Here is a 56790-nt window from a genome sequence, read left to right as displayed (position 1 = left end):
CGGCGTTGCGAATCAGTGTGGAAACGTCGGTGCCGTCCTGGGGATAAAGGCTGATGCCGATGCTGGCGCTGGTGAAGAACTCGTGCTCGCCGGCCTGGAACGGTGCGTTGAAGCAGGCCAGCAGCTTGTTGGCGATGGCGCTGGCGTCACTGGGTTTGTGCAAGCCGGGCAGCAGGATGATGAACTCGTCGCCGCCCAGGCGGGCCACGGTGTCGACATCACGCACCTGCTCCTTCAGGCGTTGGGCGATGCCCTTGAGCAGCAGGTCACCGACCGGGTGGCCGAGGCTGTCGTTGATGTGCTTGAAACGGTCGAGGTCAAGGAACAGCACCGCGCCCTTGCGGTTGGACACTTGCGAGCAGGTGAGTGCGGCCTGCAGGCGGTTCTCGAACAGGGCACGATTGGGCAGGCCGGTCAGCGGGTCGTGGTGGGCCTGGTAGTCGAGCTTGGCCTGGGCGTGCTTGAGGCTGGAGATGTCGGCAAACACGGCGACGAAGTGGGTGATCTCGCGTTCTCTGTTGCGCACGGCGCTGATGGTCAGCCAGCCGGGGTACAGCTCGCCGTTCTTGCGCTTGTTGTAGATCTCGCCTTGCCAGTGGCCTTCGTCGGTCAGCTGGTGCCACATGGCGACATAGAACGCGCTGTCGTGCTGGCCGGAGGCAAGCAGGCGCGGGGTCTGGCCGAGGGCTTCGATCTCGCTGTAGCCGGTGATTTCGCTGAAGGCGCGGTTGACGGCACTGATGCGCTGGTCGATGTCGGTGATCAGCACGCCTTCGGCGGTGTTCTCGAACACGGTGGCGGCCAGCTGCAGTTTTTCCTGCATCAGGTGGCGCTCGGTGATGTCGCGGGCGATGGTCAGCATGCAGTCGTCGCCAGCAATCGGCAGCGGCCGTGCAGAGAGCTCGCAGAGGCGAATCTGCCCATCACTGCGGCGCAGGTGGCATGTGAAGTCGCGTACGAAGCCGTCGCGGTTGAGCTGTTCGACCAGGCGCTTGCGTTCGTTGAGGTCGACCCAGATGCCCAGGTCCAGCGAGGTCTGGTCGAGGGTCGGGCTGAGATCGTAGCCGGTCAGGCGGCAGAAGCCCTCGTTCACTTCAAGCAGCAAGCCGTCGCTCTGGCGCGACAGCAGCAGGCCATCGGGCGAGGCATGGAAGGCCTTGGCGAATTTCTCTTCCGAGATTTGCAGCTGCTCCTGGGTTTCCTTGAGCTGGCTGATATCGCGTACCGCTACCACCAGCGCGAGGTTGCCGTCGAGCTCGAAGGTTTCGGCCGAGGTCAGGCCGGTGAACAGTTGGCCGTTGCTACGGCGGAAGCTCATTTCCAGGTTGCGGATACCGCCCCGGTGCAGGCGTTCGAGCAATCGCGGGCCGGTGCCTTCGACGCCCCACAGGTTGAGCTCGGTGGCGGTGCGGCCGATTACCTGGCCCGGGGTGAGGCCGATCTGCTCTTCGAAGGCTTCGTTCACCTCCAGCAGGCAGCCGTCGCTGTGGCGGGCGATCAGCAGGATGTCGGGGCACTGCTGGAACACCGAGGCGAACTTCTGCTCGGACAGGCGCAGGGCGTCCTCGGTGCGCTTGGTCTCGCTGATGTCGATCATCAGGCCACGCATCACCGGCTGATGGCCATGCTCGATCATGCTGACGATGTTGCGTACCCACAATGGCTGGCCATCGGCCCGGATTACCCGGTAGTCGAGGCTGTGGTCGCGCCCGGCGGCGGTTTCGCTGTCGCAGTAGGCCTGGGCCCAGAGGGCATCCTCCGGGTGCAGGATGCTGCGCCAGAAGCCGGGCTTGAGCCAGTCGGCCAATGGGTAGCCGAGCAGGTCTTCGGCGTGGGGTGAGACGTAGCTGTAGGTGAAGTCGTTGGCGTCGGCCTCCCAGGCGATGGCGGACAGGCTCTCTACCAGGCTGCGATAGTGGTACTCGCTGCTGCGCAGTTCCTGTTCCAGGGCGATGCGCCGGGAAATTTCCGAACTGAGCCGGCGGTTGATGCGAATGACCACTGCCAGCACGGCCATCAATACCAGCACCGCGGGCAGGCCGTATACCAGCAGGTCCGACCAGAACATCCGTTGGTCGACCACATTGCCCACCCAGCGTTGCTGGATCTGGCTGACTTCGCCGCTGCTCATGTCGGCCATCACTTTGTCGAGAATGCCGACCAGCACCTTCTTGTCGCGTGGGGCGGCCATGGCCAGCTGGTAGCGGTAGGGCGTTTCACCGCTGACGTAGAGGCCGTCGAGCTTGAGCTGGCGCAGGCTCCAGATGCTTGAAGCGAGGTCGCCGACCACCGCGTCCACTTCGTCGGTTGCCAGGGCCTGCAGGGTGGAACTGACGTTGGGCAGGGCCACCAGGTTGAGGTCCGGGTGGTGGGTGCGCAGCAGTTCGTGCGGGGCGTAGTTTTCGACCACGGCAATCTTCAGGCCGTACAGGTCGTCCAGGTTGCGCGGCTGTGCGCCGCCTTTGTGGGCGAGGATGACGATGGGGAAGTCGAGGTACGGCCGGGTGAAGGCCAGGTAGCCTTGGCGTTCGGGGGTGGACATGATGCCGGGCAGCAGGTCGATGCGGCTTTCGCGTGCTTGCGCCAGTACCTCGGTCCAGCTGCTGGGTTCGACCGGTTTGAGCGTCACACCCAGGCGTTGCTGGATCGTGGCGATGTAATCGGCGGCCAATCCCTGGTATCGGCCCTCCTGGTCGCGAAACTCGAACGGTGGCCAAGAGGCGTCTACACCCAGGCTCAGCTGCGGGTGGGCAGCCAACCAGGCTTTCTCCTCGTCTGTCAGGGTCAGGGCGCCGGCCGCTGTGTTCCAAAAAATCAGGAGCAGCAACAGGATGGCCGGCATCAGCGGCATAGCGGCCTCACATTCAAGTGGTATGAAGTCGAGTGTAGACGGGCATTGCTGCAGGTGTGCGGTGGAAGGGCGGGCTTTGTGTTCTGGCTGTCGGAAGGGGGAGGTAACGAGGAAATGGGGCTGCTGCGCAGCCCATCGCCGGCAAGCCGGCTCCCACAGGGATCGCGCAAGGCTGAAAGGTGGCGCAGTACCTGTGGGAGCCGGCTTGCCGGCGATGAGGCCAGAACAGGCAGTGGAAGGGCCGGAAAAGAAAAACCCCGGCCTGGGCCGGGGTTTTGTCATCACTCGTCGAGGAAGGAGCGCAGATGCTCGCTGCGAGTCGGGTGGCGCAGTTTGCGCAACGCCTTCGCTTCGATCTGACGGATCCGCTCGCGGGTCACGTCGAACTGCTTGCCCACCTCTTCGAGGGTGTGGTCGGTGTTCATGTCGATACCGAAACGCATGCGCAGCACCTTGGCTTCGCGTGCGGTCAGGCCCGAGAGCACGTCACGGGTGGCTTCCTTGAGGCTTTCGACCGTGGCCACGTCGATCGGGGACTGCATGGTCGAGTCCTCGATGAAGTCGCCCAGGTGCGAATCTTCGTCGTCACCGATCGGGGTTTCCATGGAGATCGGCTCTTTGGCGATCTTCAGTACCTTGCGGATCTTGTCCTCAGGCATTTCCATGCGCTCGCCCAGCTCTTCCGGGGTCGGTTCGCGACCCATTTCCTGCAGCATCTGGCGGGAAATACGGTTGAGCTTGTTGATCGTCTCGATCATGTGCACCGGAATACGGATGGTGCGCGCCTGGTCGGCGATCGAACGGGTGATCGCCTGGCGGATCCACCAGGTGGCGTAGGTCGAGAACTTGTAGCCGCGACGGTATTCGAACTTGTCCACCGCTTTCATCAAGCCGATGTTGCCTTCCTGGATCAGGTCGAGGAACTGCAGGCCACGGTTGGTGTACTTCTTGGCGATGGAGATCACCAGACGCAGGTTCGCCTCGACCATTTCTTTCTTGGCGCGGCGGGCCTTGGCTTCACCGATCGACATGCGACGGTTGATTTCCTTGATCTCGGCAACGGTCAGGCCGGTTTCGGTCTCAAGGTCGATCAGCTTCTGCTGGCAAGCGACGATGGCGGCGTCCTTTTCACCTAGGGCGGCAGCCCACTTGGTGTTGCGCTTGGCCAGGTCGCCGCTCCAGGTCTGGTCGGTTTCGTTGCTCGGGAACATGCGCAGGAAGTCGGCACGCGGCATGCGGGCGTCACGCACGCACAGCTGCATGATGGCGCGTTCCTGCTGGCGCAGGCGGTTCAGGGCGTCACGAACACGCTCTACCAGTACCTCGAACTGCTTCGGTACCAGCTTGATCGGCATGAACAGGTCGGCCAGGGCCTGCAGGGCGTCGATGCTTTCCTTGTGGGCGCGACCGTTCTTCTTCAGGACCTTGTTGGTGGCCTGAAGCTGGTCGTTGACCGCACCGAAACGCTGGCGAGCGACTTCCGGGTCCGGGCCGCTCTCGGCCTCTTCCTCGTCGTCACCGCTTTCGGATTCTTCCTCGTCGTCGTCGGACTCTTCCTTCGCGGCGGCGGCCTTGGTGCCAGGGATCGGCACTTCTTCGGTCGGCGCGGCGATATTGTCATCAGGGTCGATGTAACCGCTGAGAACGTCGGACAGACGGCCACCTTCGGTGGTGACACGGTCATATTCGCCGAGAATGTAGTCGACAGTGCCCGGGAAGTGAGCGATGGCGCCCATGACTTCACGGATGCCTTCCTCGATACGCTTGGCGATTTCGATCTCGCCTTCGCGGGTCAGCAGCTCGACGGTACCCATTTCGCGCATGTACATGCGCACCGGGTCGGTCGTGCGGCCGATATCGGTTTCAACTGCCGCCAACGCAGCAGCGGCTTCTTCGGCCGCGGCTTCGTCGGTGTCGGCTTCCGCCAACAGAAGGGCATCCGCATCCGGAGCACTCTCGAATACGTTGATCCCCATGTCGTTGATCATGCGGATGATGTCTTCCACCTGTTCCGGATCTGAAATATCCTCAGGCAGGTGGTCGTTGACCTCCGCGTAAGTCAGGTAGCCCTGCTCACGACCGCGGGTGATCAACTCTTTGATACGAGACTGCTGTTGCGCTTTTCCGGACATAACACCCTATCCACTGAAGGTCTTGGCGGGCAAAAAACAAGCCGAGGATTATACCCGAGCATGGGCCTCACGCGCCAGATGAGGTCGGCGTTTGTGCGGGAACATTCCGGCTCAGCAGGGCGAGGAGCTGGGTTTTTTCCTCGCTGGTCAATTCGCTTTGACGTGATTTCCTGAGCAGTTGTTCCAGGCTGCGCTCGCGTTGGCGGGCGGACAAGCTAGTTATAGTGTCGAAAAACTGTTGTTCAAGGTTGTCGGCCACGATCAGCCATTCCTTTTCCGCCAGGGCCCGTAGCAGGCGCCCCTGCTCGGTGCCGTGCCAACGTGCGATCAACTGCATTGAGCTTAGCCCAGGATTTTTCTGCGCGGCTTCGATCAGTGCCACCAGAAGCTGGCTGTACAGGTGTTCTTCGTCGGCGAAGTGGCTGGCATCCTCCACCTTGCCGGCCAGCAGCGGGTGGTGCAGCAGGGTGCGCAGGGCGGCCAGGGTGGGCGGCTCGACCGGGGCCGGTACGCGTGGTGGCGCTTCGTCACGTTGCTGCCATGGCTTGCCACCCTTGCGGTTCTTGTCCCAGGGTTTGTCGCTCCACTGCTTCTTGCCAGCGCCCTTGTTCGGCTTCCACTCCTGTTCCTGATGAACGGGGGCGAAGTCGTGCTGCGGCATGTCGCCGTAGTCGGCGGTGTAGCTGGCCATGGCGTCGTAGTCGTAGCCAGGGTCGTAGTCCGGCACGCTGCTGGCGGCCGGGGCGTGTTGCGCCAGTTGCTCGACCTGCTGCGGGTCGAGGCCGGTGATTTCCTTCAGGCGGTTGCGCATCAGCTGGCGCAGGTTGGCGCCGGGGATCTTTTCGATCAGCGGTGCGGCCAGGGTCGCCATATGCGCCTTGCCTTCCAGCGAGCGCGGGTCGGCTTCGACGCCTAGTTGCTCGAAGAAGTAATCGGCCAGCGGTTGGGCGTGCTGGTTGATGCGGGCCATGAAGGCATCGGTACCTTCGGCGCGCACCAGGCTGTCCGGGTCTTCGCCTTCGGGCAGGAACAGGAAGCGCGCGCGGCGGCCGTCCTGCAGGTTCGACAGGGTCGACTCCAGGGCGCGCCAGGCGGCCTTGCGCCCGGCCTGGTCACCGTCGAAACAGAACAGCACGCTGGGTACCACGCGGAACAGGCGCTTGAGGTGCTCTTCGCTGGTGGCGGTGCCGAGGGTGGCCACGGCGTTGCGCAGGCCCTGCTGGGCCAGGGCAATCACGTCCATGTAGCCCTCGACAACGATGATTTCGTCGAGGTTGCGGTTGTGCTTGCGTGCCTCGTACAGGCCGTAGAGTTCCTGGCCCTTGTGGAACACCGGGGTTTCCGGGGAGTTCAGGTACTTGGGTTTGTCGTCGCCGAGCACCCGGCCACCGAAGGCGATGATGCGTCCGCGGCTGTCGCGGATCGGGAACATCACCCGGTCGCGGAAGCGGTCGTAGCGCTTGCCGCTTTCGGCGTTCTCGATCAGCAGGCCGGCATCGATCATCACCTTCTGCTGCAGAGTGTCGGCACCCAGGTGCTTGAGCAGGTTGTCCCAGCCTGGCGGGGCGAAGCCCAGGCCGAAGTCGCGGGCGATTTCCCCGGACAGGCCACGGCCCTTGAGGTAATCCACCGCCGCCTTGCGGGTCGGGTGGCTGCGCAGGGCCTGGCGGTAGAACTCGGAGGCGGCGTCCAGCAGCGGATACAGCGGCGAATCGGTTGGCTGGCGCGGCTTGTGGTCGCGGCGGCCTTGCTCGCGGGGCACTTCCATGCCGGCGGCGCGGGCCAGCTCCTCGACGGCCTGGGGGAAGTCCAGGTTGTCGTGGTCCATGACGAAGCCCAGGGCGTTGCCGCCGGCACCGCAGCCGAAGCAGTAGTAGAACTGCTTGTCGGGGCTGACCGTGAAGGAAGGGGTCTTTTCCTTGTGGAACGGGCAGCAGGCGGAGTAGTTCTTGCCGGTTTTTTTCAGCTGGACGCGCGAACTCACCACGTCGACGATGTCGAGGCGGTTGATAAGGTCGTCGATGAAACTCTGGGGAATCAGCCCGGCCATGGCAGTCTCGTCATCTGGCAGCTGGCAAGTCTAATCGCTCACGCGCCGAATGGGGCGAGTGCCGCTTGGGAAAGTGCGAGGGAATGTGTGCTCGTCGCCGGCCCCTGAGGGCCCGTCAGTCGGACGTGCACGTCTGGTCATACAACAAGGAGGACCAGCTCTGACGTTTCAGGCAGGTTGCCCATGTGCAGTTCGCATGAAGCTTGTGCAGGGCCTTGAGCTAGCTGCTCAAGTTTGAAGCGACCACTGCCATCGCCCGGCGGTTAGCCGGGCAGGGCAGAAGCTTTGCGTAGAACGTCTGTATTAGTACAGACGAACGGCGCGGCGCTGTTCGCGCTGAACTTTCTTGGCGTGACGCTTAACAGCAGCAGCTGCTTTGCGCTTACGCTCGGCGGTCGGCTTCTCGTAAAACTCGCGGCTACGAACTTCAGCCAGTACACCGGCTTTTTCGCAGGAGCGCTTGAAACGACGCAGAGCTACGTCGAAGGGTTCGTTCTCTTTAACTTTGACGGCTGGCATCCAGGGCTACCTTAATTCATTACCGGGGTAGACGTGCTCCTGGCAAAACAAAGGTGTGCTGGAGAACGTCGGTTTTCAAGGGTTGCGGATGTTAACCCTTAGCAAGCCGGAATGCAAAGCCTCTGATCGAAAACCGCTGGTCGGCATCCGACACGGGGACTATCATGCGCGGCTTCGAATTCAGCCCCCACAAGGGACGAACCCATGCTAGTACTGGGATTGGAAACATCCTGCGACGAAACTGGCGTCGCATTATACGACAGCGAACGCGGTTTGTTGGCCGACGCGCTGTTCAGCCAGATCGACCTGCACCGCGTGTTCGGCGGTGTGGTGCCAGAGCTTGCCTCGCGTGACCACGTCAAGCGCATGCTGCCACTCATCCGCCAGGTGCTGGATGAGGCCGGCTGCGTCGCCACCGAGATCGACGCCATCGCCTACACCGCGGGCCCTGGCCTGGTCGGTGCCCTGCTGGTGGGGGCCTCCTGCGCCCAGGCGCTGGCCTTTGCCTGGGACATCCCGGCGATTGGCGTACACCACATGGAAGGCCACCTGCTGGCACCCATGCTGGAAGAAAACCCGCCGGAGTTTCCGTTCGTCGCTTTGTTGGTTTCCGGTGGCCACACGCAGTTGGTGCGGGTCGATGGCATCGGCCAGTACGAGCTGCTGGGCGAGAGCCTGGATGACGCCGCTGGCGAAGCGTTCGACAAGACCGCCAAGCTGATCGGCCTGAACTACCCCGGTGGCCCGGAAATCGCTCGCCTGGCCGAGCGCGGCGTGCCTGGCCGCTTCGTGTTCCCGCGGCCGATGACCGACCGCCCGGGCCTGGAGTTCAGCTTCAGCGGCCTGAAAACCTTTGCCCTGAACACCTGGCAGCAGTGCCGCGATGCCGGCGACGACAGTGAGCAAACCCGTTGCGACCTGTCCCTGGCATTCCAGCAGGCGGTGGTGGAGACTTTGACCATCAAGTGCAAGCGGGCGTTGAAGCAGACTGGCCTCAAGCGTCTGGTCATTGCTGGTGGCGTCAGCGCCAACAAGGCCTTGCGTGCGTCCCTCGAGGACATGCTCGGCAGCATCAAGGGCAACGTGTACTACGCGCGCCCGCAGTTCTGTACCGACAACGGCGCGATGATCGCCTATGCCGGCTGTCAGCGGTTGTTGGCAGGGCAAAAGCAGGACCTGGCAATCAGCGTGCAGGCACGCTGGCCGATGGAGCAGTTGCCGCCGGTTTAAGCGTTAGAAGTGCCGTTCGCGGCCTGCGAACAGGTCGCGCAGGTTGCTGCGGTGGCGCCATACGATCATCGCTGTCAGCACGGTGATCGGCAGCAGGGCCTCTGGCTCGCGCCAGGCCAGCAATGGCAAGGTCAGCGGTGTGGCTATCAGCGCCGCCAGCGAGCTGGTGCGAGTGAGGTAGAAGGTCAGCAACCAGGCACCGATGGCCAGCAGCGCGGCCGGGAAGTACAGGGCCATGAGCATGCCGGCGGCGGTTGCCACGCCCTTGCCGCCCTGGAAGCGGAAGTACAGCGGGAACAGGTGGCCCAGCACTGCGCACACGCCAACCCAGGCCTGCGCGTGCAGGTCCAGCCCGGCACCGCGGGCGAGCAATACCGGCAACAGGCCCTTGCACAGGTCGCCAAGCAGGGTCAGGATCGCCAGTTTGCGGCCTGCCAGGCGTAGCATGTTGGTGGCGCCGGCATTGCCTGAACCGCTGGAACGCGGGTCCGGGCTGCCCGTAAGGCGGCTGAGGACGATGGCGAAGGACAGCGAGCCGAGCAGGTAGGCGAGCAACGCCAGTAACCAAAACATGCTAACTATTCCGGGCGAGGACGCCCTGATTCTAACGGCGCCAGTCGCCCTTGTCGTGCTGTGGAGAGAAGTGCTTGGACAGAGTGTTCATCGAAGGCCTGGAAGTCGATACCGTCATCGGTGCCTATGACTGGGAGCGGGATATTCGCCAGTGCTTGCGCCTGGACCTGAGCTTTGCCTGGGACAACCGCCCGGCTGCGGCCGGTGACGACCTGAACCTGGCGCTGGACTATGCCAGTGTGTCGGCGCGCATCCAGGCGTTTGCCGAACAGGCCCGTTTCGAGTTGGTGGAAACCTTCGCCGAGCGCCTGGTGGCGACGTTGATGGAAGAGTTCCATATCCCGTGGGTGCGGTTGAAACTGACCAAGCCGGGTGCGGTGCCGGCGGCCCGTGGTGGTGTTGGCGTGGAGATCGAGCGCGGATGTCTCTGAGCACGGTTTACCTGGGCCTTGGCAGCAACATCGACCGCGAGGCGCACTTGTGCGCCGGGCTCGATGCGTTGGCGGGCATCCTGACCGACATGCGCTGTTCGCCGGCGTTCGAAAGCCAGGCAGTGGGGATCAAGAGCGGGCCGTTCATAAACTTCGTGGTGACCGGGCAGACTGCGTTGCCGTTGATCGAACTGGACCGCCGGTTGAAGTTCATCGAGGCCGACAATGGCCGCTATGCGCCGGACCGCAAGGGCCTGCCGCTGGATATCGACGTGCTGATGTATGACGGCCTGCACGGCACGTTCGACGGGCTGGTATTGCCTCGGGCCGAGATCCTGAAGAACGCCTTTGTGTTGTGGCCGCTGTCGCTGCTGGCGCCGGAGCTGGTGCATCCGGGGGTAGGCAAGACAATGGCGCAGTTGTGGCAGGAGGCGCGGATTGATCAGGTGTTGGCCCCGGTTGCCTTTGAGTGGCGTGGGTTGCAATTGACTCCCGCGTAAGCCTGTACCGGCCCTTTCGCGGCTAAAGCCGCTCCCACAGGGATCGCGCAACACTTGGCATCATGTGATCGCCGTGGGGGCGGGCGAGCCTTAATGCCGGTCAGTCAAGAAAATTGGGGCCGCTTTGCGGCCCTTCGCGGGCTTGCCCGCTCCCACAGGTTAGGTGCAAGGCTCAGAAAATGCGCGGTTCCTGTGGGAGCGGGCGAGCCCGCGAAAGGGCCGGTATGTTCAACCGAGCTTGTAAGCCTCGAGCGCTTTCAGCCGCTCACCTTTGAGCGCTTCACCCAAGGCCTGGCCAGTCAGCCCTGCCTGCACCAACTGTTTCACATCCACCGCCCGCGTCGCCGCCGCTGCTCCTCGCAGGTAGTCTGCCTGTGGATAACCCGCTTTGCCCTCGCCCAGCGCTGTCATCTCGCAAGCGATCAGGAAGTCTTCGAACCGCTGTGGCCGCCGGTACACATCGAACTTCTGCAACAGCTCCAGCAGTGCCGTGGCAGACAGCTCCTGCGCCTGGTTGCCCAGCTTCAGGCACTCACCCGTCAGCAGCGCCAGCTCCTGACACTCCCGCGGCGCCTTCAGGCGCTGGTTGATGGCTTTGATCGCGGCCGGTGTCAGCGACTGCAGCAGGCAGGCCCAGCGTACATGCAGGGGCTGTTCGTGCATCGCCGCCTGTTCCAGCGCCGCCAGGGCCTGGGGGGCGTCACCAAGCTCTGGCAGCAGCTCCTGCAGGGCCCCACAAGCATGCAGCACCTGGAAGAACACCTGCGGCTGTGCCTCCATCAGCGCCCGCTCGATTTCCTTCCAACTGCGCTCGGCGGTCAGCGCCTGCAGTTCGCCCGAGGCGCTGATCTGGCGCATCAGCTCAAGCGTCTCATCGGCAACCCGAAAACCCAGCGGCGCATAACGAGCAGCAAAGCGCGCAACACGCAGCACGCGCAATGGATCTTCGGCGAATGCCGGAGAAACATGACGTAAAAGGCGCTGATCGAGATCGTTCTGGCCATGGTAGGGGTCGTACACCGTACCCGTCTCGTCCTCAGCCATCGCATTGATGGTCAGGTCACGGCGGATCAGGTCTTCTTCCAGGGTCACATCGGGGCTGGCGTGGAAGGTGAAGCCGCCGTAGCCGCGCCCGCTCTTTCGCTCGGTGCGCGCCAGGGCATATTCCTCGCCGGTTTTCGGGTGCAGGAACACCGGGAAATCAGCGCCGACCGGGCGAAAGCCCTTGGCGTGCATTTCCTCGACCGTGGCGCCGACCACCAGCCAGTCGATATCGCTGACAGGGCGGCCGAGCAGGCGGTCGCGCACGGCGCCGCCAACTTTGTAGATGTGCATGTGCAGCTCTCCATAACTGCCGACAGGATACCCTGTCGGCACTCATGGCGTGGCACTAGAGGTGGTGGATGACGGCCAGGTCCATGCGGCCGTAGTCGGCACTTTCGCCGTGCTCGCCGCGTGGTGGCATGTGGTGGGTTTTCATCACCTGCTCGCCCTGGACGGTCTCCAGGTGGATGTCGAAGCCCCACAGGCGGTGCAGGTGCTTGAGCACTTCATCAGTAGAGTCGCCCAGCGGTTTGCGGTTGTGTTGCTGGTGACGCAAGGTCAGCGAGCGGTCGCCGCGGCGGTCGACGCTCCAGATCTGCACGTTCGGTTCGCGGTTGCCCAGGTTGTACTGCGCCGCCAGTAGTTCGCGAATGGTCCGGTAGCCGGCCTCGTCATGGATGGCAGGTACATACAGGTCGTCGCGCTGGTCGTCATCGAGGATGCTGAACAGCTTCAGATCGCGCATGACCTTCGGCGACAGGTACTGCAGGATGAAGCTCTCGTCCTTGAAGCTGCTCATGGCGAACTTGATGGTAGAAAGCCAGTCACTGCCGGCAATGTCGGGGAACCAGCGGCGATCTTCTTCAGTCGGGTTTTCGCACATGCGGCGGATGTCGGTGTACATCGCAAAACCCAGTGCGTAAGGGTTGATGCCGTTGTAGTAGGGGCTGTCGAAGCCGGGCTGGAACACCACGCTGGTGTGCGACTGCAGGAACTCCATCATGAAGCCTTCGGTGATCAGCCCCTCGTCGTACAGGTCGTTCATCAGCGTGTAGTGCCAGAACGTCGCCCAGCCTTCGTTCATCACCTGGGTCTGGCGCTGCGGGTAGAAATATTGGGCGATCTTGCGCACGATGCGCACCACTTCACGTTGCCAGGGCTCCAGCAGTGGGGCGTTCTTCTCGATGAAATACAGGATGTTTTCCTGTGGTTCGGCGGGGAAGCGCGCATCATCGCGCTCGTTACCCTTGTCGGCACTCTTCGGAATGGTCCTCCAAAGGTCATTGATCTGCCGCTGCAGGTGCTCCTCGCGCTCCTTCTGCCGCCGCCGCTCCTCTTCGGCGGAAATCGGATAAGGCCGCTTGTAACGGTCGACGCCGTAGTTCATCAGGGCGTGGCAGGAGTCGATCAGGTCTTCTACGGCATCGATGCCATGGCGCTCTTCACACTGGGCGATGTACTGCTTGGCGAACACCAGGTAGTCGATGATCGAACTGGCGTCGGTCCAGGTGCGAAATAGGTAGTTGCCCTTGAAGAAACTGTTATGGCCGTAGCAGGCATGGGCGATCACCAGTGCCTGCATGCACATGGTGTTTTCTTCCATCAGATAGGCGATGCACGGGTCGGAGTTGATCACGATCTCATAGGCCAGGCCCATCTGGCCACGGCTGTAGGACTTCTCCGTGCTGAGGAACTGCTTGCCGTAGGACCAGTGGTGATAACCCAGCGGCATGCCGACCGAGGCGTAGGCGTCCATCATCTGCTCGGCGGTAATCACCTCGATCTGGTTGGGGTAGGTGTCCAGGGCGTAACGCTCGGCCAGGCGGCTGATTTCCCGGTCGTAGGTCTGGATCAGTTCGAACGTCCACTCGGACCCGGTGGAAATAGGTTGGCGTCTCTGTGCTCTGGCGGTCATGTGGCTAACCTGCGCTGGAAGAGTTCACGGAAGACCGGGTAGATATCGCCGGCCGATACCAACTGCTGCTGGGCGAACGTGTCGGGGAAGGCTTCGCCGATGCGCTCGTATTCGTACCACAGCGCCTGGTGTTCACGCGGGGTGATTTCAACGTAAGTGTAGTACTGCACATGCGGCATGATCTGCTTGGCCAGGATGTCGCGGCAGATCGGCGAGTCGTCGTTCCAGTTGTCGCCGTCGGAAGCCTGGGCGGCGTAGATGTTCCAGTCGCTGGCCGGGTAGCGTTCGGCCATGACCTCCTGCATCAGTTTGAGGGCGCTGGAAACGATGGTGCCGCCGGTTTCCCGCGAATAGAAGAATTCTTCCTCGTCGACTTCACGGGCGCTGGTGTGGTGGCGGATGAACACCACTTCGATGCGGTCGTAATTACGCTTGAGGAACAGGTACAGCAGGATGAAGAAGCGCTTGGCGATGTCCTTGGTGGCCTGGGTCATTGAGCCGGACACATCCATCAGGCAGAACATCACTGCCTTGGAGCTGGGGTTGGGCTGCTTGACCAGCAGGTTGTACTTGAGGTCGAAGGTGTCGAGGAAGGGCAGGCGGTTGATGCGTGCCTTCAGGCGTTCGATTTCGTGTTCGACTTCCTGGATATCGGTGAAGTTGTCTGGCTCCTCGACCTTCAGGCGGGCGAGTTCCTTCTGTGCTTCGCGCAGCAGTGCGCGGCTGCTGCCGGTCAGGGCGATACGTCGGGCATGGGCCGAACGCAGGGTGCGCACGATGTTGATGCGTGACGGGTTGCCTTCGTTGGCGATACCGGCGCGCACGGTCTTGAAAGTGTCGGCCCCGGTCAGGTGACGTTTGACCAGGTTGGGTAGTTCGAGGTCCTCGAACATGAACTCGAGGAATTCTTCCTGGGTAATCTGGAAGACGAAGTCGTCCATGCCCTCGCCGGAGTTGCCGGCCTTGCCGCGGCCGCTGCCACCGCCGCCGCCTTGGGGCCTTGGGATGTGTTCACCGGCAGTGAATTCCTTGTTGCCTGGATGCACGATGGTCTGCTTGCCCCCGCGACCATGGTGCAGCACCGGTTCGTCGATGTCGCGCCCCGGAATGCTGATCTGCTCGCCATGTTCCATGTCCATGATGGAACGGCGGCTCACCGCCTCTTCGACGGCTTTCTTGATGTGTTCGCGGTACCGCCGCAGGAAGCGCTGGCGGTTCACCGTGCTCTTGTTCTTGCCGTTCAGGCGTCGATCTATAACGTAGCTCATGGTCCCTCCGGTAGCTGGGAACAGCTGCACGCTTCAAGCTACGAGCTGCTGCACATAAAGGCAGCAAAGCAGCTGCCGCCGCCCAGGGCTGGCATAGCAGCCCTGGGCGCGCGGTGGGTAGCTTGTCGCTTTATTGCGATTTCCTGACCCGCAGGTACCATTCCGACAGCAGACGAACCTGTTTGTCGGTGTAGCCACGCTCCACCATACGCGTGACGAAGTCGTTGTGTTTCTGTTGATCCTCCTTGCTTGCCTTGGCGTTGAAGCTGATGACCGGCAGCAGGTCTTCGGTGTTGGAGAACATTTTCTTCTCGATCACCACCCGCAGCTTTTCGTAGCTCAGCCAGCTCGGGTTCTTGCCGTTGTTGTTGGCACGGGCACGCAGCACGAAGTTGACGATTTCGTTGCGGAAATCTTTCGGGTTGCTGATGCCTGCCGGCTTCTCGATCTTCTCCAGTTCTTCGTTGAGGGCGATACGGTTGAGGATTTCGCCGGTTTCCGGGTCGCGGTATTCCTGGTCCTGGATCCAGAAGTCTGCGTACAGCACGTAGCGGTCGAAGATGTTCTGGCCGTATTCGCTGTAGGACTCCAGATAGGCGGTCTGGATTTCCTTGCCGATGAACTCGATGTAGCGCGGGGCCAGGTACTCCTTCAGGTAGCGCAGGTAGCGTTCGCGCACCTCGGCCGGGAACTGTTCCTGCTCGATCTGCTGCTCCAGCACATACAGCAGGTGCACCGGGTTGGCGGCCACTTCATGCGGGTCGAAGTTGAACACCTTGGACAGGATCTTGAAGGCGAAGCGGGTCGACAGGCCGTTCATGCCTTCGTCGACGCCGGCGGCATCGCGGTACTCCTGGATCGACTTGGCCTTCGGATCGGTGTCCTTGAGGTTTTCCCCATCGTACACCCGCATCTTCGAATAGATGTTGGAGTTTTCCGGCTCTTTCAGGCGCGATAGTACGGTGAACTGGGCGAGCATCTTCAGCGTGTCTGGCGCGCAGTGGGCCTTGGCCAGCGAACTGTTGATCAGCAGCTTGTCGTAGATCTTGATTTCGTCGCTGACGCGCAGGCAGTACGGCACCTTGACGATGTAGATCCGGTCGATGAACGCCTCGTTGTTCTTGTTGTTACGGAAGGTGTGCCACTCCGATTCGTTGGAGTGGGCCAGCAGAATCCCGGAGTAGGGGATGGCGCCGAGGCCTTCGGTACTGTTGTAGTTGCCTTCCTGGGTGGCGGTGAGCAACGGGTGCAGGACCTTGATCGGGGCCTTGAACATCTCGACGAATTCCATCAGGCCCTGGTTGGCCCGGCACAGCGCGCCCGAATAGGCATAGGCGTCGGCGTCGTTCTGCGGGAATTCCTCGAGCTTGCGGATATCCACCTTGCCGACCAGCGCCGAAATGTCCTGGTTGTTTTCGTCACCGGGTTCGGTCTTGGCGATGGCGATCTGGTTGAGGATCGACGGGTACAGCTTCACCACCTTGAACTTGCTGATGTCGCCGCCGAACTCCTGCAGGCGCTTGGTGGCCCAGGGCGACATGATGGTGTTCAGGTAGCGCCGCGGGATGCCGAACTCTTCCTCGAGAATGGCCCCGTCTTCGGTGGCGTTGAACAGGCCCAAGGGCGACTCGAATACCGGCGAGCCCTTGATGGCGTAGAACGGCACCTTTTCCATCAGCTGCTTGAGTTTTTCGGCCAGCGACGACTTACCGCCGCCCACCGGGCCCAGCAGATAGAGGATCTGTTTCTTTTCCTCCAGGCCTTGGGCGGCGTGGCGGAAGTAGGACACGATCTGGTCGATGCACTCTTCCATGCCATGGAAGTCGGCAAAGGCCGGATAGCGGCGGATAACCTTGTTGGAGAAGATTCGCGACAGTCTGGAGTTGGTGGAGGTGTCGATCAGCTCCGGCTCACCGATGGCCAGCAACAGCCGTTCGGCCGCCGATGCGTAGGCACTGCGATCCTCTTTGCACAGCTCGAGGTACTCCTGCAGCGAGAGTTCTTCCTGGCGCGTAGACTCGAAACGTTGTTGGAAGTGGCTAAAAATACTCATGACGTCACCTCGCTCGATACGTGGAGACGACGCCGGATCAGTCAGCTGATGCTGGCATGCAACCGGGGTTGCCGATTGCTGTATACCCCCCAGAACACCCTGTAACGCTACCGATGACCCGCACGCCGGTGTACCGGCTCTCCCCTTTTTCTGGATGGCCTGCGCTTAAGAATAGTTGGTTATCCGCAAGGTCAAGGGCGAGGGGCGGAGAAGTTGCGAACGACCGTTCGTCAGATAAGCCGCAAGCCCGCATGGGGCGCGGGCTGCAGTAAAAATGAAAAAATTATTCGGTAGTGCCCTGGGCGGTTTCGGCCGGGTAGGTGGCGCGCCACAGCTCAAAGCCGCCGTCCACGCTGTATACGTCCGAGAAGCCCTGGTTCACCAGATAGGCCGCGGCGCTCTGGCTGGAATTGCCGTGGTAGCACACCACCAGGGTTGGGGCATCGAGGTCAGCATTGCGGATGAACTCGGCGACCGAATGGTTATCCAGATGCTTGGCACCGGTGATGTGGCCGGCGGCAAAGGCCTGCGGGTCGCGAATGTCGACGACTACCGCACCTTGCGCGCGCAGGGCCAGGGCCTGTTCGGGAGGGATGCGCTTGAATTCGCTCATGGGTACGGCTTCCTTCAGGATTGATCGTTCAGTGTAGGCGTTTGGGTGGGGAGGCGTAAGTTGCCGTCGTCGCTGCAGTCACAGCGGTGGTATTCGCCGCTGTCGACGTTGTACAGGGTCATGGCACCGCCCCACACGCAACCGGTGTCCAGGGCGATGATGCCGGGCTCGTCGACCTGCCCCTGCAGGGCGGCCCAGTGGCCGAAGATGATCTTCACGTGGCGTGAGCGGCGGCCTTTGTGTGCGTACCAGGGCTTGTAGCCCTTGGGGGTGGTATCCAGGCCTTCCTTGCTCTTGAGGTCGAGTTTGCCCTCGGCGGTGCAGAAGCGCATGCGCGTGAGGCAGTTGGTGATGACCCGCAGGCGTTCGATGCCGCTGAGGTTCTTGCTCCACTTGTTCGGCTCGTTGCCGTACATGCCGTCCAGGTACAGTTTCAGGCGCTCGTCGTCACGCAGCACTTCCTCGACCTCGGCGGCCAGCTCCAGGGCTTTGCCCAAGGTCCATTGCGGTGGAATGCCGGCGTGAACCAGGGCGATGCCACGGGGTTCGTCGTAATGCAGCAGCTTTTGCTGGCGCAGCCAGTCGAACAGCTGGTCGGCGTCCGGCGCTTCGATGATCTCGCGCAGGGTGTCGCTTTTCTTCAGGCGTTCGACGTTGTGCCAGGCGGCCAGCAGGTGCAGGTCATGGTTGCCCAGCACGCACACCAGCGACTGGCGGATCGAATAAAGGAAGCGCAGGGTTTCCAGTGACTCGGGGCCGCGGTTGACCATGTCACCGACCAGCCACAGGCGGTCGACGGCGGGGTTGAAGTTGACCCTTTCGAGCAGGCACTTGAGTGGCTGCAGGCAGCCCTGCAGGTCACCGACGGCGTAGGTAGCCATCAGTGCAGCGCCCCGGGGACCGCCAGGCGGAAGGGGGCGATCTCGGCATCGAAGCGTTTGCCGTCTTCGGCGAACATCTGGTAGCTGCCCTGCATGGTGCCCACGCGGGTGCTGATGACCGCTCCGCTGCTGTAGGTATGGCTCTGGCCCGGGTCGATGTTGGGCTGCTGGCCGACCACGCCGGCTCCACGCACCTCCTCGACTTCGCCGTCACCGTTGGTGATCAGCCAGTGGCGCGACAGCAGCTTGGCCTTGAGCGAGCCATTGTTCTGCACGGTGATGGTGTAGGCGAAAGCGAAACGACTGTTTTCGGGGTCGGATTGTTCTTTGAGGTAGCGGGTCACGACGCTGACGTCGATCTGATAGCGGGGGTCGGACATGCAAGGGCCTTGGGCGAACTGACGCAATAATGCAGTCTAGGCCATTGGGAGGGGGGAGGGCCAGCGGTGAGGGGCTTGGGGATTTGTGTTGTCTGTCCCGGCCTCTTCGCGGGCACGCCCGCTCCCACAGGATCTCACCCTATTTGAAGGAGGTGATCTACCTGTGGGAGCGGGCGTGCCCGCGAAGAGGCCGGATCAGGTTGAGTCAGACTTTGGGCTGATCGGCCAACTGGTCAGCCAGGCGCACGAAGGCGGCCAGATCCAGCTGTTCAGGGCGCAGGCTGCCGTCCACGCCGGCAGCTTCGATGGCGGCGCTGTCGAGCAGGCCTTTCATGGTGTTGCGCAGGGTCTTGCGGCGCTGGTTGAAGGCTTCGCGTACCACCTGCTCCAGCAGCTTTGCGTCCTTGGCCGGGTACGGCAGCACTTCGTGCGGCACCAGGCGGACGATGGCCGAGTCCACTTTCGGCGGCGGGTTGAAGGCGCCAGGGCCAACGTTGAACAGGTGCTCGACCCGGCAGTGGTACTGCACCATGATCGACAAACGCCCCCAGTCACCACCGCCAGGGCCGGCGGCCATGCGCTCGACCACTTCCTTCTGCAGCATGAAGTGCATGTCGCGGATCAGCCCGGCATGGCTGAGCAGGTGGAAGATCAGTGGGGTGGAGATGTTGTAGGGCAGGTTGCCCACCACCTTGAGGCTGCGCGGTGGCACGCCCAGCTGGTTGAAGTCGAACTTCAGGGCGTCGCCCTGGTGCAGGCGGAAATTGCTGCGACCGGCGAACTTGTGCTGCAGGATCGGCACCAGGTCCTTGTCCAGTTCCACCACGTCCAGCTGTGCCCCGCTGCCCAGCAGGCCTTCGGTCAGGGCGCCCTGGCCGGGGCCGATTTCCAGCAGATGTTCGCCGGCCTTGGCGTTGATGGCACGCAGGATGCGGTCGATGATGCCGGCGTCGTGCAGGAAGTTCTGGCCGAAGCGCTTGCGCGCCCGGTGTTGGTATTGCTCGTTCATGGTCGGTTCTCGGCCATCTGGTAGGCGGTTTCCAGCGCGACGCGCAGGCTGCCGGTGTCGACCTTGCCGGTACCGGCCAGGTCCAGGGCGGTGCCGTGGTCGACCGACGTGCGGATGATCGGCAGGCCCAGGGTCACGTTGACTGCAGCGCCGAAGCCTTTGTACTTGAGTACAGGCAAGCCCTGGTCGTGGTACATCGCCAGCACCGCATCGCAGTGCTCCAGATATTTGGGGGTAAACAGGGTATCGGCCGGCAGCGGCCCGCGCAGGTCCATGCCTTCGGTGCGCAGGCGGGCCAGGGTCGGCTCGATGATGTCGATTTCCTCGCGGCCCAGGTGGCCGCCCTCGCCCGCGTGCGGGTTGAGGCCGCACACCAGGATGCGCGGGTTGGCAATGCCGAACTTGTCGCGCATGTCGGCATGCAGGATACGGGTTACACGCTCGACGCGCTCGGCAGTGATGGCGTCGGCGATGTCGCGCAGCGGCAGGTGTGTGGTCACCAGGGCCACGCGCAGGCCACGGGTGGCCAGCATCATCACCACTTGCGCGGTGTGGGTCAGCTCGGCAAGGAATTCGGTATGCCCGGAGAAGGCGATACCGCTTTCGTTGATCACGCCCTTGTGTACAGGGGCGGTGATCATCCCGGCGAAGTGCCCGTCCAGGCAGCCTTGCCCGGCACGGGTCAGGGTTTCCAGCACGAACGCGGCATTGGCCTTGTCGAGCTGGCCCGGCACTACCGGGGCCGCCAGGGGGGTATCCCAGACGTACAGGCTACCCGCTGGCGCCGGCTGCTCGGGCCATAGGCCCGGGGCTACCGGCAGCAGGTTGACGGCCAGCCCCAGCTGCGTGGCCCGCTCGGCGAGCAGGTCACGGCTGGTGATGGCGATCAGGGGGTGCGGCTGGGCGTCTGCGGCGAGCAGCAGGCACAGGTCGGGGCCTATGCCGGCCGGCTCGCCGGGGGTGACGGCGAAGCGCAGGGGCTTCACTGGGCGGCCTGGTCAGCGCCAGGCAGCTTGATTTCAACGTAGGCCTCGTCGCGGATCTGGCGCAGCCAGGTCTGCAGCTCTTCGTCGTACTTGCGGTTGCGCAGTACGTTCATGGCCTGCTGCTCACGAGCCTGCTCGGTGCTGTCGGTGGCGCGACGGCCCAGCACTTCCAGGACATGCCAGCCGTACTGAGTCTTGAACGGGCGGGTGACTTCGCCTTGGGCGGCGTTGGCCATCTGCTCGCGGAACTCCGGTACCAGGCTGTTCGGGTCGACCCAGTTGAGGTCGCCGCCGTTAAGCGCCGAACCCGGGTCTTCCGAGAAGCTCTTGGCCAGCTCGCCGAAGTCTTCGCCGTTCTTGATGCGCTCGTACAGGCGTTCGGCCAGTTGCTCGGTGGCCGCCTCGCTGCGGATCTCGCTAGGCTTGATCAGGATGTGGCGAACGTGCACTTCGTCACGCAGCACGTTCTCGCTGCCACCACGCTTCTCCTCGAGTTTGAGGATGATGAAGCCGTTGGGGATGCGGATAGGCTGGGTAATTTCGCCAACCGGCATGCTGCTGAGCATCTTGGCGAAGTCTGGTGGCAGCTGGCCGGCTTTACGCCAGCCCATCTCGCCGCCTTCCAGGGCGTTTTCGCTGGCGGAGCGGGCAATGGCCATCTGGCCGAAGTCCGCGCCCTGCTTGAGCTGCTGGTACACATCGCCAACCTGGCGCGCGGCGGCCTGGATGGCTTCCGAGTTGGCCGCTTCCGGGGTCGGGATCAGGATGTTGGCCAGGCGGTACTCTTCCGACATCTGCATCTTGCCAAGGTCGGAGTTGAGGAAGTTCTTCACTTCCTGCTCGGACACCTGGATACGCTCGGCCACGCGGCGCTGGCGCACGCGGCTGATGATCATCTCGCGCTTGACCTGCTCGCGGGCGTCGTCGAACGACATGCCGTCACGGGCCAGGGCGGCGCGGAACTGCTCCAGCGACATGCCGTTGCGCTGGGCAATGGTGCCCATGGCCTGGTTCAGTTCTTCGTCGGTGATGCGGATGCCGGAGCGTTCGCCGATCTGCAGTTGCAGGTTCTCGACGATCAGGCGTTCCAGTACCTGCTGGTCCAGAGCACCGGCAGGCGGCATGCCGCCGCCGCGCTTGGCGATGGTTTGCTGGACCTCGCGGACACGCTGCTCCAGCTGGCTTTGCATAACCACGTCGTTGTCGACGATGGCCACCACGCGATCAAGAGGTTGTACCGCGGCATGCACCGCGCCACTCAGCAATGCAACGCCCAGCAACGCCGGGCGCAGTCGATCAATAAGCTTGGTCTTCACGTTCACGATAACCTTGAATGCCTTGGTCGAGGAAAGACTCGACCTTGTTGCCGACTACACCACCGAGGCCTTTCAGGACGATCTGAAGGAAGATGCCGTGATCGCCTTTCTCGTTCGTCGGGAGTGCTTGGCTGAAGTCGTCGTAATCGATCCAGTAGCGGTTGATCAGACGCAGCTTCCAGCAGCAGTTGTCGTACTCGAAACCGCCCATGGCTTCCAGGGTGCGGTTGCGGTTGTAGTCATGCTGCCAGCGAGCGATGACGCTCCACTGCGGAACGATCGGCCAGATGACCGAGAAGTCATGCTGCTGGATCTTGTAGTAGTCCTTCACGTAGTTAGGGCTGCCCGGGGTGCCATAGTCGCCGCCGCCTACTTTCCAGGTACCGGTCGCAGAGTCGTAGGCGATGGTGTCGTTACGGTAGCGATAACCGAGGTTGACCACCTTGTTCGGGTTGTCTTCAGGCTGGTAGTGGAACATCGCGCTGCCCGAGCGTGGGCTGCTGGTGTCCGGGTCCCAGTTGTAGGTTGAGTTGAAGCGCCAGTCGCGGTTGAAGTAGTAGTTGTACAGCAGCGCGTATGGCGATACGTCGGACTGCGAGTCGGCGCGGTCGCGGTAGTCGATACCCGGCAGCTGGACTTTACGATCCTTGAAGTAGTACGCCTGGCCGATACTGAAGTTCTGGCGTTCGAAGCCGTTCTCTTCGATCCAGCGGGTGGTTACCCCCAGCGACAGCTTGTTCTCGTCACCGATGCGGTCGATGCCGCTGAAGCGGTTGTCGCGGAATAGCGAATCGTAGCTGAACAGGCTTTCACCCGTGGCGAACAGCGGGATGTCCCTCTGATCCTTATATGGGACGTAGAGGTAGAACAGGCGCGGTTCGAGAGTCTGCTTGTAGTTGGTGCCGAACAATGACGTATTTCGGTCAAAGTAGAGCCCACTGTCGACACTGAAGATCGGGATGTCGCGGTTCAGCGAGCTGTTGTAGCTGCCGTACGCCGGGTTAGCCGATTGCGCGATTGCTTGGGCTTTGCCCTCGCTGTCCAAGTCCAGATCGTAGTGGGTGTACGCGTACTTCAGCTTGGGGGTCAGGAAACCGTAACTGGCTTCCATCGGCAGGCTGATCGACGGCGCAACGTTGAAGCGGTTGCCGTTGGCACGGGCAATACCTCTGACGTTCTGGTCCAGGCGACGGCCCGCCGCACCTGCGGAGAAATCAGGGTTGCCGTTTTCATCCAGCACAAAGTCGTCTTTCAGATCACGATCGAAGCGGACTGCCTCGGTTTCGTAGGCAATATTGAGCCCACCCGGTTCGTACGGCAGCTTACCATTGAAGGTAACCTGCGGCAGACGATCATACGGCGTGATCTTCGAGATGGTCGCCATCTCGTAGGCATGTACGTTCAATCGCGCGGTGTAGCTGTCACCACGGTAGGTCAGTGCGCCCTGCTGGTTGAGCAGGTCCTTGGACTCAACACCAATCTGGTCGGACTCGAGATCCTGGAAGTAGAACGGATCGCTGATGTCGGTGTAGTCCACTTCAGCCATCAGGCGCTCGTCCAAGCCACCCTTGTGCTGCCAGTTGACCATCCAGCGCTGTTCTTTGTAGTCAGTCTGGTCTTTGCGGTCGTCGTTCTTGTCGTTGAGGTACGCGCCACCGAACTGGCCTTCGCTGGAAGGCGTCAGGTAGCGGAACTCGCCTTCCATCAGCAGGCCGCGCTTGGTCATGTAGCGCGGGTACAACGTGGCGTCGTAGTTCGGCGCCAGGTTGAAGTAGTACGGCGTGACCAGCATGAAGCCGGTGTCGCTGGTGCTGCTGAACGATGGCGGCAGGAAGCCGGACTGGCGACGGTCGTCGATCGGGAAGTAGATGTACGGTGTGTAGAACACCGGGAAATCCTTGACCCGCAGCGTAACGTTGGTCGCGGTACCGAAACCGGTGGCCGGGTTCAGGGTGATGTTGTTGCCCTTCAGCTGCCAGGCGTTGCTGCCCGGTTCGCAGGTGGTGTACGTACCGTCCTTGAGGCGGATGATGGCGTTCTCGCCACGCTTGGCGTACAGGGCACTGCCGCGGATGTGCGACTTGTGCATCACGTATTCGGCGTTGTCGACCTGGGCTTCGCCCGTGTCGAGCTGGATCTGTGCCTCGTCACCGACCACCAGCGAACCGTTGTCACGGATCTTGACGTTGCCCTTGAGCTCGCCACGGTTTTCGGTCTGGTAGAGGTTGGCCTCGTCGGCCTCGGCCTGCATGCTGCCCTGGCGCATCACCACGTCACCGGCGAGGGTAGCGATCTGCTGCTCCTGCTGGTACTTGGATACCTTGGCGTTGATGTAGGTCGGCGACTCGTCCTTCGGCGTGGTGTCGGCCATGCCCGGGCGGGTTGGCTCGATGTAGGCGCCACCGCAGTACGGGCCGGTTTCGGCCAGCTGTGCGGCAGTGAGCTTTTCACGCGGAACCCAGTCCAGGTGGCTGTAGTCTTCGCTACGCGACTTCAGGCCACGGCCCTTGGCCTCGGTGACCAGCATCGGCCGGTCCGCGGTTTCGCCTTCGCTCGCGGCTTCGGTGCCGGTGCTGACGGCAGCACCCTCGTGCACCGGGCGCGGCGGCAGGTTGTTGGCTGGGGTCTTGGGCTTGCAGTCCCAACCACCGGAGGCGGACACTTGGCAGTCGAACTGTTCGGCTGCCACCACGTAAGACGTGGCCAGAGGTTGCAGGGCCAGCAAACCGCCGGTTACCAGCAACGGAAACTTTCTACGAAACGCGGGGGATTTCAATGCCATCTTATTAGTCCGGGCTTCCTGCGTGCCATCTGCCCGCGTGTGGGGCCGCACGCCTCTCGATGGTCTGAAAAAGATGCTGGATAATAAAGCATGACCCGCTTGACGGCTAGGGCCGTCGGAGACCCTTGTAATGCCTGAACACGATGTACGCCTGCAACAACTGACGGTCTGGCTCGATGAGCAGCTCAATGATCTTTTCCGGAAAAACGCCTGGGGCGAAGTGCCCGCAGGCAGCCTGACCGCGGCCAGCAGCGATGCCAGCTTCCGTCGTTACTTTCGCTGGCAGGGCGCCGGCCACAGCTTCGTGATCATGGATGCACCACCTCCGCAGGAAAACTGCCGACCGTTCGTCGCCATCGACCACTTGCTGGCCAGCGCCGGCGTGCATGTGCCGCTGATCCATGCCCAGGACCTGGAGCGTGGCTTCCTGCTACTGGGTGACCTGGGCTACCAGACATACCTTGATATCATTGATGCCAACAACGCCGACGGCCTGTTCGCCGATGCCATCGACGCGTTGCTGGCGTTCCAGCGCCTGCCGATGGACGCGCCGCTGCCCAGCTACGACGATGCGCTGCTGCGCCGTGAAGTCGAGTTGTTCCCGGAATGGTACGTGGGCCGTGAGCTTGGCCTGGTCTTCAGCGATGCCCAGAAAGCCACCTGGCAACGAATCAGCCAGCTACTGATCGACAGCGCACTGGCCCAGCCCAAGGTACTGGTGCACCGCGACTACATGCCGCGCAACCTGATGCAGAGCACGCCCAACCCCGGCGTGCTGGACTTCCAGGATGCCGTGTACGGCCCGGTCACCTACGACATCACCTGCCTGTTCAAGGACGCCTTCCTCAGTTGGCCGCAGGCGCGGGTCGAAAGCTGGCTGCGCGGCTACTGGCAGAAGGCGCAGGCTGCCGGCATCCCGGTGCAGGCCGACTTCGAGGCGTTCCAGCGTGCCAGCGACCTGATGGGTGTGCAGCGCCACCTGAAGGTGATCGGCATCTTCGCCCGTATCTGCCACCGCGACGGCAAACCCCGTTACCTGGGCGACGTGCCGCGCTTCTTCGCCTATATAGAAGAAGTGATCAGCCGCCGGCCCGAATTGGCGGAGCTGGGTAAGCTGATTGCCGAGTTGCAGGCCGGAGCGCGTGCATGAAGGCAATGATTTTGGCAGCGGGCAAAGGCGAGCGCATGCGCCCGCTGACCCTGCACACCCCCAAGCCGCTGGTCCCGGTCGCCGGCCAGCCACTGATCGAGTACCACCTGCGGGCCCTGGCTGCGGCGGGCGTCACCGAGGTGGTGATCAACCATGCCTGGCTCGGCCAGCAGATCGAGGACCACCTGGGTGACGGCAGCCGTTTCGGCCTGAGCATCCGCTATTCGCCCGAAGGCGAGCCGCTGGAAACCGGCGGTGGCATCTTCAAGGCCCTGCCATTGCTGGGTGACGCGCCGTTCCTGTTGGTGAACGGCGATGTCTGGACCGACTACGACTTCGCGCGCCTGCTGGCTCCCCTGCAAGGCCTGGCCCATTTGGTGCTGGTCGATAACCCAGGCCATCACGGCCGCGGCGACTTCCGCCTGGTGGGCGAGCGGGTGGTCGATGGTGATGATGCCCCTGGCACGCTGACCTTCAGCGGCCTTTCGGTGCTGCACCCGGCGCTGTTCGAAGGCTGCCAGCCTGGCGCCTTCAAGCTGGCGCCGTTGCTGCGCCAGGCCATGGCTGCGGGCCAGGTCAGTGGCGAGCACTACCGGGGTCACTGGGTTGATGTCGGTACGCTCGAACGCCTGGCCGAGGCCGAGCGCCTGATCGGCGAGCGCGCCTGACATGTGGTGGCCAAGCACGGTGATTGGTGCCGGTGCCGGCTTTGCCGTTGCCAGCATCCCCGGGGCCTTGCTCGGCGCGTTGCTCGGCCAGGCCATGGACCGCCGCCTGCGTTTGCAGGGCTGGGAGGACATGCGTGAGCGCCTGGGCGGGCGCCCGGCCTTGCAGGACGACGAGTTACTGTTCGTGATGCTCGGGCGCCTGGCCAAGTGCGATGGCCGGGTGGGCGAGCAGCATATCCAGCAGGCGCGCCAGGAGATGGTGCGCCTGGCCCTGGCCGAAGCGGCCCGGCTGCGCGCGATTGCCGCGTTCAACCGTGGCAAGGCGGGCAAGGACCGACTGAGTGGGCACCTGCGGCGCATTCGCCAGCAGCCGCATGCGGCCGAGGGCACCCTGCGTGCCTGTTGGCGCATGGTCTGGGCCGACGGCAAGATGGGCAACAAGGAGCGTGAACTGCTGCTGGATTGGGGGCAGAAACTGGGCCTGAGCCGGCGGCAGGTGCAAGCCATGTCGCTGGAGTACGAACCACGCAAGGCGGCGGGTCCGGAAGGGGTCGCCATGACCTATGCGGCGGCGTTGCGCTTGCTGGCGGTCGAGGCGGATACCGATGCCGACAAGGTCAAGCAGGCGTATCGTCGGCTGGTCAGCCGGCACCACCCGGACAAGCTGGCGGGCACTGGTGCCAGTGAGGCGCAGGTGCGTGAAGCGACCGAGCGGACCCGGGAGCTGCATCAGGCTTATGCCATGATCCGCAAGCGGCGCGGGCTTTGATGGCCCTATCGCCGGCAAGCCAGCTCCCACAGGTATTGCACTGACCCTGAACACTGTAGGGTACCTGTGGGAGCTGGCTTGCCGGCGATGGGGCCATCATGGCAAACCTTACCCCTGCGGGTTCATCCACCCCCGCACCCGGCGGAACAGTTGCTCCTGCTCGGCCACCTTGTTCCCCGGCATGGCAATCAGCGACAACTGCCGGTACTGACTGTCCTTCTGCCGCTTGCTGGCCTGCAGGCGCTGCGCGGCAGCATTGCGGTCAGCGCTGCGGGTGGCGTAGTAGATGTCGGCAGTCGGCACTTTCAAGGTCGGCGCCAGGCTTTCCAGGTCATGCTCCACCCGCGCCGGTGTCTGCGCGGCAACCATCACCAGTTTCTGCACCTGCGGTGGCTGTTTCTCGCTCAGGTAGCGGGCCGCCCAATACGCGCCGCTGCCATGGCCGATCAGCACGATGCTGCGGGCGTTGTGCTGCTGGGCAAAGGCCACCGCAGCATCCAGGCGGGCAAAAATGCGCTCGGCATCGGCCGGGTCGGTTTGCTCGCTGGCCTGTTTGGCGTCAGTGCTCTCTGCGGTGTCGGCATCGGCTGCGGTGGCCTGGGCGACGTTGGCATTGGCATCGGCCGGCATGTCCTTGGCCGGGGCGCTTTCGCCGTTGTCTGGCTGCGGCTCGGCAGCCGGCTTGGCCTCGACCCGCGCCTGCGGGCTGTCAGCGAGCAGGTCGGGCAGGCTGATGCTCAGGCTGTGCCAGCCGATATCGGGGAACTTCTGCCGCAGCGGGCCGACCGCATTTGGCCAGTCAGCCGTTTCGCCAGCCCCCGGGACGATGATGACCGCACCTTGCGGGTCGCTGTCGTTGGCCGGTTTCCACAGGGCCAGGAAACTGTCGGCACCGGCCTGCAGGGTCTGCTGTTCGGCCTTGGGCACCAGCCGCTCCAGCGCCTGGGCGTCCTCCTGGCTGCGCTCCAGCAGCGGCGGGCGAGGGGCTTGGGCAGCGGGTGCCTCGGTGGTGGTGGATGGTTTTTCGGCATCGGCGGCCAGGGCGCCGAGTGGAAGGATCGAGGCCAGGCAGCACATTGCCAGCGTCGTGCGATAAAGTGTGGACATGAGTCAACCCAGGGCCAGAATGATACCGGCAGCCTAATAGTATTTGCCCGTGACGGCCATGCTGCATGGCCGCCTTGCCAAGACGAGCGTGTAGATGAAGCGAGTGCGTCGCCTGTTGGTTATCGGCTGCTTTTGGCTGCCCTTGATTGCATTGGCCAGACCCGAAGCGGTGCCCACGGTTGCCCTGGAACCGGCCCAGCAGCAATGGCTGGATACACACCGCAGCCTGCGTGTCGGCCTGGTGTTGCAGGCGCCCTACGCTCAGTTCGACCGGCGCCTGCAGCAGCTGTACGGGGCCAACGTGGAACTGGTGAGCAGCCTGGCACAGGCGCTGCGGCTGGACCTTACCTGGCGCAACTTCGCCGATCAGGCCAGCCTCGAGCATGCCCTGCAGGCCGGCGAAATCGACTTTGCCCCGGGGCTTACCCAGACCCCTGCCAGCTTGCGTCTGTGGCTGTTCAGCGACCCTTACATGCGCGTGCCGCAACTGGTGGTTGGGCCGCGCACCGGGACCATGGCCGTGGAACTGGAAACGCTCGAGGCCGAGCAGCGGGTGGCGGTGCGCATGCCCAGCCAGCTGGCGGACTACCTGCGTGGCAACTACAGCAACCTCAACCTGCAAGGGGTGCCCAACGAGCGCGAGGCCCTGCAACTGGTGGTGGGCGGCCAAGCCAGTTTCGCAGTGCTGGACGAAGCCCAGCTCAGCCGCCTGTCGCGCGAAAGCGAGTTCGGCGAGCTGGCGGTGGTCGGCGATATCGGCCTGCCGCAACTGTTGCGCATCGGTTCGCGGCGCGACTGGCCGCTGCTGGCCGATGTGCTCGAGCGTGGCCTGCAGGCACTGCCGGCCAAGGAGCTGGAGCAACTGCACCAGCGTTGGCTGCAGCCAAAGTACCCACGCCTGAGCGAGTCGACGGGGTTCTGGCAGAACCTGGCCCTGCTGTTCGGCATGCTGCTGTTGTGCGTGCTGGCCACCCTGGTGTGGCAGCGTCGGCAGCAGCGCCAGCTGGAGCGCAGCCTGCTGGCCACGCGCGAAAGCCTGGTGGAGCGGCAGGTGCGCGAAGAAGCGTTGCGCCTGAGCCAGTTCGCCATCGACCAGAGCACGGTGGGCATCCTCTGGGTCAACTGGGACAGCCATGTACGCTACGCCAACCATGCCGCCGAGCGCATGCTGGGCTATGGCGAAGGCGCGCTGCTGGAGCGGCCGCTGAGCGACTTTGAACCCAGCCTGACCATGGACCGCTGGCTGGAGCTGTGGAAGGGCGCGCGCACCGGGGCGGGTGGTATCGGCCAGTTCGAGACGCAGTGCCGCCGGGCTGACCAGAGCCTGCTGCCGGTCGAGCTGTCGCTGAGTTTTCTGCGCTTTCGTGATTCCGAGTACCTTGTGGTTTACCTCGCCGATGTTACCGAGCGCCACCGCGCCCTTGCGGCCCTGCGCGAAAGCGAGGCGCGGCTCAAGGGCATTGCCGGCAACGTGCCGGGGTTGGTGTTCCGCCTGGAGCGCGACCCGGCCGAGGGCGACCTGGAATTCCCCTACATCAGCGAGGGCAGCGAGGCCTTGGTGGGCTATTCGCCCAGCGAGATCCAGCACCCGCAGATGGGCCTGCGCAACCTGGTACATCCCGAGGACCGCGCCGATTACCACCGAGTGCAGGACCTGGCCCTGGCCAGTGACCAGGACTGGTCCTGGCAGGGGCGCATCCTCACCCGCCAGGGTGAACAGCGCTGGGCCGACATCAAGGCCAGCACCCGGCGCCTGGGCAACGGCCAGGTGGTGTGGGACGGCGTGGTGTGGGACATCACCCAGGGCAAGCGGGCCGAGTTGGCGCTGGCCAGGTCCCAGGAGCAGCTGCGCGAACTGTCGGCCCACCTGGAGAGCGTGCGTGAGGAAGAAAAGGCCCGCATCGCCCGGGAAGTGCACGATGAACTGGGGCAGATGCTGACCGTGCTCAAGCTGGAGGTGTCGATGTGCGAGCTGGCCTTCGCCGAGCTGGACCCGGGCCTGAACGAGCGCCTGACCAGCATGAAGCGCCTGATCGCCCAACTGTTCCAGCTGGTGCGCGATGTGGCCACCGCCTTGCGCCCGCCGATTCTCGATGCCGGCATCGCCTCGGCCATCGAATGGCAGGCGCGGCGTTTTGAAGCACGCACGCAGATCCCCTGCCTGGTGCAAGTACCGGATAATCTGCCAGCATTGAGCGACGCCAAGGCCACCGGGCTGTTCCGTATCCTCCAGGAGGCACTGACCAACGTGATGCGCCATGCCCAGGCGCACAGCGTGGAGATCGAACTGGTGCGTGAGCACGGGCAATTGCGCATGACTGTCAGCGATGACGGCCAGGGCTTTTGCCGCGACCAGCCCCGGCCCACCTCGTTCGGCCTGGTCGGGGTGCGTGAGCGGGTGCTGATGCTGGGCGGCAGCATGGCGCTGGACAGTGAACCGGGCGAAGGCACCAGCCTGAGCGTGGCCATACCGTTGGAGTAGGAGAGCGATCGTGATTCGAGTGCTGGTGGCCGAAGACCACACCATTGTACGTGAGGGCATCAAGCAGTTGATTGGCCTGGCCAAGGACATGCAGGTGGCGGGGGAGGCCGGTAACGGTGAGCAGCTGCTGGAAACCCTGCGCCACACGCCGTGCGAGGTGGTACTGCTGGATATCTCGATGCCGGGTGTGAATGGCCTGGAGGCGATCCCGCGGATCCGCGCGTTGCACGACGCCCCGGCGATCCTGATGCTGTCGATGCACGATGAAGCGCAGATGGCGGCGCGGGCGCTGAAGGCCGGGGCGGCGGGCTATGCCACCAAGGACAGCGACCCGGCGCTGCTGCTGACTGCGATTCGCCGGGTTGCCGCTGGAGGGCGTTATATCGACCCGGCGCTGGCCGACCGCATGGTCTTCGAAGTGGGCCTGACGGAGTCGCGGCCGTTGCACACGTTGCTGTCGGAGCGGGAGTTTTCGGTGTTCGAACGCCTGGCCCAGGGCGCCAACGTCAACGACATCGCCCAGCAGCTGGCGCTGTCGAGCAAGACCATCAGCACCCACAAGGCGCGCCTGATGCAGAAGCTGAAAGTGAACTCGCTGGCTGAGCTGGTGAAGTACGCGATGGAGCACAAGCTGGTCTGAATGCGACATGCCTGTTCTCGAAACTTGCCGAGGTCCCTGTGGGAGCGGGCGTGCCCGCGAAAGGGCCTGACCTGCGGATCTTTATGACTGAACCGGCCCCTTCGCGGGCATGCCCGCTCCCACAGGTTTGGCGGATGGCTCGGATGAGCATTCCAAACCCGCCATCTTTGTAGGGGAATCCCTACAGCAAATCTTCCATCCGGATGATGGCATTCTCTCAGTACCCCCGATTTTCCGGCGCTTGCCGCTTGTCTAGTCTTTGCCTACGCAGTCATCCAACAAGAAGGTGCAGGCATGAGCGAGGCGAAGTCGAACGCTGCAACCAGCGAAACGCTGGTCAGCTTCCGTGGTGTGCAGAAGAGCTACGACGGCGAGTCGCTGATCGTCAAAGACCTCAACCTGGATATTCGCAAGGGCGAGTTCCTCACCCTGCTTGGCCCGTCCGGCTCGGGCAAGACCACCAGCCTGATGATGCTGGCCGGCTTCGAAACCCCCACCGCCGGTGAAATCCAGCTGGCCGGGCGCTCGATCAACAACGTGCCGCCGCACAAGCGCGACATCGGCATGGTGTTCCAGAACTACGCGCTGTTCCCGCACATGACCGTGGCCGAGAACCTGGCCTTCCCGCTGACCGTGCGCAACCTGAGCAAGACCGACATCAGCGAGCGGGTCAAGCGGGTGCTGAGCATGGTCCAGCTCGATGCCTTCGCCAAGCGTTACCCCGGCCAGCTGTCCGGCGGCCAGCAGCAGCGTGTAGCCCTGGCCCGGGCACTGGTGTTCGAGCCGCAGCTGGTGCTGATGGACGAACCGCTGGGCGCGCTGGACAAGCAGCTGCGCGAACACATGCAGATGGAGATCAAGCACATCCACCAGCGCCTGGGCGTGACCGTGGTGTACGTGACCCACGACCAGGGCGAAGCGCTAACCATGTCCGACCGGGTGGCCGTGTTCCACCAGGGTGAAATCCAGCAGATCGCCGACCCGCGCACGCTGTACGAAGAACCCTGCAACACCTTCGTCGCCAACTTCATCGGCGAGAACAACCGCATCAACGGCACCTTGCTGGCCAGTGATGGCAAGCGCTGCCAGGTGCAGTTGCCACGTGGCGAGCGGGTCGAGGCGCTGGCGGTGAATGTCGGCCAGGCCGGCGAGCCGGTGACCCTGTCGATCCGCCCGGAGCGCGTGCGCCTGAACGGCCACAGCGAAAGCTGCGTGAACCGCTTCTCGGGCCGGGTGGCCGAATTCATTTACCTGGGCGACCACGTGCGGGTGCGCCTGGAAGTTTGCGGCAAGGGCGACTTCTTCGTGAAACAGCCGATTGCCGAGCTCGACCCGGCTTTGGCCGTAGGCGATGTGGTACCGCTGGGCTGGGAGGTGGAGCACGCCCGCGCGCTCGATCCGATTGCCGAAGCCCATTGATGGATTGCTTCACCAACCCTGTACTGTGGAGAGAATAATAATGCGCAAGCAGTTGAAACTGACCGCCCTGGCCCTGGGGCTGTTCGCCGCTGGCCAGGCCATGGCCGCAGACCTCACCGTGGTTTCGTTCGGCGGTGCCAACAAGGCGGCCCAGGTCAAGGCGTTCTACGAACCGTGGGAGAAGGCCGGCAAGGGCAAGATCGTCGCAGGCGAGTACAACGGCGAGATGGCCAAGGTCAAAGCCATGGTCGACACCAAGAGCGTGTCCTGGAACCTGGTGGAAGTTGAGTCGCCAGAACTGGCCCGTGGCTGTGACGAGGGCATGTTCGAAGAACTCGACCCGGCCCTGTTCGGTAATGAGGCCGACTATGTGCCGGGTGCCATCCAGCCATGCGGCGTGGGCTTCTTCGTATGGTCCACGGTGCTGGCCTACAACGCCGACAAGCTGAAGACCGCACCGACCAGCTGGGCCGATTTCTGGGATACCAAGAAATTCCCGGGCAAGCGCGGCCTGCGCAAGGGCGCCAAGTACACCCTGGAATTCGCCCTGATGGCCGACGGCGTGGCGCCGAAGGACGTGTACCAGGTGCTGGGCACCAAAGAGGGCGTGGACCGCGCCTTCAAGAAACTCGACGAACTCAAGCCAAGCATCCAGTGGTGGGAAGCTGGCGCCCAGCCGCCGCAGTACCTGGCCTCGGGTGACGTAGTCATGAGCTCTGCCTACAACGGCCGCATCGCTGCGGTGCAGAAAGAGAGCAACCTGAAGGTGGTGTGGAACGGCGGCATCTACGACTTCGACGCCTGGGCCATCCCGAAAGGCGCCAAGGATGCCGAGGAAGCGAAGAAATTCATCGCCTTCAGCGTGCAGCCCGAGCAGCAGAAGACCTACTCCGAGAACATCGCCTACGGCCCGGCCAATTCCAAGGCCGTGAGCCTGCTGTCGGACGCGGTGAAGAAGGACATGCCGACCACGCCTGAAAACATCGCCAACCAGGTGCAGATCGATGTGGCCTTCTGGGCTGACAACAGCGAGCAGCTGGAGCAACGCTTCAACGCCTGGGCGGCGAAGAAGTAAACGACCAGCGTAGGGGGCCGCTTTGCGGCCCATCGCCGGCAAGCCAGCTCCCACAGGGACCGCGCTATCCCCGATATCAGCGCAGTACCTGTAGGGGCAGCTCCCACAGGGATCAGAGGCCCTGAGGCCAGTGCAGTACCTGTGGGAAAAGCTCTCACAGGGATCACAAGCCCCGAAGCCAGTGCAGTACCTGTGGGAGCTGGCTTGCCGGCGATGGGCTGCGCAGCAGCCCCATTTTCAGTTCGTATCGCGGAGTTCGCCATGGCCATTGCAGTGCCCCTCAAAGAAGGCGCAGGTCCAAGTCTCAAGCAGCGCCTCAAGCACGCCGAGCGGGTCAACCGCTGGAAGGCGCAGGCGTTGATCGCGCCGCTGGCGCTGTTTCTCCTGCTGGTGTTCCTGGTGCCGATCGCGGCGCTGCTGTACAAGAGCGTCGGCAACCCGGAAGTGGTTGGCGGCCTGCCGCGCACCGTGGGCGTCATCACCCAGTGGGATGGCAAGAGCCTGCCGGGCGAGGACGTGTACAAGGCGTTGAGCCAGGACCTGGCCGAGTCGCGCAAGAACCAGACCCTGGGCGACCTTTCCAAGCGCCTGAACATGGAGCTGGCCGGTTACCGCAGCCTGTTGGCCAAGACCGCGCGGGCGCTGCCGTTCAAAAGCGAACCCGCTTCCTATAAAGATGCCTTGCAGGCCCTCGACGAGCGTTGGGGCGACCCGGCCTACTGGCAGGCGATCCGCCGCAACACCAGTACGGTCACCTCGTTCTACCTGCTGGCTTCGCTCGACCACCGTATCGATGACCTTGGCGAACTGGCCAAGGCCACCCCGGACCAGGCCATCTACCTGGATATCTTCGCCCGCACCCTGTGGATGGGTGTGGTGATTACCGCCATCTGCCTGCTGCTCGCCTACCCGCTGGCCTACCTGCTGGCCAACCTGCCGACCCGGCAGAGCAACCTGCTGATGATCCTGGTGCTGCTGCCGTTCTGGACCTCGATCCTGGTGCGGGTGGCGGCGTGGATCGTGCTGCTGCAGTCGGGTGGCCTGATCAACAGCGCGCTGATGGCAATGGGCATCATCGACCAGCCGCTGGAACTGGTGTTCAACCGCACCGGCGTGTACATCTCGATGGTGCACATCCTGTTGCCGTTCATGATCCTGCCGCTGTACAGCGTGATGAAGGGCATTTCGCCAAGTTACATGCGTGCGGCGATCTCGCTGGGCTGCCACCCGTTCGCCAGTTTCTGGCGGGTCTACTTCCCGCAGACCTACGCCGGGGTTGGCGCTGGTTGCCTGCTGGTGTTCATCCTGGCCATCGGCTACTACATTACCCCGGCACTGCTGGGCAGCCCGAATGACCAGATGGTGAGCTACTTCGTGGCCTTCTACACCAACACCAGCATCAACTGGGGCATGGCCACCGCGCTGGGCGGGCTGTTGCTGCTGGCGACCGTGCTGTTGTACCTGATCTATAGCTGGCTGGTCGGCGCCAGCCGCCTGCGCCTGAGCTGAGGAGCCTTGTCATGCTGAGCCCTTACATGTCGCCCGTGGAGCGGGTGTGGTTCTACAGCCTGCGCATTCTTTGCGGCTTGATCCTGCTGTTCCTCATATTGCCGGTGCTGGTGATCGTGCCGCTGTCGTTCAACAGTGGCAGTTTCCTGGTGTACCCGCTGCAGGGCTTCTCGCTGCAGTGGTACCAGGACTTCTTCGGCTCGGCCGAGTGGATGCGGGCCTTGAAGAACAGCATCATCGTCGCCCCGGCAGCCACGGTGCTGGCCATGGTGTTCGGCACCCTGGCGGCCATCGGCCTGACCCGTGGCGACTTCCCGGGCAAGTCGCTGGTGATGGCGCTGGTGATTTCGCCGATGGTGGTGCCGGTGGTGATCATCGGTGTGGCCAGCTACCTGTTCTTTGCCCCGCTGGGCATGGGCAACAGCTTCACCTCGCTGATTCTGGTGCATGCGGTACTGGGCGTGCCGTTCGTCATCATTACCGTGTCGGCGACCTTGCAGGGCTTCAACTACAACCTGGTGCGCGCGGCAGCCAGCCTGGGTGCCTCGCCGCTGCTGACTTTCCGCCGGGTGACCATGCCGCTGATCGCGCCTGGGGTGATTTCGGGGGCGTTGTTCGCCTTTGCCACGTCGTTCGACGAAGTAGTGGTGACCCTGTTCCTGGCCGGGCCGGAGCAGGCGACCCTGCCGCGGCAGATGTTCAGTGGTATTCGAGAGAACCTGAGCCCGACCATTGCCGCGGCGGCGACCTTGCTGATTGCCTTCTCGGTGGTGTTGCTGCTGACCCTGGAGTGGTTGCGTGGGCGTAGCGAGAAGCTGAGGACCCAGCAGCCTGGTTGAAGGTATGTTGCCTGCGCTGGCCTCTTCGCGGCTAAAGCCGCTCCCACAGGATTTGCGCAGCTTTCGATGCCTGCGCGGTCCCTGTGGGAGCGGCTTTAGCCGCGAAGGGGCCGGTACAGGTTGATGCTAATCAGCCTTCATCCGCTTCCCTGGGTTACAATGCGCGCCACCGTGATTCTGCCAACAGGTGCGCCATGCAGCCCTACGCTATTGCCCCCTCCATTCTCTCCGCCGATTTCGCCCGACTGGGCGAGGACGTCGACAAGGTATTGGCCGCGGGTGCCGACATCGTCCACTTCGATGTCATGGACAACCACTACGTCCCCAACCTGACCATCGGCCCGATGGTCTGCACCGCCCTGCGCAAGTACGGCGTCACCGCCCCGATCGACGTGCACCTGATGGTCAGCCCGGTCGACCGCATCATCGGTGACTTCATCGAAGCTGGTGCCACCTACATCACCTTCCACCCGGAAGCCTCGCAGCACATCGACCGTTCGCTGCAGCTGATCAAGGACGGTGGCTGCAAGGCCGGCCTGGTGTTCAACCCGGCCACCAGCCTGGACGCGCTGAAGTACGTGATGGACAAGGTCGACATGGTGCTGCTGATGAGCGTCAACCCGGGCTTCGGCGGGCAGAAGTTCATCCCTGGCACCCTCGACAAGCTGCGCGAGGCGCGTGCGCTGATCGACGCCAGCGGCCGTGATATCCGCCTGGAAATCGACGGTGGCGTCAACGTCAACAACATCCGCGAGATCGCTGCCGCTGGCGCCGACACCTTCGTGGCCGGCTCGGCAATCTTCAACGCCCCGGACTACCAGGAAGTCATTGCCAGGATGCGTGCCGAACTGGCTCAGGCCCGCCCATGAGCGGCTTCGAGCAGCTGTTCCCGGGGACGCTGCCCAGGCTGGTGATGTTCGATCTGGACGGTACCCTGATCGATTCCGTGCCAGACCTGGCCGCCGCCGTGGACCGCATGCTGCTCGAACTGGGGCGCCCGCCTGCCGGCCTGGAGGCGGTGCGCCACTGGGTGGGCAACGGTGCCCAGGTGCTGGTGCGCCGGGCGCTGGCCGGTGGCATCGACCACGCTGCCGTGGACGATGCGCTGGCCGAGCAGGCGTTGGCGCTGTTCATGGACGCCTATGCCGAAAGCCACGAACTGACCGTGGTCTACCCCGGTGTGCAGGACACCCTGCGCTGGCTGCGCAAGCAGGGCGTGGAAATGGCGCTGATCACCAACAAGCCCGAGCGCTTCGTTGGCCCGCTGCTGGACCAGATGAAGATCGGCAACTACTTCCGCTGGATCATCGGCGGTGACACCCTGCCGCAGAAAAAGCCCGACCCTGCGGCGCTGCTGTTCGTCATGCAGATGGCCGGTGTCACCCCGCAGCAGTCGCTGTTTGTCGGCGATTCACGCAGTGATGTGCTGGCGGCCAAGGCGGCTGGCGTGCAGTGCGTGGGCCTGACCTACGGCTACAACCACGGCCGACCGATCCACGACGAAGCCCCCAGCCTGGTGATCGACGACCTGCGCGCATTGCTGCCCGGTTGCGCAGACCCGGCCACTGGGATAACGTTGGCGGACCTTCAAGCCTCACAAGACAGAGAGTCCACCGTGGCGGTTACCGGCAAATTCTGGATGAAAGTCATCAAGGCCCTGGCCCGTTGGCGTTGGCGCGCCTGACTTCAGCCTGCCGGCGCGTGCCGGCCCGTCCGTTTGCCTGACCTATTGCTGCTTGCCACGAGGCTACCCATGACCCGCGAAGAATTCCTGCGCCTGGCCGCTGCCGGCTACAACCGCATTCCCCTGGCCTGCGAAACCCTGGCCGACTTCGACACGCCGCTGTCGATCTACCTGAAACTGGCAGACCAGCCCAACTCGTACCTGCTCGAATCGGTGCAGGGCGGCGAGAAATGGGGCCGTTACTCGATGATCGGCCTGCCATCGCGCACGGTGATGCGTGTGCACGGCTATCACGTCAGCATCCTGCAGGATGGCGTGGAGGTGGAAAGCCACGATGTCGAAGACCCGCTGGCCTTTGTCGAAACCTTCAAGGACCGTTACAAGGTCGCCGATATCCCAGGCCTGCCGCGCTTCAACGGCGGCCTGGTCGGCTACTTCGGCTACGACTGCGTGCGCTATGTGGAGAAGCGCCTGGGCGCCAGCCCCAACCCGGACCCGCTGGGTGTGCCGGATATCCTGCTGATGGTGTCCGATGCGGTGGTGGTGTTCGACAACCTGGCGGGCAAGATGCACGCGATCGTGCTGGTCGACCCGGCTGAAGAGCAGGCTTTCGAACAGGGCCAGGCACGCCTGCAAGGCCTGCTGGAAACCCTGCGTCAGCCGATCACCCCACGCCGTGGCCTGGACCTGAGTGGCCCGCAGGCTGCCGAGCCGGAATTCCGCTCCAGCTATACCCGCGAGGATTACGAGAACGCCGTCGGCCGTATCAAGGAATACATCCTGGCCGGTGACTGCATGCAGGTGGTGCCGTCGCAGCGCATGTCGATCGACTTCAAGGCGGCGCCTATCGACCTGTACCGCGCGCTGCGCTGCTTCAACCCGACGCCGTACATGTACTTCTTCAACTTTGGCGATTTTCATGTGGTCGGCAGCTCGCCCGAGGTGCTGGTACGCGTCGAGGACAACCTGGTCACCGTGCGCCCGATTGCCGGCACCCGCCCGCGTGGCGCTACCGAAGAGGCCGACCGCGCGCTGGAAGACGACCTGCTGTCGGACGACAAGGAAATTGCCGAGCACCTGATGCTCATCGACCTGGGCCGTAACGACGTGGGTCGCGTGTCCTCGACCGGCAGCGTGCGCCTGACCGAGAAGATGGTGATCGAGCGTTACTCCAACGTGATGCACATTGTGTCCAACGTAACTGGCCAGCTGCGCGAAGGGCTGACGGCGATGGACGCACTGCGGGCGATCCTGCCGGCCGGTACGCTTTCGGGGGCGCCGAAGATTCGCGCGATGGAGATCATCGACGAGCTGGAGCCGGTCAAGCGTGGGGTTTACGGTGGTGCCGTCGGTTACTTCGCGTGGAACGGCAACATGGATACCGCCATTGCCATCCGTACCGCGGTAATCAAGGACGGTGAGCTGCATGTGCAGGCCGGGGGCGGCATCGTTGCCGACTCGGTGCCGGCGCTGGAGTGGGAAGAGACCATCAACAAGCGCCGGGCAATGTTCCGCGCGGTGGCTTTGGCTGAGCAGACTTCGGCCAAATAAGTTGATCGGGGCTGCGTTGCAGCCCTTCGCGGGTATGCCCCCTCCCACAGGGAAATCACAGGCTGCAAGGCCTGTGCAATACCTGTGGGAGCGGGCGAGCCCGCGAAGGGCCGCAACGCGGCCCCATCAATTCAAAAGTCGATGCTGACGCCCAAACTCACTCCCTGCTGCGTCAATTCATCACTCTTGCGCCAGTTATAGTTACCGCGCAAATGCACCCCCGTCACCACTTCATGGCTCACCCCCAGGCTCGCCCGGGTCAGGTCGCTGTGCGGCGTATATCCTGTCAGGGTGAAGTCATTCGCCGGCAGGCTGGTCAGGTGCATCGTCACATCCTGCTGGTCATCCTCGAACTCATGCTCCTGCGCCACCTCGGCGAACAGCCGGGTACTCGGCAACACCTGCACACTGCCCAGCAACCCCACGCCCAAACGGCGTGATGTGCGTTCCTGGTCATCGAAGCCCAACGCCGTCGAGCGCCCGCTTTTCTCGTCATAGCCATCCACCTTCACCCGCGCATAGTCGGCACTGATGAACGGCGCCAGCTGCCAGTTGCTGCTCTCGGCTGCCAGGTTGTAACCCAGCCGCCCCGACATCGCCCAGGCCTCGCCATCGGTATCGCCCTTTTCGCTGCGGTCGTTCACGCCAAGGGCGAAGGTGCGCTTGAGGTCGCTGTAGTCCAGGTGCCCGGCGGTCAGCGCCGCGTCGGCCCACCAGCGGTCCTGGCGGTATTGGGCGAAGGCGCTGGCAAGGTAGCTGTCCAGCTTGTAGTCCGAATCCTGTGCGCCGGCTTCCAGCTTCTGCCGGTACACGCCGCCGGCCAGGCCCAGGCGCCATGCATCGTTCAGGCGATAGCTGCCGCCCAGGGTCAGGTTGTAGCCGCGGCCATCGCCGCTGGCCGCGCTGCGCTGGCCGTCGAAGTCCAGGTCCTGGGCGCCGGTGGCAACGAAGGCTTGCCACTGGCCAACTGCCTGCCAGGGTGTCTGCCACTGGTTGCGCAGTTCGTCCTGGTGGGCACGCAGGCTGGCGTGGGCCATTTCCGGAAGCAAGCTCAGTTCCCAGGGGGCGGCGATAATCGAATAGGCGTAGTCGGCAATCAGTTGCTGGCCGGCGATGGTCGGGTGCACCGAGTCGTTGAACAGCAGCTTGGTCGGGTCTGGCGTGGCGCCGTTGATGCCATACACCGGGTTTTCCACGCAGCCTTCGCCGCTGTAGCAGGTGCCGACCAGGTTCTGGCCGCTGGCCAGGCCGAACTGCTCGGGGCTGGCCAGCGCTTCGCTCAGCAGCACGGGAATGTTCAGCGGAATGATTTCGGCATCGATCTGCCCCAGCTGGCTGAGCAGGGACTGGTTGAACGCGCCGGATAGCAGCGACAGCGGGTTTTGTTGCGGCGTACCGCTGAAATTCGGTGTCTGCCCGAGGTCGGGCAGCAGCCAGACCATGATGTAGCGGGCGCCGCCTTGCTGCAGGGCCTGGGCGCTGGCAGCCAGCCGGGCGCCAGCGGCCACGGCATCGGCCGGGCTGTTGACGAGGCCTTGCAGGAAGTCATTGCCGCCGCCAGTCAGGTAATACAACGCGTTGGGGTCGGCGCGCAGGCCATTGGCCAGGTAGCCCGGTTTATCACGCAGTACCAGCCCGGCGCCGGGGCGCCCTGGTGGGATGACGGTCTCGGAGGTAGTGGTGATCGAGTCCAGGATCTGCTGGGTGGTGTAGCCACCGACTGCCCAGTTGTTGCCGTCGGGAAGGCCCAGTACCGGATTGAAGGGGGAGGTGGAAGGGCCTAGCTCGGTCGGGCTCATACCGAGCCGCCCGCCCAGGATCATCGGTGACACTGGCGCATAATTGCCATTGGCATCGCGGTTGGTGAAGCGCACCCCGCCAAACTGCCCGGCGTCGCTGAGGCTGTCACCAAACACGATCATGCTGGAGTAGGGCGAGGGTGCCGCGAAGGCCTGGCTGCAGGCTAACGTCAATGAGGCGAGGGTAAAGCGCAATAACGGTGCTTTTCGCATCAGGGAACATCCTTTTCTTTGTTTTTATCAGGACAACCCCATCGACCTTAGCAAATCGCAGTGCATCCCTCCCAAGTCCATTCGTTTCCCCGTGTTTACAGGCATATTGCGCCCGCCGCCCCGGTAGGCTACTGTGCCGGGACGTATGAGCGAGACCTATCCCGTGTTGATCGTCAGCAAACTCTTGATGCGCGTAATCAAGGCCCACGCCCGTTGGCGTTGGCGCGCCTGACTTTATCCCCTGCCGGCCCGTCCGGCCCGCCCCCGTTTGCCTTCCTGTCTACCGCCCCTTGGGGCAAAGCCGCGCCTGTTGGCTGGTGCAGAAAGGTTCGAATTCTGAAGTCAGTAGATTCAAGAGGTTTAACCCGATGTTACTGATGATCGACAATTACGACTCATTCACTTACAACGTCGTTCAGTACCTTGGCGAGCTCGGTGCCGAGGTAAAGGTCATTCGCAATGACGAAATGACCATCGCCCAGATCGAAGCCCTCAACCCCGAGCGCATCGTCGTATCTCCAGGCCCGTGCACGCCGAGCGAGGCGGGCGTGTCCATCGAGGCCATCCTGCACTTTGCCGGCAAGCTTCCGATCCTTGGCGTATGCCTGGGCCACCAGTCCATCGGCCAGGCCTTTGGTGGTGATGTGGTACGTGCCCGCCAGGTGATGCACGGCAAGACCAGCCCGGTACACCACCGTGACCTGGGCGTGTTCGCCGGCCTCAACAACCCGTTGACCGTGACCCGTTACCACTCGCTGGTGGTAAAGCGCGAAACCTTGCCCGAGTGCCTGGAAGTGACCGCCTGGACCGCCCATGCTGACGGGTCGGTCGACGAGATCATGGGCCTGCGCCACAAGACGCTGAATATCGAAGGGGTGCAGTTCCACCCCGAGTCGATCCTGACTGAACAGGGCCACGAACTGTTCGCCAACTTCCTCAAGCAGACTGGCGGCCGCCGCTAAGGATCGAACATGGATATCAAGAGTGCGTTGAGCCGTATCGTCGGCCAGCTGGACCTTTCCACCGAAGAAATGCGCGACGTCATGCGCCAGATCATGACCGGCCAGTGCAGCGAAGCGCAGATCGGCGCCTTCCTGATGGGCATGCGCATGAAGAGCGAAAGCATCGACGAGATCGTCGGTGCGGTGTCGGTGATGCGCGAGCTGGCCGACAAGGTCGAACTGCAGAGCCTCGATGGCGTGGTCGATATCGTCGGTACCGGCGGTGATGGCGCCAACATCTTCAACGTGTCCACCGCCTCGTCGTTCGTCCTGGCGGCGGCAGGTTGCACCGTGGCCAAGCATGGCAACCGCGCGGTATCGGGCAAGAGCGGCAGTGCCGACCTGCTGGAGGCCGCCGGTATCTACCTGAACCTGACGCCCACCCAGGTGGCCCGCTGCATCGATAGCCTGGGCATCGGCTTCATGTTCGCGCAAAGCCATCATTCGGCCATGAAGCACGCTGCCGGCCCGCGTCGTGACCTGGGGCTGCGCACCCTGTTCAACATGCTCGGCCCGCTTACGAATCCGGCCGGGGTGAAGCACCAGGTGGTCGGTGTATTTGCCCAGACCCTGTGCCGCCCGTTGGCTGAAGTACTGCAGCGCCTGGGCAGCAAGCACGTGCTGGTGGTGCACTCCAAGGACGGCCTGGACGAGTTCAGCCTGGCTGCGCCGACCTTCGTCGCCGAACTGAAAAATGGCGAAATCACCGAATACTGGGTAGAGCCGGAAGACCTCGGCATGAAGAGCCAGAGCCTGCACGGCCTGGCCGTCGAGAACCCGCAGGCGTCGCTGGAGCTGATCCGCGATGCACTGGGCCGACGCAAGACCGAAAACGGCCAGAAGGCCGCCGAGATGATCGTGCTCAATGCGGGCGCGGCGCTGTATGCCGCTGACCATGCCATGAGCCTGAAAGCCGGTGTGGAACTGGCCCACGACGTACTGCACACCGGGCTGGCCTGGGAGAAGCTGCAGGAGCTGGGTGCCTTTACTGCAGTATTCAAGGTGGAGAACGAAGCATGAGTGTGCCGACGGTGCTGGAAAGGATCATTGCCCGCAAGTTTCAGGAAGTGGCCGAGCGCAGCGCGCGCGTCAGCCTCGCCGAACTAGAGGGCCTGGCCAAGGCTGCCGACGCCCCGCGTGGCTTTGCCAAGGCCCTGTTCGAGCAAGCCGCGCGCAAGCAGCCGGCGGTGATTGCCGAAATCAAGAAGGCCTCGCCGAGCAAGGGTGTGATTCGCGAGCATTTCGTGCCGGCGGAAATCGCCGTCAGCTACGAGAAGGGCGGGGCGACTTGCCTGTCGGTGCTGACCGATGTGGACTACTTCCAGGGCGCCGACGAGTACCTGCAGCAGGCCCGCGCGGCGGTGTCGCTGCCGGTGATCCGCAAGGACTTCATGGTCGACCCGTACCAGATCGTCGAGGCCCGGGCCCTGGGCGCGGACTGTGTACTGCTGATCGTGTCGGCGCTGGATGACGTGAAGATGGCCGAACTGGCGGCCACGGCCAAGGATGTCGGCCTCGACGTGCTGGTGGAAGTGCACGACGGCGATGAGCTGGAACGCGCGTTGAAAACCCTGGATACACCGCTGGTGGGGGTGAACAACCGCAACCTGCACACCTTCGAGGTCAGCCTGGAAACCACCCTCGACCTGCTGCCGCGTATTCCGCGTGATCGCCTGGCGATTACCGAGAGCGGCATCTTGAACCGGGCCGATGTGGAGCTGATGGAGATCAACGAGGTCTACTCCTTCCTGGTCGGTGAGGCGTTCATGCGCGCCGAGCAGCCGGGGCTGGAGCTGCAGCGGTTGTTCTTCCCGGAACAGGTGAAGAAGACTGTTCAGCAACTGGACTGATCAAATGAAGCCGGCGTTATTGCCGGCTTTTTTGTATGCCTGTAATGGCCCCTTCGCGGCGGTCCGACGCTTCGGCTCGCCCGCTCCCACAGGTTCTCCATCACCCCCGGGGCCTGTGGTAATCCCTGTGGGAGCGGGCGTGCCCGCGAAGAGGCTCTGAATAACAACATCAAAGGTGGATCAATGACCGATCAACCCCTGGCCCTGACCGTAGAACAAGGCTTGCACGCCGAACAGGAATTGCTGGCCGCCGTCTGCCGCGGCGAGCGCGACAGTGGCGTGCTGTTCTGGCGCCCGACCGACCACGCCCTGGTCATGCCCCGGCGCATGAGCCGTCTGGACAATTTCGAAGCCGCCTGCTCGGAGCTGGCGATTGCCGGCTGGCCGGTGCTGCTGCGCGAAACCGGCGGCGAGCCGGTTCCGCAATCACACTCCACGGTGAACGTTGCCCTGGTCTATGTTGCCCCCCGCAGCGAAGGCGACCACGGCCGCATCGAAAACGCCTACGAGCGCCTGTGCCTGCCGCTGTGTGACGTGCTGCGCGAGTGGGGTGGGGTGGCGTCGGTGGGCGAAATCGACGGTGCCTTCTGCGATGGCCGCTACAACGTCAACCTCAATGGCCGCAAACTGGTGGGCACCGCCCAGCGCTGGCGCCAGGGGCTGGGTGGCAAGCGCCCGGTGGTGCTGGTGCACGGTGCGCTGCTGCTGGACAACGAGCGTGAATCGATGGTGGCGGCGGTCAACCGCTTCAACGAGTGCTGCGAGCTGGAGCAGCGCTGCCGCGCCGATGCGCACATCGCCCTGCACGAAGTGGCGCCTGCGGCCCCATGGTTCGAGCGGCTGTCGCAAGCCTATGCCAAGGTACTGGCCGACCTGCCCAGGGACTAGCGGGTACCGTAGACCACCATGGTCTTGCCTTTGACCTGCACCAGGCTGCGTTCTTCAAGGTCCTTGAGGACGCGGCCGACCATTTCCCGCGAGCAACCGACGATGCGGCCGATTTCCTGACGAGTGATCTTGATCTGCATGCCGTCGGGGTGGGTCATGGCGTCGGGTTGCTTGCACAGTTCCAGCAGGCAGCGGGCGACACGCCCGGTAACGTCGAAGAACGCCAGGTCGCCGACCTTGCGCGTGGTGTTGCGCAGGCGCTGGGCCATCTGGCTGCCCAGGGCATAGAGGATTTCCGGGTCCTGGCGCGCCAGTTCGCGAAATTTCTCATAACTGATTTCGGCTACTTCGCATTCGGTCTTGGCGCGCACCCAGGCACTACGCTGCTGTTCACCCTCGACCGGTTCGAACAGGCCCAACTCGCCGAAGAAGTCGCCATTGTTGAGGTAGGCGATGATCATTTCATGGCCGTCATCGTCCTCGATGAGGATGGTGACCGAACCCTTGATGATGAACGACAGTGTCTCGGCCCGGTCGCCGGCGCAGATGATGTTGCTTTTGGCGGTATAGCGACGGCGCTGGCAGTGCACCAGCAGCTTGTCGATGTTCTTGATCTTGGCGGGTAGGGCGGAAGCAACCATCACGAAATCCTGTTCGATATGACGCATAGGCTTTTTATAAAGGTTGGCTGGCGGGGCGCGCCAGTCATTTGGCGCCAGCTTATCAGACACTACAGGATGTTTCGGTACTAAACCGACACGACTCGTGCTTTTCCCACGGCCGCACAAGGTCTAAGCTGACACCCTTTTCCGAAAATCAGGAGTCCGGGTAGATGAAGGCACGTATCCAGTGGGCCGGTGAGGCGATGTTCCTCGGCGAATCGGGGAGCGGCCATGTCGTCGTGATGGACGGCCCGCCCGAGGCCGGCGGCCGTAACCTGGGCGTGCGCCCGATGGAAATGCTGTTGCTGGGCCTGGGTGGCTGCAGCAGCTTTGACGTGGTCAGCATTCTGAAGAAGTCGCGCCAGGCGGTGGAAAGCTGCGAGGCGTTTCTGGAGGCCGAGCGTGCCAGCGAAGACCCGAAGGTGTTTACCAAGATCCACATGAACTTCGTGGTGAAGGGGCGTGGGCTGAAGGAGGCCCAGGTCAAGCGTGCGGTGGAGCTGTCGGCGGAGAAGTATTGCTCGGCTTCGATCATGCTCGAGCGTGCCGGGGTTGAGATTACCCACGGGTACGAGATTGTAGAGCTGGGTTGAACAGCAAATTTTGGGGGCTGCGTTGCAGCCCATCGCCGGCAAGCCAGCTCCCACAGGGATAGTACATGGCTTGAGGTCATTGCGGTCGAGGTGGGAGCCCATCGCCGGCAAGCCAGCTCCCACAGGGATAGCACATGGCTTGAGGTCAATGCGGTCGAGGTGGGAGCTGGCTTGCCGGCGATGGGGCGCAGAGCGGCCCCGACAATTTCAGCTGCGAAGCGCCGGCAGCGCAGCACGCACCCATCCCGGCAAACAACCGCGCATCACCCGGCTCAGCCGCTCCCGCCGCTTCTGGTAAACCAGCCCCAGCCCGATAACCCCCAGCCCGATCAAGGTCACCACCACCGGGAACAGCAGCGAGTCGGCAAACACCTCGTACGACAGGTACCCCAGGTAAGCCGCCACGCCCAACGCCCCGAAAACCATGAACACCGGCCGACGCAACAGCACCGCCATACCCATCAGGGCAATATTGATCAGGCAGTACAGGGCCTTGCCCAGCTCGCTGCCACTGTCTACCAGCGTCAGCCCGCCCCAGAATGCCGCCAGCCCGGCCAGGTAGCCCCAGTGGGCGTAGTCTTCGCGGGTGCGGCCGTCCACCCCGACGAACACCACCAGCAACCCGAGCCCGAACCACAGCGAAACCTCGCGGCGCTGTTCCCAGCTGAATGGCGAGCCGAAGAACCATTCGCTCAGGTCCATCGACATGAACCACAAGGCCACGGCAATCGGCATGACGATGAACGGGTAGGGGATCAGCCTCAGCATCAACAGCCCGGCAAGCACCGTGGCTGCTTCCATTGCCAGCCAGCCGCCCTGCACGTAGGTGTAGTACTGGTGATAGTTTGCCTGCGCATCATCCATTGGCCACCAGCCAGCCAGCCGTTCGATGGCGAACACCGCCAATGGCACGATGCTGACCGCGACTGCTGCCAGCACCCCGGCCGCGACGGGCTGTACGCGCCGTTGCAGGTTAACGGCGAACAGCGTGAGCAGCAGGATATAGAGGCTGGCGATGACCAGCAGCGCCCAGTCGCCGATGCGCATCCAGGCTTCGGTGAGCAGCCAGCCCATGGCTGCCATGATCAGCATGGCGCCGAAGTAGAAAGCGACATGGGCCAGCTGGAAGCTGCCGCGCTGTGCCGGCTGATGGTGCAGGAAAGCCAGCAGGGCCTGGTCCTGGCCCGGCTGGAGAATGCCGGCTTGCACGGCGCGCGCCAGGTCCTTGGCGTCGAAACGGTCCGTCATGGTGATGCCTTCAGATACGGTAGGTGCTCTTGGTCATGACCTTGGCCAACAGGCTCATGCCAAAGCGAACAGGGGCGGGGAAGCGATAACCGCCGGCTTCCAGTGCAGACTCGGCATGCTGTTCCTCATCGATGCGCATCTGTTCGAGGATGGCTCGGGACTTTTCGTCTTCCTGCGGGATCTGCTCCAGGTGCTCGTCGAGATGCTTGCACACCTGATGCTCGGTGGCGGCGACGAAGCCCAGGCTGACCTTGTCGCTGACCAGCCCGGCGAGTGCACCGATACCGAACGACATGCCGTAGAACAACGGGTTGAGCACGCTGGGGTGGCTGTTCAGCTGGCGAATGCGCTGTTCGCACCAGGCCAGGTGGTCCACTTCTTCCTCGGCGGCGTGTTCCATGGCCTTGCGCACTTCGGGCAGCTTGGCGGTCAGGGCCTGGCCCTGGTACAGCGCCTGAGCGCACACTTCACCGGTGTGGTTGATACGCATCAGCCCGGCAACATGGCGGGCCTGCTGTTCGTCCAGGTCCGCGTCCGGCTGGACGATGGCCGGCGATGGGCGGGCGGGTTGGCCGCTGAAGGGCAGCAAGGTGCGCATGGCGGTATCGGCCTGCAGCAACAAGCGGTCGAGCGGCGAGTAGTGACGTTCGGTAGCCATCGGGCACCTCCGCAAGAATGTGCCCGACAGTTTACCGCAATAGTGGCAGGGTCGCTTGCCGTGGATCAGCCCGGTGGCCAGTGCATCTGGCGCTGGCCAAGCACGTGCATGTGGATGTGGTAGACGGTCTGGCCGCCTTGCTCGTTACAGTTCATCACTACGCGGAAGCCTTCCTCGCAGCCAAGTTCCTTGGCCAGACGCTGGGCGGTGAACAAGATGTGACCAGCCAGGCCTTTGTCTTCTTCGGTCAAGTCATTGAGGGTGCGGATGTGCTTTTTCGGGATGACCAGAAAATGCACGGGCGCCTGGGGGGCGATATCGTGGAACGCCAGAACCTGGTCGTCCTCGTAGATGATCTTCGCCGGGATCTCCCGGTTGATGATCTTGATGAATAAATCGTCCACAGCACTTGCTCCATGGTGAGGGTCGGGCCGAGTGTACTCAGCCGGGCGCCGCTCGCCCAGTGGCTATTCCATGCCGACCGGGCAATAGCGGCGGTGGATGGCCCCGGCCAGCTTGCGCACCAGCCAGCGCGGCAGCAGGCGCGGGGCGAACGCCAGCAAGCGATTACGCCGGCCGGGCAGTATCAGTGCGCGGTTCTTGTCCAGCGCGCGCACGGTGTATAGCGCCACTTCCTCAGGGCTGAGACAGCGTGGCTTGCCATCCAGCCGCGGAATGCGCCGGCGCGAGGAGCGCACCGGGCCGGGGCACAGTACCGAAACCTTTATGCCGGTGCGCTTGAGTTCTTCACGCAAGGCCTCAGAGAAGCTCAGCACATAGGCCTTGCTGGCGGCATAGGCGGCCATCCACGGGCCAGGCGCCACCCCGGCCAGGCCGGCGACATTGAGGATCTGCCCGCCGCCCTGCACGGCCATCAGGTTACCGATGGCGTGGCACAGGCGGCTTAGGGCCAGCACGTTGACTTCAAGCAGGTCCTGCTCGTCGGCCCACTCATGGGCCAGGAATGGCCCGTAGGTGCGCAGGCCGGCACAATTGACCAGCAGGTCGATGCGCCGCTCGCCTTCCTCCAGTTCCAGCACGAAGCCCGACAGGCGCAACGGCTGGCTGAGGTCGCAGGCACGGAACAGCACCTCGACACCGAAGCGTTGGGTCAGCTCGATGGCCACCGGTTCCAGCGTTTCACGCTGGCGTGCCACCAGGATCAGGTTACGCCCGCGCCGCGCCAGGGCTTCCGCCAGGGCCAGGCCCAGGCCGCTGGAAGCACCAGTGATCATGGCGTAACGGGTCATGCAAGGCTCCTGGGGGCTGAAGAGGGCGCCTAGTGTACAGCTTGGCCGGGCAAGGTGTTGCCTTTTGCTACAGGGTGCGGGCGCGCAGGGCCTGGCAGCGTTCCAGGGCGTCCCGGTACTCGTCATGCAGCCGTCCGATCAGCGCGCTGGCGCTGGGCAGGTCGTCGATACCGCCGACCCCCTGGCCCGCCGACCACACGGTCTTCCAGGCCTTGGCTTCGTCGTCGATCGGCTTGAGCTTGCCTTGCTCATGGCCGCCCCTGATGGCGTTCATGTCATAGCCGGCCTGTTCCAGGCTCGGGCGCAGGAAGCTGGCGGGGACGCCGGACACCGCCGGGGTGTGGACGATGTCGGCGGCATGGGAATCGAGCAGCATCTGCTTGTAGGCGCTCGGGGCCTGGCTTTCTGCGGTGGCGATGAAGCGGGTGCCCATGTACGCAAGGTCCGCACCCAGCATTTGCGCGGCGAGGATCTCGTGGCCGTGGTTGAGGCAGCCGGCCAGCAGCAGGGTCTTGTCGAAGAACTGGCGAATCTCCGCGGCCAGGGCGAACGGGCTCCAGGTGCCCGCATGGCCACCTGCGCCTGCAGCAACGGCGATCAGGCCATCGACACCGGCTTCGGCGGCTTTCTCGGCATGGCGACGGGTGGTGACATCGTGGAACACCAGGCCGCCGTAGCCATGCACGGCATCGACCACTTCCTTCACTGCGCCGAGGCTGGTAATGACGATCGGCACGCGGTGTTCCACGCACAACGCCAGGTCGGCCTGCAGGCGCGGGTTGGTCGGGTGGACGATCAGGTTGACGGCATAGGGGGCTGGCGCCTGCAACTGTGCGAGGCCTGCCTCGATTTCCTCCAGCCAGGCCTTGAAGCCGGCGCTGTCGCGCTGGTTCAGGGCCGGGAAGCTACCGACCACGCCGCTGGAGCAGCAGGCCAGTACCAGCCTGGGGTTGGAGATCAGGAACATCGGTGCGGCAACCACGGGCAGGCGCAGGCGTTGTTCGAGGGAGGCAGGTAACGACATGGCAAGGCTCCTTGAGCGGGTGGCTATGTCAGAACGGTTTGACCACCACCAGAATTACGATACCCAGCAGGAACAGCACGGGCACTTCGTTGAACCAGCGATAGTAGACGTGGCTGCGGGTGTTGCTGCCGCTGGCGAAGCGCTTGCGCTGGGCGCCGCACATGTGATGGTAGACGGTCAGCAGGATGACCAGGGTCAGCTTGGCATGCAGCCAGCCCTGGCTGAACCAGCCGGGCGTGAGGTAGAGCATCCACGCGCCGAACACGTAGGTAGCGATCATCGCCGGGTTCATGATGCCGCGAAACAGCTTGCGCTCCATGGTCACGAAGCGTTCCTGGCTGATGCTGTCCTGGCTTTGGGCGTGGTAGACGAACAGCCGCGGCAGGTAGAACAGGCCGGCGAACCAGCAGACCACGCTGACGATATGCAGCGCTTTGATCCATAGGTAAAGCATGGGGGAGTTCCTTCAGGTATTCACGGTCGTCAGATAGTAGTGGTCAAGCGCCCGAAGGGTCACCCGAAGAGTTGTTACAGGCGCCTTGCGCCCCTATTATCGTGCGCTTTCCAGACGGCTCGTTGATAAGGGGCAAGCGTTATGATCAAGGTCGGTATCGTCGGCGGCACGGGTTACACCGGCGTCGAACTGTTGCGTCTGCTGGCACAGCATCCACAGGCCGAAGTGGCGGTCATCACTTCGCGCTCCGAGGCGGGCGTTGCAGTGGCGGACATGTACCCGAACCTGCGCGGCCACTATGACGGGCTGGCGTTCAGCGTGCCGGACAGCAAGACCCTGGCCGCCTGCGACGTGGTGTTCTTCGCCACCCCGCACGGTGTTGCCCACGCCCTGGCTGGCGAACTGCTGGCGGCCGGTACCAAGGTGATCGACCTGTCGGCCGACTTCCGCCTGCAGGACGCCGCCGAGTGGGGCAAGTGGTACGGCCAGCCGCACGGTGCGCCAGAGCTGCTCAAGGACGCGGTATACGGCCTGCCTGAAGTCAACCGCGAGAAGATTCGCCAGGCGCGCCTGATCGCTGTGCCGGGTTGCTACCCGACCGCCACCCAACTGGGCTTCCTGCCGCTGCTGGAAGCTGGCCTGGCCGACCCGTCGCGCCTGATCGCCGACTGCAAGTCGGGTGTCAGCGGCGCTGGCCGTGGTGCGGCGGTGGGCTCGCTGTTCTGCGAGGCCGGCGAAAGCATGAAAGCCTACGCAGTGAAGGGCCATCGCCACCTGCCGGAAATCAGCCAGGGCCTGCGCCTGGCCGCTGGCAAGGATATCGGCCTGACTTTCGTGCCGCACCTGACGCCAATGATCCGTGGCATCCACGCCACCTTGTACGCTACCGTCGCCGACACCTCGGTCGACCTGCAGGCGCTGTTCGAGAAGCGTTACGCCAACGAACCGTTCGTCGATGTGATGCCGGCTGGCAGCCACCCGGAAACCCGCAGTGTGCGCGGCGCCAACGTCTGCCGCATTGCCGTTCATCGCCCGCAAGGTGGTGACCTGGTGGTGGTGCTGTCGGTGATCGACAACCTGGTCAAGGGCGCGTCCGGCCAGGCGGTGCAGAACCTCAACATCCTGTTCGGCCTGGACGAGCGCATGGGCTTGTCACACGCGGGCCTGCTGCCGTAAGCAGCCAGCATCCGAAAAGGCCCGCGTCGTGCGGGCCTTTTTGTAGGTCGCGACTAAAGCCGCACAATTCTTGACCGATTTTCTCGGGAAAGCGGATAATGCGCGTCATCGAGTTTTATGGCGGCTACCACGCCGGGAGAATCAACATGAGCGTCGAAACCTTCACCCCCACCGCTTTGGAATTCACCCACGGCGCTGCGCAAAAGGTGAAGAACCTGGTTTCCGAGGAAGGCAATGATCGTCTGAAGCTGCGCGTGTTCGTCACCGGTGGCGGCTGCTCGGGCTTCCAGTATGGCTTCACCTTCGATGAAGACGTGGCCGAAGACGACACCATCGTCGAGCGCGAAGGTGTTTCTCTTGTGGTCGACCCAATGAGCTTCCAGTACCTGGCCGGCGCCGAGGTGGATTACCAGGAAGGCCTGGAAGGCTCGCGCTTCGTGATCAAGAACCCGAACGCTGCCACCACCTGTGGCTGCGGCTCCTCGTTCTCGATCTGAGGCCTGGCCATACGAAAACGCCGCGCAATTGCGCGGCGTTTTGCTTTCTGGCGTAACGTTCAGGCTGGGTAGATTGCGCCGAGTACGCGCAGGCCCTTGGCCGCTGTCACGCTAGGGCGATTGGCAGCGATGCCTTCCAGGCAACAGTGGGCCAGCCAGGCGAAGGCCATGGCTTCGACCCAGTCCGGGTCCACGCCATGGGCGCCGGTGCTGGCGACACGGGCGTCGGGCAGCAACTGGCCGAGGCGTGCCATCAGGGCGCCGTTGCGCGCACCGCCACCGCAGACCAGCAGCGCTTCGGTGCCTTGCTGGGCGTTGCTCAACGAGTCGATGATGCTTCGCGCGGTCAGTTCCAGCAATGTTGCCTGTACGTCCTCGTCGCGGTAAGCGGGCAGGCGGGCCAGGTGACCATCCAGCCAGGGCAGGTTGAATACTTCGCGGCCGGTGCTCTTCGGGCCGCTGCCGGCGAAGAACGGGTCGGCCAGCAGTGCACTGAGCAAGTCGGCCTGCACCACGCCCGAGGCAGCCCAAGCCCCATCCGTATCGTAGGCCTGGCCGCGCTTGCGCTCGATCCAGGCATCCAGCAGCACGTTGCCCGGGCCGCAGTCGAAGCCGTGGACTGGCTTGTCGTGTCCGATCAGGCTGAGGTTGCTGAAACCGCCCACGTTGAGAATGGCCAGGCGCTGGCCCAGGTGGCTGAACAGGGTTTCATGGAAGGCCGGCACCAGTGGCGCACCTTGGCCACCGGCGGCCACATCGCGACGGCGGAAGTCGGCGACCACGCTGATACCGGTAAGCTCGGCCAGCAGCGCCGGGTTGCCGATCTGCACGGTAAAGCCGCGTGCAGGTTCGTGGCGGATGGTCTGGCCGTGGCTGCCGATGGCGCGGATGGCTCCGGCCTGCAGCCCTTGCCTGGTCAGCAGCTCGCGGATGCCTTCGCCTGCCAGGCTGGCCCAGCGGTTTTCCGCCAGTGCAGCGCGGGCGATCTCGTCAGGGCCGCTGCTGCAAAGGCCCAGCAGTTCCTGGCGCAGGTCGCCGGGCATGGGCAGGTAGTGGGTGGCGAGCAGTTCGAGCTGCTCGCCTTGTTCGATCAAGGCAATGTCCAGGCCATCGAGGCTGGTGCCGGACATCACCCCCAGGTAGAGCGCCATGGGCTTAGCGCTTGTTCGCTGCGAGCAGGGTGGCCTTTTCCTGATCCATACGGGCGATCAGGGGTTGGCTCTGCTGCAGGAAACGCTGGCGCTCGTTCCTGGCGATCGGGTCGGCCATCGGCACCTTCTGGCTCAGCGGGTCGACGTGCACACCATTGACCTGGAACTCGTAGTGCAGGTGCGGACCGGTGGACAGGCCGGTGGTGCCGATGTAGCCGATGATCTGGCCCTGCTTGACCGAGCCGCCTGTCTTGATGCCCTTGGCAAAGCCCTGCATGTGGCCGTACAGCGTCTTGTAGCGGTTGCCGTGCTGGATGATCACGGTGTTGCCGTAACCACCGCGGCGCCCGGCCAGCTCGATGCGGCCGTCACCGGCTGCCTTGATTGGAGTGCCGCGTGGGGCGGCGTAGTCGACGCCTTTGTGGGCACGGATCTTGTTCAGGATCGGGTGCTTGCGGCCGGCGGAGAAGCGCGAGCTGATGCGGGCGAAGTCGACCGGGGTGCGGATGAAGGCCTTGCGCAGGCTATTGCCATCGGCGGTGTAGTAGCTGGTGTTGCCCTGCTTGTTGGTATAGCGCACGGCGGTGTAGGTCTTGCCGCGGTTGGTGAAGCGCGCGGACAGGATGTTACCGGTGCCGACGACCTTGCCGTCCATTACCTTCTGCTCGTAGACCACGTCGAATTCATCGCCCGGGCGAATGTCCTGGGCGAAATCGATGTCGTAACCCAGCACGCGGGCCATGTCCATGGTCATGCTGTGGGACAGGCCGGCGCGCTGGGCCGAGGCCGACAGCGAGCTTTTGATCACGCCGTGGGCGTAGGCGGTACGCACTACCGGCTTGCTGATTTCGCGGTTGAAGGTATAGCCCTTGTCGGTCTTGGTCAGGCGAATGGTTTCGAGGTTGCTGACCTTGCTGTGCAGGCTGGCCAGCTGGCCGTCCTTGTCGAGCTCGAACTGCAGCACCTGGCCGTGCTTGAGCTGGCTGAACTGCTTGGCCTGCTTGTTGCTGGCCAGCAGGTCGTGCACCGCGTTGCTTGGCAGGCCGACCTTGGCGAACAGGGTGGACAGGGTATCGCCCCGGGCCACGGTGACTTCGCGGTGGCTGGGTTGCTTGGCGGCTTCGACGACCGGTTCGGCGGCAGGGGCTTCCTGCTCGGCGTTCTGGGTCTCGGGGGCGGCCTCTTCGATCTGGGCGAATGGCGAGCCTTGCTCACCTTCTGCCTGCACCAGGGGCGCAGCGCGGGATTCGTCCTTCAACTGTTCGGCAGGGCTCTCCAGCTCGAGGTTGAGGGTGGTTTTCTTGGCTTCCACTTCGCTGGAGGGAAACACCAGCAGGGCCAGGCTGAGCAGGGCGGCGATGCCGCTGGCGGCCAACAGATGGCTTTTCGGATAAAGCGGGGGCGCTTTAGGCGGTTCGTTGGTCATGGGCAAGGTGACTTTGAAAAAGGTGAAATGGAAAAGATGAATGACATGATGAAGATGAAATAACTGTATAAAATATAACCAAATCCATTTTCACGCAAGGGCGCGTAGACGCCGCAAGCCTGTGTTCGGGTCACATTCCTTTGCGAAACTTGTAATTGACGGCCGATCTTGTATGGTTGGCTCCCCCTGAATCTGAGCCTTGCGGGTTTGTCTATGAAGTCGGTTGAAGAGCAGCTGGCGCTTATCAAGCGCGGTGCGGAAGAAGTACTGGTCGAGTCGGAACTGGTGGAGAAGCTCAAGCGCGGCCAGCCTCTGCGCATCAAGGCCGGCTTCGACCCGACCGCGCCTGACCTGCACCTTGGGCACACGGTGCTGATCAATAAGCTGCGCCAGTTCCAGGACCTGGGGCACCAGGTCATCTTCCTGATCGGTGACTTCACCGGCATGATCGGTGACCCGAGCGGCAAGAGCGCCACGCGCCCGCCGCTGACCCGCGAGCAGGTGCTGGAAAACGCCGAGACCTACAAGCAGCAGGTGTTCAAGATCCTCGATCCGGCCAAGACCGAGGTCGCGTTCAACTCCACCTGGATGGACAAGCTGACCCCGGCCGACTTCATTCGCCTGGCGTCGCAGTACACCGTGGCGCGCATGCTCGAGCGCGATGACTTCGACAAGCGCTACACCACCAACCAGCCTATTGCCATCCACGAGTTCCTGTACCCGCTGGTGCAGGGTTATGACTCGGTGGCGCTGAAGGCGGATGTCGAGCTGGGTGGTACTGACCAGAAGTTCAACCTGCTGATGGGGCGTGAGCTGCAGCGCGCCTATGGCCAGGAAGCGCAGAACATCGTGACCATGCCGCTGCTCGAAGGGCTCGACGGTGTGAAGAAGATGTCCAAGTCGCTGGGCAACTATGTAGGTATCCAGGAAGCGCCGGGGGTGATGTACAGCAAGCTGGTGTCGATCCCGGATACCCTGATGTGGCGCTACTTCGAGCTGCTGAGCTTCCGTTCGATGGAAGAGATTGAGCAGTTCCGTGCCGACGTCGCCAACGGTGCCAACCCGCGCGACATCAAGATCAAGCTGGCGGAAGAGATCGTTGCGCGCTTCCATGGCGAGGAGGCTGCGGCCAATGCTCACCGTGCTGCGGGTAACCGTATGAAGGAAGGCGAGCTGCCGGAAGATCTGCCGGAAATTGAAGTGGCTGCGGGCGAAAGCCTGCCGATTGCTGCCGTACTGAATCGGGCTGGCCTGGTGAAGAACTCGGCTCAGGCGCGGGACTTTCTGAGTGGTGGTGCGGTGAAGGTCGATGGTGCGGTGGTTGATCGTGACTTCGTGTTTGCGCTGGGTGCTACCCATGTGTGCCAGGCGGGCAAGAAGTCGTTTGCCCGGGTTACCCTCAAGGCTGAGTGATAGTCGGTAGGTGTAGCTATATAGAAGCGGGGAGGCCGACAGGCCTCCCCGCTTTGTTTTT

Annotated in this window: 50 protein-coding genes (1 of these 50 only partly in view); 23 read left to right on the top strand and 27 right to left on the bottom strand. The window is 63.4% G+C overall.

The genetic code is table 11. From position 1 onward, the window contains the following. From B2790_RS14080 to rpsU, 4 genes are all read right to left on the bottom strand, one after another. Positions 1 to 2851: the 5' portion of a bifunctional diguanylate cyclase/phosphodiesterase gene (locus B2790_RS14080; protein ID WP_286919022.1), read on the bottom strand. 893 nt of this gene lie to the left of the window's left edge; only the first 2851 of its 3744 coding nucleotides appear in the window; it begins with the start codon at positions 2849 to 2851; the stop codon falls past the left edge of the window. A 281-nt stretch (positions 2852 to 3132) separates the two neighbouring features. Continuing rightward, positions 3133 to 4983, bottom strand: coding sequence for an RNA polymerase sigma factor RpoD (rpoD, locus tag B2790_RS14075; protein ID WP_025337450.1), 1851 nt, complete (start codon positions 4981 to 4983; stop codon positions 3133 to 3135). Positions 4984 to 5050: 67 nt separating this feature from the next. Further along, positions 5051 to 7033 carry a DNA primase gene (dnaG, locus tag B2790_RS14070; protein WP_286919021.1) on the bottom strand — a complete coding sequence of 661 codons (1983 nt, stop codon included), beginning with the start codon at positions 7031 to 7033 and terminating at the stop codon, positions 5051 to 5053. A gap of 303 nt (positions 7034 to 7336) precedes the next feature. Beyond that, complete coding sequence (gene rpsU, locus B2790_RS14065; RefSeq protein WP_003255575.1) at positions 7337 to 7552, bottom strand: 30S ribosomal protein S21; 216 nt, start codon at positions 7550 to 7552, stop codon at positions 7337 to 7339. Positions 7553 to 7756: 204 nt separating this feature from the next. On the opposite strand from rpsU, the gene tsaD reads away from it, so the two are divergent. After that, positions 7757 to 8782, top strand: coding sequence for a tRNA (adenosine(37)-N6)-threonylcarbamoyltransferase complex transferase subunit TsaD (gene tsaD, locus B2790_RS14060; RefSeq protein ID WP_025337452.1), 1026 nt, complete (start codon positions 7757 to 7759; stop codon positions 8780 to 8782). Positions 8783 to 8785: 3 nt separating this feature from the next. On the opposite strand, the gene plsY is transcribed toward tsaD, so the two are convergent. Continuing rightward, positions 8786 to 9355, bottom strand: coding sequence for a glycerol-3-phosphate 1-O-acyltransferase PlsY (plsY, locus tag B2790_RS14055; RefSeq protein WP_013970581.1), 570 nt, complete (start codon positions 9353 to 9355; stop codon positions 8786 to 8788). Between the two features lie 74 nt (positions 9356 to 9429). On the opposite strand from plsY, the gene folB reads away from it, so the two are divergent. Together folB and folK are read left to right on the top strand one after the other, a co-directional pair. Next, positions 9430 to 9786, top strand: a complete 357-nt coding sequence (gene folB, locus B2790_RS14050) for a dihydroneopterin aldolase (RefSeq protein ID WP_004375185.1) — start codon at positions 9430 to 9432, stop codon at positions 9784 to 9786. Then, entirely contained in the window at positions 9777 to 10286 is a 510-nt protein-coding gene (gene folK / locus B2790_RS14045) for a 2-amino-4-hydroxy-6-hydroxymethyldihydropteridine diphosphokinase (RefSeq protein WP_085664083.1), read from the top strand. The genes folB and folK overlap by 10 nt, the downstream gene beginning before the upstream one ends. 228 nt (positions 10287 to 10514) lie before the next feature. On the opposite strand, the gene B2790_RS14040 is transcribed toward folK, so the two are convergent. The 11 genes from B2790_RS14040 to B2790_RS13990 all read right to left on the bottom strand — a co-directional run bounded on the left by B2790_RS14040 (position 10515) and on the right by B2790_RS13990 (position 24533). Beyond that, complete coding sequence (locus B2790_RS14040; protein ID WP_286919020.1) at positions 10515 to 11621, bottom strand: multifunctional CCA addition/repair protein; 1107 nt, start codon at positions 11619 to 11621, stop codon at positions 10515 to 10517. 55 nt (positions 11622 to 11676) lie between these two features. Then, positions 11677 to 13245, bottom strand: coding sequence for a SpoVR family protein (locus B2790_RS14035; protein ID WP_025337455.1), 1569 nt, complete (start codon positions 13243 to 13245; stop codon positions 11677 to 11679). Next, positions 13242 to 14513: a YeaH/YhbH family protein gene (locus tag B2790_RS14030; protein WP_013970586.1), complete on the bottom strand. Its 1272-nt coding sequence runs from the start codon at positions 14511 to 14513 to the stop codon at positions 13242 to 13244. Before B2790_RS14030 ends, B2790_RS14035 begins: the two co-directional genes overlap by 4 nt. A 130-nt stretch (positions 14514 to 14643) precedes the next feature. Then, positions 14644 to 16566, bottom strand: a complete 1923-nt coding sequence (locus B2790_RS14025; protein ID WP_015268718.1) for a PrkA family serine protein kinase — start codon at positions 16564 to 16566, stop codon at positions 14644 to 14646. 283 nt (positions 16567 to 16849) lie between these two features. Next, positions 16850 to 17179: a thiosulfate sulfurtransferase GlpE gene (glpE, locus tag B2790_RS14020; protein WP_085692029.1), complete on the bottom strand. Its 330-nt coding sequence runs from the start codon at positions 17177 to 17179 to the stop codon at positions 16850 to 16852. Between the two features lie 14 nt (positions 17180 to 17193). Continuing rightward, positions 17194 to 18060, bottom strand: coding sequence for a symmetrical bis(5'-nucleosyl)-tetraphosphatase (locus B2790_RS14015; RefSeq protein WP_286919019.1), 867 nt, complete (start codon positions 18058 to 18060; stop codon positions 17194 to 17196). After that, positions 18060 to 18440: a Co2+/Mg2+ efflux protein ApaG gene (gene apaG / locus B2790_RS14010; RefSeq protein ID WP_012270198.1), complete on the bottom strand. Its 381-nt coding sequence runs from the start codon at positions 18438 to 18440 to the stop codon at positions 18060 to 18062. The genes B2790_RS14015 and apaG overlap by 1 nt, the downstream gene beginning before the upstream one ends. Positions 18441 to 18645: 205 nt before the next feature. Then, positions 18646 to 19449 (bottom strand): 16S rRNA (adenine(1518)-N(6)/adenine(1519)-N(6))-dimethyltransferase RsmA, encoded by an 804-nt coding sequence (rsmA, locus tag B2790_RS14005; protein ID WP_286919018.1) that lies wholly within the window; start codon positions 19447 to 19449, stop codon positions 18646 to 18648. Beyond that, positions 19446 to 20435: a 4-hydroxythreonine-4-phosphate dehydrogenase PdxA gene (gene pdxA, locus B2790_RS14000; protein ID WP_075044408.1), complete on the bottom strand. Its 990-nt coding sequence runs from the start codon at positions 20433 to 20435 to the stop codon at positions 19446 to 19448. Before pdxA ends, rsmA begins: the two co-directional genes overlap by 4 nt. Next, positions 20432 to 21751 (bottom strand): peptidylprolyl isomerase, encoded by a 1320-nt coding sequence (locus B2790_RS13995; protein WP_286919017.1) that lies wholly within the window; start codon positions 21749 to 21751, stop codon positions 20432 to 20434. Before B2790_RS13995 ends, pdxA begins: the two co-directional genes overlap by 4 nt. Beyond that, the gene (locus B2790_RS13990; protein WP_286919016.1) at positions 21732 to 24533 is read right to left on the bottom strand and encodes an LPS-assembly protein LptD; all 2802 of its coding nucleotides are present in this window, start codon (positions 24531 to 24533) and stop codon (positions 21732 to 21734) included. Before B2790_RS13990 ends, B2790_RS13995 begins: the two co-directional genes overlap by 20 nt. 130 nt (positions 24534 to 24663) lie before the next feature. Here B2790_RS13990 and B2790_RS13985 point away from each other — a divergent pair, with 130 nt between their 5' ends. From B2790_RS13985 to B2790_RS13975, 3 genes are read left to right on the top strand one after another with little or no spacing between them, the layout of a single operon-like run. Further along, complete coding sequence (locus B2790_RS13985) at positions 24664 to 25683, top strand: aminoglycoside phosphotransferase family protein (protein ID WP_286919015.1); 1020 nt, start codon at positions 24664 to 24666, stop codon at positions 25681 to 25683. Next, a complete protein-coding gene (gene murU / locus B2790_RS13980) occupies positions 25680 to 26351 on the top strand; it encodes an N-acetylmuramate alpha-1-phosphate uridylyltransferase MurU (protein WP_112251556.1) in 672 nt (223 codons plus the stop codon). Before B2790_RS13985 ends, murU begins: the two co-directional genes overlap by 4 nt. A 1-nt stretch (position 26352) precedes the next feature. Then, positions 26353 to 27120: a TerB family tellurite resistance protein gene (locus B2790_RS13975; RefSeq protein WP_286919014.1), complete on the top strand. Its 768-nt coding sequence runs from the start codon at positions 26353 to 26355 to the stop codon at positions 27118 to 27120. Positions 27121 to 27228: 108 nt separating this feature from the next. Here B2790_RS13975 and B2790_RS13970 read toward each other — a convergent pair whose 3' ends face one another. Continuing rightward, positions 27229 to 28227 (bottom strand): alpha/beta hydrolase family protein, encoded by a 999-nt coding sequence (locus tag B2790_RS13970; RefSeq protein ID WP_286919013.1) that lies wholly within the window; start codon positions 28225 to 28227, stop codon positions 27229 to 27231. Between the two features lie 94 nt (positions 28228 to 28321). On the opposite strand from B2790_RS13970, the gene B2790_RS13965 reads away from it, so the two are divergent. The 9 genes from B2790_RS13965 to trpE all read left to right on the top strand — a co-directional run bounded on the left by B2790_RS13965 (position 28322) and on the right by trpE (position 39426). Further along, positions 28322 to 30709: a PAS domain-containing sensor histidine kinase gene (locus B2790_RS13965; protein WP_286919012.1), complete on the top strand. Its 2388-nt coding sequence runs from the start codon at positions 28322 to 28324 to the stop codon at positions 30707 to 30709. A 7-nt stretch (positions 30710 to 30716) separates the two neighbouring features. Next, complete coding sequence (locus B2790_RS13960) at positions 30717 to 31349, top strand: response regulator (RefSeq protein WP_170929296.1); 633 nt, start codon at positions 30717 to 30719, stop codon at positions 31347 to 31349. A gap of 294 nt (positions 31350 to 31643) precedes the next feature. Further along, positions 31644 to 32768 carry an ABC transporter ATP-binding protein gene (locus B2790_RS13955; RefSeq protein WP_286919011.1) on the top strand — a complete coding sequence of 375 codons (1125 nt, stop codon included), beginning with the start codon at positions 31644 to 31646 and terminating at the stop codon, positions 32766 to 32768. A 40-nt stretch (positions 32769 to 32808) separates the two neighbouring features. After that, positions 32809 to 33843, top strand: a complete 1035-nt coding sequence (locus B2790_RS13950; RefSeq protein ID WP_075044415.1) for an ABC transporter substrate-binding protein — start codon at positions 32809 to 32811, stop codon at positions 33841 to 33843. 261 nt (positions 33844 to 34104) lie between these two features. Beyond that, positions 34105 to 35352, top strand: coding sequence for an ABC transporter permease (locus B2790_RS13945; protein ID WP_286919010.1), 1248 nt, complete (start codon positions 34105 to 34107; stop codon positions 35350 to 35352). 11 nt (positions 35353 to 35363) lie between these two features. After that, a complete protein-coding gene (locus B2790_RS13940; RefSeq protein ID WP_286919009.1) occupies positions 35364 to 36191 on the top strand; it encodes an ABC transporter permease in 828 nt (275 codons plus the stop codon). 194 nt (positions 36192 to 36385) lie between these two features. After that, a complete protein-coding gene (gene rpe / locus B2790_RS13935; protein WP_038408593.1) occupies positions 36386 to 37060 on the top strand; it encodes a ribulose-phosphate 3-epimerase in 675 nt (224 codons plus the stop codon). Then, positions 37057 to 37875, top strand: coding sequence for a phosphoglycolate phosphatase (locus B2790_RS13930; RefSeq protein WP_075044417.1), 819 nt, complete (start codon positions 37057 to 37059; stop codon positions 37873 to 37875). The genes rpe and B2790_RS13930 overlap by 4 nt, the downstream gene beginning before the upstream one ends. 69 nt (positions 37876 to 37944) lie before the next feature. Further along, positions 37945 to 39426 (top strand): anthranilate synthase component I, encoded by a 1482-nt coding sequence (trpE, locus tag B2790_RS13925; RefSeq protein WP_013970606.1) that lies wholly within the window; start codon positions 37945 to 37947, stop codon positions 39424 to 39426. 131 nt (positions 39427 to 39557) lie between these two features. Here the strand turns inward: trpE and estP are convergent, their stop codons facing one another. Next, positions 39558 to 41438, bottom strand: coding sequence for an esterase EstP (gene estP, locus B2790_RS13920; protein WP_286919008.1), 1881 nt, complete (start codon positions 41436 to 41438; stop codon positions 39558 to 39560). Positions 41439 to 41806: 368 nt separating this feature from the next. Here estP and B2790_RS13915 point away from each other — a divergent pair, with 368 nt between their 5' ends. From B2790_RS13915 to B2790_RS13900, 4 genes are all read left to right on the top strand, one after another. Beyond that, positions 41807 to 42400, top strand: a complete 594-nt coding sequence (locus tag B2790_RS13915) for an aminodeoxychorismate/anthranilate synthase component II (RefSeq protein WP_003259809.1) — start codon at positions 41807 to 41809, stop codon at positions 42398 to 42400. Between the two features lie 9 nt (positions 42401 to 42409). Further along, positions 42410 to 43459, top strand: coding sequence for an anthranilate phosphoribosyltransferase (gene trpD, locus B2790_RS13910; RefSeq protein WP_013970609.1), 1050 nt, complete (start codon positions 42410 to 42412; stop codon positions 43457 to 43459). Further along, positions 43456 to 44289: an indole-3-glycerol phosphate synthase TrpC gene (gene trpC, locus B2790_RS13905; protein ID WP_286919007.1), complete on the top strand. Its 834-nt coding sequence runs from the start codon at positions 43456 to 43458 to the stop codon at positions 44287 to 44289. The genes trpD and trpC overlap by 4 nt, the downstream gene beginning before the upstream one ends. Positions 44290 to 44472: 183 nt before the next feature. Then, positions 44473 to 45177 (top strand): lipoate--protein ligase family protein, encoded by a 705-nt coding sequence (locus B2790_RS13900; RefSeq protein ID WP_274079908.1) that lies wholly within the window; start codon positions 44473 to 44475, stop codon positions 45175 to 45177. On the opposite strand, the gene crp is transcribed toward B2790_RS13900, so the two are convergent. After that, positions 45174 to 45818 carry a cAMP-activated global transcriptional regulator CRP gene (gene crp, locus B2790_RS13895; RefSeq protein WP_012270218.1) on the bottom strand — a complete coding sequence of 215 codons (645 nt, stop codon included), beginning with the start codon at positions 45816 to 45818 and terminating at the stop codon, positions 45174 to 45176. The genes B2790_RS13900 and crp overlap by 4 nt on opposite strands. A 191-nt stretch (positions 45819 to 46009) precedes the next feature. On the opposite strand from crp, the gene B2790_RS13890 reads away from it, so the two are divergent. Continuing rightward, entirely contained in the window at positions 46010 to 46432 is a 423-nt protein-coding gene (locus tag B2790_RS13890; protein ID WP_004376171.1) for an OsmC family protein, read from the top strand. 207 nt (positions 46433 to 46639) lie between these two features. Here the strand turns inward: B2790_RS13890 and B2790_RS13885 are convergent, their stop codons facing one another. From B2790_RS13885 to hemJ, 6 genes are all read right to left on the bottom strand, one after another. Then, positions 46640 to 47680, bottom strand: coding sequence for a DUF2157 domain-containing protein (locus tag B2790_RS13885; protein ID WP_274079907.1), 1041 nt, complete (start codon positions 47678 to 47680; stop codon positions 46640 to 46642). 10 nt (positions 47681 to 47690) lie between these two features. Next, on the bottom strand, positions 47691 to 48338 hold the full coding sequence (gene coq7 / locus B2790_RS13880; RefSeq protein ID WP_137162855.1) for a 2-polyprenyl-3-methyl-6-methoxy-1,4-benzoquinone monooxygenase: 648 nt from the start codon (positions 48336 to 48338) through the stop codon (positions 47691 to 47693). Between the two features lie 65 nt (positions 48339 to 48403). Further along, positions 48404 to 48742 carry a histidine triad nucleotide-binding protein gene (locus B2790_RS13875; RefSeq protein ID WP_013970615.1) on the bottom strand — a complete coding sequence of 113 codons (339 nt, stop codon included), beginning with the start codon at positions 48740 to 48742 and terminating at the stop codon, positions 48404 to 48406. 63 nt (positions 48743 to 48805) lie between these two features. Beyond that, a complete protein-coding gene (locus B2790_RS13870; protein ID WP_274079906.1) occupies positions 48806 to 49588 on the bottom strand; it encodes an SDR family NAD(P)-dependent oxidoreductase in 783 nt (260 codons plus the stop codon). Between the two features lie 67 nt (positions 49589 to 49655). After that, positions 49656 to 50612 carry an NAD(P)H-dependent flavin oxidoreductase gene (locus B2790_RS13865; protein ID WP_286919006.1) on the bottom strand — a complete coding sequence of 319 codons (957 nt, stop codon included), beginning with the start codon at positions 50610 to 50612 and terminating at the stop codon, positions 49656 to 49658. A gap of 28 nt (positions 50613 to 50640) precedes the next feature. Next, positions 50641 to 51066, bottom strand: coding sequence for a protoporphyrinogen oxidase HemJ (gene hemJ / locus B2790_RS13860; protein WP_274079904.1), 426 nt, complete (start codon positions 51064 to 51066; stop codon positions 50641 to 50643). A gap of 141 nt (positions 51067 to 51207) precedes the next feature. Between hemJ and argC the strand changes: the two genes are divergently transcribed. Further along, the gene (argC, locus tag B2790_RS13855) at positions 51208 to 52242 is read left to right on the top strand and encodes an N-acetyl-gamma-glutamyl-phosphate reductase (protein ID WP_013970618.1); all 1035 of its coding nucleotides are present in this window, start codon (positions 51208 to 51210) and stop codon (positions 52240 to 52242) included. A 146-nt stretch (positions 52243 to 52388) separates the two neighbouring features. Beyond that, positions 52389 to 52739, top strand: coding sequence for an iron-sulfur cluster insertion protein ErpA (gene erpA / locus B2790_RS13850; RefSeq protein WP_015268740.1), 351 nt, complete (start codon positions 52389 to 52391; stop codon positions 52737 to 52739). A gap of 59 nt (positions 52740 to 52798) precedes the next feature. Here erpA and B2790_RS13845 read toward each other — a convergent pair whose 3' ends face one another. Both B2790_RS13845 and B2790_RS13840 read right to left on the bottom strand, forming a co-directional pair. Next, positions 52799 to 53890 carry an anhydro-N-acetylmuramic acid kinase gene (locus tag B2790_RS13845; protein ID WP_286919005.1) on the bottom strand — a complete coding sequence of 364 codons (1092 nt, stop codon included), beginning with the start codon at positions 53888 to 53890 and terminating at the stop codon, positions 52799 to 52801. A 4-nt stretch (positions 53891 to 53894) separates the two neighbouring features. Further along, entirely contained in the window at positions 53895 to 55316 is a 1422-nt protein-coding gene (locus B2790_RS13840) for a peptidoglycan DD-metalloendopeptidase family protein (protein ID WP_085693443.1), read from the bottom strand. A gap of 213 nt (positions 55317 to 55529) precedes the next feature. Between B2790_RS13840 and tyrS the strand changes: the two genes are divergently transcribed. Then, positions 55530 to 56729 carry a tyrosine--tRNA ligase gene (gene tyrS, locus B2790_RS13835; RefSeq protein WP_286919004.1) on the top strand — a complete coding sequence of 400 codons (1200 nt, stop codon included), beginning with the start codon at positions 55530 to 55532 and terminating at the stop codon, positions 56727 to 56729. The last annotated feature ends 61 nt before the right edge of the window (positions 56730 to 56790 follow it).

Origin of the sequence: Pseudomonas sp. UBA6753 (assembly GCF_002453565.1) — a bacterium.
In the GTDB taxonomy this organism is placed as follows: Bacteria; Pseudomonadota; Gammaproteobacteria; order Pseudomonadales; family Pseudomonadaceae; genus Aquipseudomonas; species Aquipseudomonas putida_Z.
Note: the sequence above shows the minus strand (reverse complement) of the source record. Positions and strands in the feature narration are given on the sequence as shown.

What these genes read in the sequence shown, in the direction of transcription:
- B2790_RS14030 (WP_013970586.1), bottom strand. Translation starts at nt 14,513, where the DNA reads ATGAGCTACGTTATAGATCGACGCCTGAACGGCAAGAACAAGAGCACG.
- crp (WP_012270218.1), bottom strand. Translation starts at nt 45,818, where the DNA reads ATGGTTGCTTCCGCCCTACCCGCCAAGATCAAGAACATCGACAAGCTG.
- rpoD (WP_025337450.1), bottom strand. Translation starts at nt 4,983, where the DNA reads ATGTCCGGAAAAGCGCAACAGCAGTCTCGTATCAAAGAGTTGATCACC.
- B2790_RS13885 (WP_274079907.1), bottom strand. Translation starts at nt 47,680, where the DNA reads ATGACGGACCGTTTCGACGCCAAGGACCTGGCGCGCGCCGTGCAAGCC.
- rpe (WP_038408593.1), top strand. Translation starts at nt 36,386, where the DNA reads ATGCAGCCCTACGCTATTGCCCCCTCCATTCTCTCCGCCGATTTCGCC.
- B2790_RS13840 (WP_085693443.1), bottom strand. Translation starts at nt 55,316, where the DNA reads ATGACCAACGAACCGCCTAAAGCGCCCCCGCTTTATCCGAAAAGCCAT.
- B2790_RS13955 (WP_286919011.1), top strand. Translation starts at nt 31,644, where the DNA reads ATGAGCGAGGCGAAGTCGAACGCTGCAACCAGCGAAACGCTGGTCAGC.
- B2790_RS13900 (WP_274079908.1), top strand. Translation starts at nt 44,473, where the DNA reads ATGACCGATCAACCCCTGGCCCTGACCGTAGAACAAGGCTTGCACGCC.
- plsY (WP_013970581.1), bottom strand. Translation starts at nt 9,355, where the DNA reads ATGTTTTGGTTACTGGCGTTGCTCGCCTACCTGCTCGGCTCGCTGTCC.
- B2790_RS13965 (WP_286919012.1), top strand. Translation starts at nt 28,322, where the DNA reads ATGAAGCGAGTGCGTCGCCTGTTGGTTATCGGCTGCTTTTGGCTGCCC.
- trpD (WP_013970609.1), top strand. Translation starts at nt 42,410, where the DNA reads ATGGATATCAAGAGTGCGTTGAGCCGTATCGTCGGCCAGCTGGACCTT.
- B2790_RS13945 (WP_286919010.1), top strand. Translation starts at nt 34,105, where the DNA reads ATGGCCATTGCAGTGCCCCTCAAAGAAGGCGCAGGTCCAAGTCTCAAG.
- estP (WP_286919008.1), bottom strand. Translation starts at nt 41,438, where the DNA reads ATGCGAAAAGCACCGTTATTGCGCTTTACCCTCGCCTCATTGACGTTA.
- B2790_RS13930 (WP_075044417.1), top strand. Translation starts at nt 37,057, where the DNA reads ATGAGCGGCTTCGAGCAGCTGTTCCCGGGGACGCTGCCCAGGCTGGTG.
- rsmA (WP_286919018.1), bottom strand. Translation starts at nt 19,449, where the DNA reads ATGAACGAGCAATACCAACACCGGGCGCGCAAGCGCTTCGGCCAGAAC.
- erpA (WP_015268740.1), top strand. Translation starts at nt 52,389, where the DNA reads ATGAGCGTCGAAACCTTCACCCCCACCGCTTTGGAATTCACCCACGGC.
- dnaG (WP_286919021.1), bottom strand. Translation starts at nt 7,033, where the DNA reads ATGGCCGGGCTGATTCCCCAGAGTTTCATCGACGACCTTATCAACCGC.
- trpE (WP_013970606.1), top strand. Translation starts at nt 37,945, where the DNA reads ATGACCCGCGAAGAATTCCTGCGCCTGGCCGCTGCCGGCTACAACCGC.
- B2790_RS14035 (WP_025337455.1), bottom strand. Translation starts at nt 13,245, where the DNA reads ATGACCGCCAGAGCACAGAGACGCCAACCTATTTCCACCGGGTCCGAG.
- B2790_RS13985 (WP_286919015.1), top strand. Translation starts at nt 24,664, where the DNA reads ATGCCTGAACACGATGTACGCCTGCAACAACTGACGGTCTGGCTCGAT.
- glpE (WP_085692029.1), bottom strand. Translation starts at nt 17,179, where the DNA reads ATGAGCGAATTCAAGCGCATCCCTCCCGAACAGGCCCTGGCCCTGCGC.
- B2790_RS13940 (WP_286919009.1), top strand. Translation starts at nt 35,364, where the DNA reads ATGCTGAGCCCTTACATGTCGCCCGTGGAGCGGGTGTGGTTCTACAGC.
- B2790_RS13975 (WP_286919014.1), top strand. Translation starts at nt 26,353, where the DNA reads ATGTGGTGGCCAAGCACGGTGATTGGTGCCGGTGCCGGCTTTGCCGTT.
- B2790_RS13950 (WP_075044415.1), top strand. Translation starts at nt 32,809, where the DNA reads ATGCGCAAGCAGTTGAAACTGACCGCCCTGGCCCTGGGGCTGTTCGCC.
- B2790_RS13870 (WP_274079906.1), bottom strand. Translation starts at nt 49,588, where the DNA reads ATGACCCGTTACGCCATGATCACTGGTGCTTCCAGCGGCCTGGGCCTG.
- B2790_RS13865 (WP_286919006.1), bottom strand. Translation starts at nt 50,612, where the DNA reads ATGTCGTTACCTGCCTCCCTCGAACAACGCCTGCGCCTGCCCGTGGTT.
- trpC (WP_286919007.1), top strand. Translation starts at nt 43,456, where the DNA reads ATGAGTGTGCCGACGGTGCTGGAAAGGATCATTGCCCGCAAGTTTCAG.
- B2790_RS14025 (WP_015268718.1), bottom strand. Translation starts at nt 16,566, where the DNA reads ATGAGTATTTTTAGCCACTTCCAACAACGTTTCGAGTCTACGCGCCAG.
- argC (WP_013970618.1), top strand. Translation starts at nt 51,208, where the DNA reads ATGATCAAGGTCGGTATCGTCGGCGGCACGGGTTACACCGGCGTCGAA.
- B2790_RS14015 (WP_286919019.1), bottom strand. Translation starts at nt 18,060, where the DNA reads ATGGCTACCTACGCCGTCGGTGACCTGCAGGGCTGCCTGCAGCCACTC.
- murU (WP_112251556.1), top strand. Translation starts at nt 25,680, where the DNA reads ATGAAGGCAATGATTTTGGCAGCGGGCAAAGGCGAGCGCATGCGCCCG.
- tyrS (WP_286919004.1), top strand. Translation starts at nt 55,530, where the DNA reads ATGAAGTCGGTTGAAGAGCAGCTGGCGCTTATCAAGCGCGGTGCGGAA.
- rpsU (WP_003255575.1), bottom strand. Translation starts at nt 7,552, where the DNA reads ATGCCAGCCGTCAAAGTTAAAGAGAACGAACCCTTCGACGTAGCTCTG.
- B2790_RS14040 (WP_286919020.1), bottom strand. Translation starts at nt 11,621, where the DNA reads ATGCACATCTACAAAGTTGGCGGCGCCGTGCGCGACCGCCTGCTCGGC.
- B2790_RS13890 (WP_004376171.1), top strand. Translation starts at nt 46,010, where the DNA reads ATGAAGGCACGTATCCAGTGGGCCGGTGAGGCGATGTTCCTCGGCGAA.
- B2790_RS13845 (WP_286919005.1), bottom strand. Translation starts at nt 53,890, where the DNA reads ATGGCGCTCTACCTGGGGGTGATGTCCGGCACCAGCCTCGATGGCCTG.
- hemJ (WP_274079904.1), bottom strand. Translation starts at nt 51,066, where the DNA reads ATGCTTTACCTATGGATCAAAGCGCTGCATATCGTCAGCGTGGTCTGC.
- B2790_RS13990 (WP_286919016.1), bottom strand. Translation starts at nt 24,533, where the DNA reads ATGGCATTGAAATCCCCCGCGTTTCGTAGAAAGTTTCCGTTGCTGGTA.
- folK (WP_085664083.1), top strand. Translation starts at nt 9,777, where the DNA reads ATGTCTCTGAGCACGGTTTACCTGGGCCTTGGCAGCAACATCGACCGC.
- B2790_RS13970 (WP_286919013.1), bottom strand. Translation starts at nt 28,227, where the DNA reads ATGTCCACACTTTATCGCACGACGCTGGCAATGTGCTGCCTGGCCTCG.
- B2790_RS13915 (WP_003259809.1), top strand. Translation starts at nt 41,807, where the DNA reads ATGTTACTGATGATCGACAATTACGACTCATTCACTTACAACGTCGTT.
- tsaD (WP_025337452.1), top strand. Translation starts at nt 7,757, where the DNA reads ATGCTAGTACTGGGATTGGAAACATCCTGCGACGAAACTGGCGTCGCA.
- apaG (WP_012270198.1), bottom strand. Translation starts at nt 18,440, where the DNA reads ATGTCCGACCCCCGCTATCAGATCGACGTCAGCGTCGTGACCCGCTAC.
- coq7 (WP_137162855.1), bottom strand. Translation starts at nt 48,338, where the DNA reads ATGGCTACCGAACGTCACTACTCGCCGCTCGACCGCTTGTTGCTGCAG.